This is a genomic window from Paralcaligenes ureilyticus, from assembly GCF_004346225.1.
Lineage (GTDB): Bacteria > Pseudomonadota > Gammaproteobacteria > Burkholderiales > Burkholderiaceae_B > Paralcaligenes > Paralcaligenes ureilyticus.
The window spans coordinates 57,672-114,875 of sequence record NZ_SMAJ01000011.1 but is presented as its reverse complement, the minus strand read 5'-3'; the positions used below and the strand labels follow the sequence as shown (position 1 = coordinate 114,875).

56 protein-coding genes and 1 tRNA gene (2 of these 57 running past the window's edge) are annotated in these 57,204 nt (G+C 58.4%); 21 read left to right on the top strand and 36 right to left on the bottom strand.

Annotated elements, in window-relative coordinates; all coding sequences use genetic code 11:
• The 3 genes from argA to EDC26_RS14095 form a co-directional block, all read left to right on the top strand.
• Positions 1-1,270, top strand: the 3' portion of a protein-coding gene (gene argA / locus EDC26_RS14105; protein WP_132583711.1) for an amino-acid N-acetyltransferase. 86 nt of this gene lie to the left of the window's left edge; only the last 1,270 of its 1,356 coding nucleotides appear in the window; its start codon lies off the left edge, out of view; its stop codon occupies positions 1,268-1,270.
• Positions 1,271-1,272: 2 nt separating this feature from the next.
• Positions 1,273-2,037, top strand: coding sequence for a glycosyltransferase family 25 protein (locus tag EDC26_RS14100; RefSeq protein WP_132583709.1), 765 nt, complete (start codon positions 1,273-1,275; stop codon positions 2,035-2,037).
• Positions 2,038-2,178: 141 nt separating this feature from the next.
• The gene (locus EDC26_RS14095; RefSeq protein WP_132583707.1) at positions 2,179-2,451 is read left to right on the top strand and encodes an oxidative damage protection protein; all 273 of its coding nucleotides are present in this window, start codon (positions 2,179-2,181) and stop codon (positions 2,449-2,451) included.
• 739 nt (positions 2,452-3,190) lie between these two features.
• Here the strand turns inward: EDC26_RS14095 and phoU are convergent.
• The 8 genes from phoU to alr all read right to left on the bottom strand — a co-directional run bounded on the left by phoU (position 3,191) and on the right by alr (position 10,045).
• Complete coding sequence (gene phoU, locus EDC26_RS14090) at positions 3,191-3,916, bottom strand: phosphate signaling complex protein PhoU (protein WP_132583705.1); 726 nt, start codon at positions 3,914-3,916, stop codon at positions 3,191-3,193.
• Positions 3,917-4,050: 134 nt separating this feature from the next.
• Positions 4,051-4,734, bottom strand: a complete 684-nt coding sequence (gene rpiA, locus EDC26_RS14085) for a ribose-5-phosphate isomerase RpiA (RefSeq protein ID WP_132583703.1) — start codon at positions 4,732-4,734, stop codon at positions 4,051-4,053.
• 35 nt (positions 4,735-4,769) lie between these two features.
• Positions 4,770-5,135: a Spx/MgsR family RNA polymerase-binding regulatory protein gene (locus EDC26_RS14080; RefSeq protein WP_243700920.1), complete on the bottom strand. Its 366-nt coding sequence runs from the start codon at positions 5,133-5,135 to the stop codon at positions 4,770-4,772.
• Positions 5,132-5,830 (bottom strand): 3-deoxy-D-manno-octulosonic acid kinase, encoded by a 699-nt coding sequence (locus EDC26_RS14075; protein ID WP_132583699.1) that lies wholly within the window; start codon positions 5,828-5,830, stop codon positions 5,132-5,134. Before EDC26_RS14075 ends, EDC26_RS14080 begins: the two co-directional genes overlap by 4 nt.
• 39 nt (positions 5,831-5,869) lie before the next feature.
• Positions 5,870-6,646 (bottom strand): sulfite exporter TauE/SafE family protein, encoded by a 777-nt coding sequence (locus EDC26_RS14070; protein WP_132583697.1) that lies wholly within the window; start codon positions 6,644-6,646, stop codon positions 5,870-5,872.
• A 100-nt stretch (positions 6,647-6,746) separates the two neighbouring features.
• Entirely contained in the window at positions 6,747-8,102 is a 1,356-nt protein-coding gene (radA, locus tag EDC26_RS14065; protein WP_132583695.1) for a DNA repair protein RadA, read from the bottom strand.
• A 52-nt stretch (positions 8,103-8,154) separates the two neighbouring features.
• Positions 8,155-8,871: an SDR family oxidoreductase gene (locus EDC26_RS14060; RefSeq protein ID WP_132583693.1), complete on the bottom strand. Its 717-nt coding sequence runs from the start codon at positions 8,869-8,871 to the stop codon at positions 8,155-8,157.
• 55 nt (positions 8,872-8,926) lie between these two features.
• Positions 8,927-10,045: an alanine racemase gene (gene alr / locus EDC26_RS14055; RefSeq protein WP_132583691.1), complete on the bottom strand. Its 1,119-nt coding sequence runs from the start codon at positions 10,043-10,045 to the stop codon at positions 8,927-8,929.
• 154 nt (positions 10,046-10,199) lie between these two features.
• Here alr and hpnC point away from each other — a divergent pair, with 154 nt between their 5' ends.
• The 6 genes from hpnC to EDC26_RS14025 all read left to right on the top strand — a co-directional run bounded on the left by hpnC (position 10,200) and on the right by EDC26_RS14025 (position 16,388).
• A complete protein-coding gene (hpnC, locus tag EDC26_RS14050) occupies positions 10,200-11,024 on the top strand; it encodes a squalene synthase HpnC (protein WP_132583689.1) in 825 nt (274 codons plus the stop codon).
• 37 nt (positions 11,025-11,061) lie between these two features.
• Positions 11,062-11,925 carry a presqualene diphosphate synthase HpnD gene (gene hpnD / locus EDC26_RS14045; RefSeq protein WP_132583687.1) on the top strand — a complete coding sequence of 288 codons (864 nt, stop codon included), beginning with the start codon at positions 11,062-11,064 and terminating at the stop codon, positions 11,923-11,925.
• Positions 11,922-13,283 (top strand): hydroxysqualene dehydroxylase HpnE, encoded by a 1,362-nt coding sequence (hpnE, locus tag EDC26_RS14040; RefSeq protein WP_132583685.1) that lies wholly within the window; start codon positions 11,922-11,924, stop codon positions 13,281-13,283. Before hpnD ends, hpnE begins: the two co-directional genes overlap by 4 nt.
• Positions 13,284-13,546: 263 nt before the next feature.
• A complete protein-coding gene (locus EDC26_RS14035) occupies positions 13,547-15,199 on the top strand; it encodes an acyl-CoA synthetase (RefSeq protein WP_132583747.1) in 1,653 nt (550 codons plus the stop codon).
• Between the two features lie 158 nt (positions 15,200-15,357).
• A complete protein-coding gene (locus tag EDC26_RS14030) occupies positions 15,358-15,819 on the top strand; it encodes a CopD family protein (RefSeq protein ID WP_132583683.1) in 462 nt (153 codons plus the stop codon).
• 95 nt (positions 15,820-15,914) lie between these two features.
• Entirely contained in the window at positions 15,915-16,388 is a 474-nt protein-coding gene (locus EDC26_RS14025; protein WP_132583681.1) for an OsmC family protein, read from the top strand.
• A 203-nt stretch (positions 16,389-16,591) separates the two neighbouring features.
• Here the strand turns inward: EDC26_RS14025 and EDC26_RS14020 are convergent, their stop codons facing one another.
• From EDC26_RS14020 to EDC26_RS14000, 5 genes are all read right to left on the bottom strand, one after another.
• Entirely contained in the window at positions 16,592-17,971 is a 1,380-nt protein-coding gene (locus tag EDC26_RS14020) for a four-carbon acid sugar kinase family protein (RefSeq protein WP_132583679.1), read from the bottom strand.
• Complete coding sequence (locus EDC26_RS14015) at positions 17,971-19,242, bottom strand: ribulose-bisphosphate carboxylase large subunit family protein (RefSeq protein WP_132583677.1); 1,272 nt, start codon at positions 19,240-19,242, stop codon at positions 17,971-17,973. The genes EDC26_RS14020 and EDC26_RS14015 overlap by 1 nt, the downstream gene beginning before the upstream one ends.
• A gap of 34 nt (positions 19,243-19,276) precedes the next feature.
• A complete protein-coding gene (locus EDC26_RS14010; RefSeq protein WP_132583675.1) occupies positions 19,277-19,816 on the bottom strand; it encodes a VOC family protein in 540 nt (179 codons plus the stop codon).
• 76 nt (positions 19,817-19,892) lie between these two features.
• Positions 19,893-21,779 (bottom strand): TRAP transporter large permease, encoded by a 1,887-nt coding sequence (locus EDC26_RS14005; RefSeq protein WP_132583673.1) that lies wholly within the window; start codon positions 21,777-21,779, stop codon positions 19,893-19,895.
• A 19-nt stretch (positions 21,780-21,798) separates the two neighbouring features.
• The gene (locus EDC26_RS14000; protein ID WP_132583671.1) at positions 21,799-22,818 is read right to left on the bottom strand and encodes a TRAP transporter substrate-binding protein; all 1,020 of its coding nucleotides are present in this window, start codon (positions 22,816-22,818) and stop codon (positions 21,799-21,801) included.
• A 110-nt stretch (positions 22,819-22,928) separates the two neighbouring features.
• Here EDC26_RS14000 and EDC26_RS13995 point away from each other — a divergent pair, with 110 nt between their 5' ends.
• Both EDC26_RS13995 and EDC26_RS13990 read left to right on the top strand, forming a co-directional pair.
• Positions 22,929-23,984 carry a LacI family DNA-binding transcriptional regulator gene (locus tag EDC26_RS13995; RefSeq protein ID WP_132583669.1) on the top strand — a complete coding sequence of 352 codons (1,056 nt, stop codon included), beginning with the start codon at positions 22,929-22,931 and terminating at the stop codon, positions 23,982-23,984.
• Positions 23,985-24,016: 32 nt separating this feature from the next.
• On the top strand, positions 24,017-24,925 hold the full coding sequence (locus EDC26_RS13990) for a DMT family transporter (protein WP_132583745.1): 909 nt from the start codon (positions 24,017-24,019) through the stop codon (positions 24,923-24,925).
• 140 nt (positions 24,926-25,065) lie between these two features.
• Here the strand turns inward: EDC26_RS13990 and EDC26_RS13985 are convergent, their stop codons facing one another.
• The 5 genes from EDC26_RS13985 to alaC form a co-directional block, all read right to left on the bottom strand.
• Positions 25,066-25,788: an FAD-dependent oxidoreductase gene (locus EDC26_RS13985; protein WP_132583667.1), complete on the bottom strand. Its 723-nt coding sequence runs from the start codon at positions 25,786-25,788 to the stop codon at positions 25,066-25,068.
• A 133-nt stretch (positions 25,789-25,921) separates the two neighbouring features.
• Positions 25,922-28,042: an elongation factor G gene (fusA, locus tag EDC26_RS13980; RefSeq protein WP_132583665.1), complete on the bottom strand. Its 2,121-nt coding sequence runs from the start codon at positions 28,040-28,042 to the stop codon at positions 25,922-25,924.
• 508 nt (positions 28,043-28,550) lie between these two features.
• Complete coding sequence (locus tag EDC26_RS13975) at positions 28,551-30,047, bottom strand: threonine synthase (RefSeq protein WP_132583663.1); 1,497 nt, start codon at positions 30,045-30,047, stop codon at positions 28,551-28,553.
• Positions 30,044-31,348: a homoserine dehydrogenase gene (locus EDC26_RS13970; RefSeq protein ID WP_132583661.1), complete on the bottom strand. Its 1,305-nt coding sequence runs from the start codon at positions 31,346-31,348 to the stop codon at positions 30,044-30,046. Before EDC26_RS13970 ends, EDC26_RS13975 begins: the two co-directional genes overlap by 4 nt.
• Positions 31,345-32,532 (bottom strand): alanine transaminase, encoded by a 1,188-nt coding sequence (alaC, locus tag EDC26_RS13965; protein ID WP_132583659.1) that lies wholly within the window; start codon positions 32,530-32,532, stop codon positions 31,345-31,347. Before alaC ends, EDC26_RS13970 begins: the two co-directional genes overlap by 4 nt.
• A gap of 227 nt (positions 32,533-32,759) precedes the next feature.
• On the opposite strand from alaC, the gene EDC26_RS13960 reads away from it, so the two are divergent.
• From EDC26_RS13960 to EDC26_RS13940, 5 genes are all read left to right on the top strand, one after another.
• Positions 32,760-33,212: an Mth938-like domain-containing protein gene (locus tag EDC26_RS13960; protein WP_132583657.1), complete on the top strand. Its 453-nt coding sequence runs from the start codon at positions 32,760-32,762 to the stop codon at positions 33,210-33,212.
• The gene (locus EDC26_RS13955) at positions 33,209-33,676 is read left to right on the top strand and encodes a peroxiredoxin (protein ID WP_132583655.1); all 468 of its coding nucleotides are present in this window, start codon (positions 33,209-33,211) and stop codon (positions 33,674-33,676) included. Before EDC26_RS13960 ends, EDC26_RS13955 begins: the two co-directional genes overlap by 4 nt.
• Positions 33,677-33,727: 51 nt before the next feature.
• Complete coding sequence (locus EDC26_RS13950) at positions 33,728-35,359, top strand: PhoH family protein (protein WP_132583653.1); 1,632 nt, start codon at positions 33,728-33,730, stop codon at positions 35,357-35,359.
• A gap of 140 nt (positions 35,360-35,499) precedes the next feature.
• A complete protein-coding gene (gene pdxA, locus EDC26_RS13945; protein ID WP_132583651.1) occupies positions 35,500-36,501 on the top strand; it encodes a 4-hydroxythreonine-4-phosphate dehydrogenase PdxA in 1,002 nt (333 codons plus the stop codon).
• 96 nt (positions 36,502-36,597) lie between these two features.
• Entirely contained in the window at positions 36,598-37,617 is a 1,020-nt protein-coding gene (locus EDC26_RS13940; RefSeq protein WP_132583649.1) for a bile acid:sodium symporter family protein, read from the top strand.
• Positions 37,618-37,623: 6 nt separating this feature from the next.
• On the opposite strand, the gene EDC26_RS13935 is transcribed toward EDC26_RS13940, so the two are convergent.
• The 9 genes from EDC26_RS13935 to EDC26_RS13895 all read right to left on the bottom strand — a co-directional run bounded on the left by EDC26_RS13935 (position 37,624) and on the right by EDC26_RS13895 (position 45,180).
• Positions 37,624-39,006: a replicative DNA helicase gene (locus EDC26_RS13935; RefSeq protein WP_425012716.1), complete on the bottom strand. Its 1,383-nt coding sequence runs from the start codon at positions 39,004-39,006 to the stop codon at positions 37,624-37,626.
• A 114-nt stretch (positions 39,007-39,120) separates the two neighbouring features.
• Entirely contained in the window at positions 39,121-39,576 is a 456-nt protein-coding gene (gene rplI, locus EDC26_RS13930) for a 50S ribosomal protein L9 (RefSeq protein ID WP_132583645.1), read from the bottom strand.
• Positions 39,577-39,591: 15 nt separating this feature from the next.
• Entirely contained in the window at positions 39,592-39,864 is a 273-nt protein-coding gene (gene rpsR, locus EDC26_RS13925; protein ID WP_132583643.1) for a 30S ribosomal protein S18, read from the bottom strand.
• 98 nt (positions 39,865-39,962) lie between these two features.
• Positions 39,963-40,280, bottom strand: a complete 318-nt coding sequence (priB, locus tag EDC26_RS13920; protein WP_132583640.1) for a primosomal replication protein N — start codon at positions 40,278-40,280, stop codon at positions 39,963-39,965.
• A 25-nt stretch (positions 40,281-40,305) separates the two neighbouring features.
• Positions 40,306-40,686, bottom strand: a complete 381-nt coding sequence (gene rpsF, locus EDC26_RS13915) for a 30S ribosomal protein S6 (RefSeq protein ID WP_132583638.1) — start codon at positions 40,684-40,686, stop codon at positions 40,306-40,308.
• Positions 40,687-41,041: 355 nt separating this feature from the next.
• Positions 41,042-41,845, bottom strand: coding sequence for a GTP cyclohydrolase FolE2 (folE2, locus tag EDC26_RS13910; RefSeq protein WP_132583636.1), 804 nt, complete (start codon positions 41,843-41,845; stop codon positions 41,042-41,044).
• Positions 41,846-41,999: 154 nt separating this feature from the next.
• A complete protein-coding gene (dxs, locus tag EDC26_RS13905) occupies positions 42,000-43,868 on the bottom strand; it encodes a 1-deoxy-D-xylulose-5-phosphate synthase (protein ID WP_132583634.1) in 1,869 nt (622 codons plus the stop codon).
• 89 nt (positions 43,869-43,957) lie between these two features.
• A complete protein-coding gene (locus EDC26_RS13900; protein ID WP_132583632.1) occupies positions 43,958-44,872 on the bottom strand; it encodes a polyprenyl synthetase family protein in 915 nt (304 codons plus the stop codon).
• 2 nt (positions 44,873-44,874) lie between these two features.
• On the bottom strand, positions 44,875-45,180 hold the full coding sequence (locus EDC26_RS13895) for an exodeoxyribonuclease VII small subunit (protein WP_132583630.1): 306 nt from the start codon (positions 45,178-45,180) through the stop codon (positions 44,875-44,877).
• A gap of 219 nt (positions 45,181-45,399) precedes the next feature.
• On the opposite strand from EDC26_RS13895, the gene EDC26_RS13890 reads away from it, so the two are divergent.
• Positions 45,400-46,548, top strand: coding sequence for an aromatic ring-hydroxylating oxygenase subunit alpha (locus tag EDC26_RS13890; RefSeq protein ID WP_132583628.1), 1,149 nt, complete (start codon positions 45,400-45,402; stop codon positions 46,546-46,548).
• A gap of 2 nt (positions 46,549-46,550) precedes the next feature.
• Here the strand turns inward: EDC26_RS13890 and EDC26_RS13885 are convergent, their stop codons facing one another.
• Together EDC26_RS13885 and EDC26_RS13880 are read right to left on the bottom strand one after the other, a co-directional pair.
• Entirely contained in the window at positions 46,551-47,420 is an 870-nt protein-coding gene (locus tag EDC26_RS13885) for a sulfurtransferase (protein WP_132583626.1), read from the bottom strand.
• 11 nt (positions 47,421-47,431) lie between these two features.
• Complete coding sequence (locus tag EDC26_RS13880; RefSeq protein WP_132583624.1) at positions 47,432-48,331, bottom strand: DMT family transporter; 900 nt, start codon at positions 48,329-48,331, stop codon at positions 47,432-47,434.
• 150 nt (positions 48,332-48,481) lie between these two features.
• Here EDC26_RS13880 and htpX point away from each other — a divergent pair, with 150 nt between their 5' ends.
• The 4 genes from htpX to EDC26_RS13860 all read left to right on the top strand — a co-directional run bounded on the left by htpX (position 48,482) and on the right by EDC26_RS13860 (position 51,709).
• Entirely contained in the window at positions 48,482-49,363 is an 882-nt protein-coding gene (htpX, locus tag EDC26_RS13875) for a protease HtpX (RefSeq protein ID WP_132583622.1), read from the top strand.
• 173 nt (positions 49,364-49,536) lie between these two features.
• Positions 49,537-51,198, top strand: coding sequence for a Na/Pi cotransporter family protein (locus tag EDC26_RS13870; protein WP_132583620.1), 1,662 nt, complete (start codon positions 49,537-49,539; stop codon positions 51,196-51,198).
• A gap of 72 nt (positions 51,199-51,270) precedes the next feature.
• A tRNA-Ala gene (locus tag EDC26_RS13865) sits at positions 51,271-51,346 on the top strand.
• Between the two features lie 123 nt (positions 51,347-51,469).
• A complete protein-coding gene (locus tag EDC26_RS13860; protein WP_132583618.1) occupies positions 51,470-51,709 on the top strand; it encodes a hypothetical protein in 240 nt (79 codons plus the stop codon).
• Positions 51,710-51,725: 16 nt separating this feature from the next.
• Here the strand turns inward: EDC26_RS13860 and kdgD are convergent, their stop codons facing one another.
• The 7 genes from kdgD to EDC26_RS13825 all read right to left on the bottom strand — a co-directional run.
• Positions 51,726-52,637: a 5-dehydro-4-deoxyglucarate dehydratase gene (kdgD, locus tag EDC26_RS13855; protein WP_132583616.1), complete on the bottom strand. Its 912-nt coding sequence runs from the start codon at positions 52,635-52,637 to the stop codon at positions 51,726-51,728.
• 113 nt (positions 52,638-52,750) lie between these two features.
• Entirely contained in the window at positions 52,751-53,491 is a 741-nt protein-coding gene (locus EDC26_RS13850; RefSeq protein WP_132583614.1) for a FadR/GntR family transcriptional regulator, read from the bottom strand.
• 73 nt (positions 53,492-53,564) lie between these two features.
• The gene (locus tag EDC26_RS13845; protein ID WP_132583612.1) at positions 53,565-54,362 is read right to left on the bottom strand and encodes a transporter substrate-binding domain-containing protein; all 798 of its coding nucleotides are present in this window, start codon (positions 54,360-54,362) and stop codon (positions 53,565-53,567) included.
• A gap of 50 nt (positions 54,363-54,412) precedes the next feature.
• On the bottom strand, positions 54,413-55,141 hold the full coding sequence (locus EDC26_RS13840) for an amino acid ABC transporter ATP-binding protein (protein ID WP_132583610.1): 729 nt from the start codon (positions 55,139-55,141) through the stop codon (positions 54,413-54,415).
• Complete coding sequence (locus tag EDC26_RS13835) at positions 55,125-55,775, bottom strand: amino acid ABC transporter permease (protein WP_132583608.1); 651 nt, start codon at positions 55,773-55,775, stop codon at positions 55,125-55,127. The genes EDC26_RS13840 and EDC26_RS13835 overlap by 17 nt, the downstream gene beginning before the upstream one ends.
• Complete coding sequence (locus EDC26_RS13830) at positions 55,772-56,506, bottom strand: amino acid ABC transporter permease (RefSeq protein WP_132583606.1); 735 nt, start codon at positions 56,504-56,506, stop codon at positions 55,772-55,774. Before EDC26_RS13830 ends, EDC26_RS13835 begins: the two co-directional genes overlap by 4 nt.
• A 56-nt stretch (positions 56,507-56,562) precedes the next feature.
• A protein-coding gene (locus EDC26_RS13825) for an NAD-dependent epimerase/dehydratase family protein (RefSeq protein ID WP_132583604.1) crosses the window boundary here: on the bottom strand, positions 56,563-57,204 show its 3' portion. 171 nt of this gene lie beyond the right edge of the window; the window shows 642 of its 813 coding nt (coding positions 172-813); its start codon lies beyond the right edge, outside the window; the stop codon is at positions 56,563-56,565.

The following is a 57,204-nucleotide window of genomic DNA, read 5'->3' as shown; positions in this document are numbered from 1 at the left end:
GGCGCCGTATGTGCATGATTTTCGCGGCAAAACCTTTGTCATCGCCTTCGGCGGCGAGCTGGTGGGCGACGGCGCGCTCAACACCCTGGTGCAGGACCTGTCCCTGTTGTCGGCCGTGGGGGTCAGGCTGGTGCTGGTGCATGGCTCGCGGCCGCAAGTCAACGAACAACTCAAGCTCAAAGGCTATCAGACGCAGTTCGGGCGCGGCACCGAACCGACCAGCGTCGAAGCGCTGGAATGCGCCAAAGAGGCCGCAGGTGAAATCCGCCTGGATATCGAAGCGGCATTCAGCCAGGGGCTGCCCAATACCCCCATGTCGCACGCCCATATCCGGGTCATTTCGGGAAATTTCGTCACAGCCAGGCCAGTGGGCGTGATCGACGGCATCGACTACAAACATGCCGGGGCCGTGCGCAAACTGGATCTGGACGCCATCAAGAACATTATCAACCAGGGCGCCATCGTACTCCTGTCGCCGCTGGGATTCTCGCCCACCGGCGAAGCCTTCAACCTGGCCATGGAAGATCTAGCCACCAGCGCGGCCGTATCCTTGCGTGCTGAAAAACTGATTTTCCTGACACAGGGGCGCACGGTGCTCGACGCCGACGGCCTGGTCGACACCGAGTTGGCGCGCGAAGATGCCGATGCCTTGCTGGCGACCGGCACGCTGGATGAAGACACCGCCTCGTTTCTGGCGCATGCTTCGCGTGCCGTCAAGCGCGGCGTTGCCCGCGCCCATCTGGTTCCCTACACGCTCGACGGCAGCGTGCTGCTGGAAATATTCACCCACGACGGCGTGGGCACCATGGTGGTCGAAGATACGCTGGACGATCTGCGGCCGGCCACCGTCGACGACGTGGGAGCCATCGTCCAATTGATCGAGCCGCTTGAAGAGGACGGCACCCTGGTACCCCGCGGCCGCTCCGTCATTGAGCGCGATGTGGAAAAATTCACCGTGCTCGAACACGATGGCGTCATCTACGGCTGCGTCGCCCTGATGCCCTACCGTGACGAAAACATGGCCGAAATGGCCTGCCTGATCGTTCATCCCGAATGGCAAGGCACGGGAGAAGGCGAAATATTGCTGCGCCATACCGAGTCTCGCGCCCGCGCCATGGGAGCCCGGCGCCTGTTCGTACTGACCACACGTACCTCTCACTGGTTCATCAAGCGCGGCTTCGTGCAAGGCGGAATTGCCGATTTGCCCCGCGAACGCCAGGCCCATTACAACCGCTCGCGCAACAGCTTGATATTCATCAAAAAGCTTTAAGCATGCCGGCACTGCCCATCTATGTCGTCAGCCTCTCGTCGGCCAGCGCGCGGCGCGATTTCATGCGTCGGCAATTTGCCGGCCTGGAGGTGCAGTACGAGTTTTTTGACGCTATCAACGGGGCCGAAAACCCCGATTATTATTTGTTCAAAAAATACAATGACAAAAAACGAGCACAACGCAGAGGCCAGGGTACGCCGCTGCGCCTGTCTCAACTGGGCTGCTTTGCCAGCCACTATCAGCTATGGGAAAAATGCCTGAGCGATGATCAGGCCATGATCGTGCTGGAAGACGACGCCATCTTGCTGGCGCCCTTCATGGATTTCTATGAACGAGCGGCCGAATTTGCAGATAAATACGGATTCGTCTGGATTGAACCCAGCAACAAGAACAAGGACCATAAAGGCCTGACGCTGGAACAAATCGGCCCCTTCACGGTAAAAAAATTCTCCAAAGGCTTTTCCCACACAGCCGGCTACTTGCTGGCCCCCGCCCAAGCGAAAAAATTGTTGGCTCACTGCACCGAATGGATTTATCCGGTCGATGATACGATCGACCGTTTCTACGAACACAAAGTCGAAGCGATAGGCGTGGATCCCATTTGCGTTCGACCCGACGAAAGTTTTGAGTCGGCGATCAGTTCAGGAGAATCCACATACAAACGCTCACCGCAGGACATAATGCGCCGCGAATACTCCAGCCTGGCCGATACCATCAAACGCAGCATTCATAATGCAGGGTTTTTCATTCGGCACAAAATGCGGTGAAATCGCGATCGGCGTTTAAAACAGTATTGAAACGCGATTAATGCCCGGAGCGAGCCCAAAACCTGACAACAGGGCATCGGCCAACGCTTCATCAGTACAATACTTCTATTACTTATTTATTCGCTTTAAAGGTGCAACGCCATGGCACGAATGGTTCAATGTGTAAAACTCAAGCGCGAGGCCCAAGGGCTGGATTTCCCCCCCTATCCCGGCCCCCTGGGCACGCGGATATGGCAAAGCATCTCGAAGGAAGCCTGGGGACAATGGCTTGATATCCAGACGCGCCTGGTCAACGAGAACCGCCTCAACCTCGCCGACGCCCGCGCCCGCAAATACCTGGCGCAGCAAATGGAAAATTTTCTGTTTGAAGACGGCTCGGTGGAAGCCCAAGGGTATGTGCCGCCGGAAGAATGAAAGTCCCGGCCGGGATGATGTAGCGGCAGCCCTTGTGGCTGCCATCGGCGTTCTAAAAATACCGTGACGGTTATCAACGATTTTGGCAGCTACAAGAACTGTCGCTACAAGCGACGACCGCGCCAACATCCATCACACGATGCGAGGCTAGGGCATTTTCGGTTGAAGTGTTTACGGAACTGAACGGGTTTCGTGTCGCTGTTTTTTTGAGCCGTTTGGGTGGGGTAATCGTTTAGGGTTGGGTAGTTCTATTAAGACGCCGCAGGGCGAGGGGTGGGTACCGTCCGGTCCGTCCAGCGGTCGGGGCGCTGCGCGCTCCGACTGCCCGGGTCTGCCTCGTCCAGGCGGGCGTCGGGCGAATGACCGGACGGTACCCACCCCTCGCCCTGCGGCTGCGTTGATGGCATGCACCGAGGATATGTGGGGGCCGGCGGGTGTTCGTTCGATGGGGGTCTACGGGCAACGTGATAGAGGCAGGCTACAGGCAACGACAGAGGTAGCTGCCGGCAAGTGAATTCTTGGCATGCCCCGCCCCGGCCCCCATAGACGGCGTCTTCAGATACCCAACCGACAAATACCCAAACATCCCGCGCCGTATATGGCTTGACCAAAAACGCTCTGGAAGGAGGTTCTAGCCAAGATAACATTAATGCGAAAGGATGAATGCCACCCACAAGGGGTGGCGCTACAAAAGTAAAGGGGCGCTACGGGTGCCGCTACAACGAAGGCGCTGATACCATCAGATCTCGTTTTCTTCGTCGGGGACCCCGCCGCGGGCGGTACGCTCGGTGTTCTTGACGCCCGTGTGGCGCACATCATCACCGCGCACCATATAAATAACCCGCTCAGCCATATTCTTCGCATGATCGCCAATGCGCTCCAGCGAACGGGCAATGAAAATCAAATCAATGGAACGTGAAATCGTGCGGGGGTCTTCAATCATATAGGTAATGACATGACGCAAGGAAGCCTTCCACTCCTTATCCACATCCTTGTCATTACGCACCACCATCGCCGCATGAACAGGATCTTCGCGCGCAAAAGAATCCAGTGCGTCGCGTATCATCGTCGCCACATGACTGGCCATATGCCGCAACTCGATCACCGGCACATAGGGAGTCTCGGACTCATGCAGGCGGCGCGCCATCTTCGCGATCTTTTCAGCCTCATCGCCACAACGCTCCATATCGGTCAACATCTTCGAAACCGACAGCAACAAACGCAAATCGATGGCGGTCGGCTGATTGCGAGCGATCAACAGACCGATGAGTTCATCGATTTCAACCTCGAGCCGATTGACATCCTTTTCGCGCTCCCTCACTCGATCGACCAGGCTCAAGTCGCCGCTGGAGAGTGCCTCCATACCCTCTTGCACCATGGCCTCGACCACCCCTCCCATCTGCAGGAACAGCGAGCGCGTGGTTTCCAGATCGGAATGAAACTGTTTATTCGTATGCTCGGACATATCAGCCTTGGATCATCGTAAAAGTCAGTCGGTAGTCAGTCGGTAAAGCGGCACGCCGAACGCCCAAACGCGCCGGCAAATAATAAGTCTATCACTCAGGCCATTCTCAATCCTACACCGAAATTATGACCGGTTTATGACCGCGGCGAATACAGCGTCTGGACGCCTTGCTGCGTCGACAGCAAGGCCACGTCGGCCCCCGCAATGGCAAACAAGCCGCAAGTCACGACACCTGCGATATTGTTGATCTGCGCCTCCAGTTCGGCTGGAGACTCGATCCGCAGGCCCGACACATCCAGAATCTGGCAACCGTTGTCGGTCGTAAACCCCTGGCGCAAGGCGGCGGTCCCGCCAAACCGGGCGACACGGCGCGACACCTCGGCAATCGCCATGGGAATCACTTCAATCGGCAAGGGAAATTTGCCCAGACAGGGTACCAGCTTGGATTCGTCAACAATACAAACGAACCGGTCAGCCACCGACGCCACGATCTTTTCGCGCGTAAGCGCCCCGCCGCCGCCCTTGATCATATTCAGGCCGGCGTCGATTTCATCGGCCCCGTCGATATACACCGGCACGCGATCGATCTGATTCAGGTCGAACACATGAATGCCCAGTGCCGTCAGACGCGCCGAACTACGCTCCGAACTGGACACTGCACCCTTGAAAAGGTGTTTATGCGCCGCCAGGCCGTCTATGAACAAGTTAGCCGTGGACCCGGTGCCGATCCCGATAACGACATCCGGCGCAAGCAGGGGTAAAACGTAATCGAGCGCCGCACGGGCCACCTTCTGTTTAAGCTCTTCCTGGGTCAGCATAGAAACAATCCTGAAAAAAAATCAATCCGGGCACGTCAGCCGCCCAACAACTCACTGTACTTTTTGTCGGAAAAACCGACACTCACCGAGCCGTCTGCCTCAACCATGACGGGGCGTCTCACCAGGGCAGGAAACTCGGCGACGAGCTCCGCCCATTGCGCATCGGATTCGGGAGCCTTGCGGCTATCAGGCAGGTTGCGCCACGTCATGGACGCGCGATTGACCAGCTTTTCCCAACCACCCAGCTCACGCGACCATTTCTGCAACTGCGGTGCGGCAATGGGCTCTTCGCGATAATCGATAAAAGCATAGGGCTTTCCATGTTCATCCAGCCATGCCCTGGCCTTGACACAGGTGCTGCATTTATGCAGCCCATACAACGTTAGGGTTTTCGTCTTCAAGCGCATCTCCGATAAGCCTTATCAAGTGTTTCCCAATACGCGACGCCGACCGGACCCGCCACTTTTTCCAGCGACCGGCGCAAACGCAATAAATTATTCCGGCGCTGTGAAGGCGACACGCCGTTGCCGCGTCCGCGGTCGAAATCGATCAACCACACCTTGCCATCATCGCCGAGCAAAATGTTATAGGCATTCAAGTCGGCATGCCACACCCCCGCCTGATGCATGGAAAAGATAGCCTCGGCCACCGCCTGATGGCTGGGCCGATCGAGCACCTTGGCCAAGGTCTGCACATGAGGCAAACGTTCAATCAATATCGCCGCGCGATACGTCATCCCGCTACGCCAATATGCCGCCGCCAAAGGCGCTGGAATCGGCAAGCCCTGAGCGTGCATGTTTTGCAACAGTTCGAACTCCGCAAATGAACGTACACGCCCCGCGCCCGCCCAAACGTAACGATCCCGGCTAAGGCGTGCGATCAGGCCGCCACGCCGGTAATGACGCAGCACGCCAGCCCCATACTCGCCCTGCGTGTACCAGGCGCCTTGACGCCCGCCCACCTGCACCGGCGCAGCCCGATTTTGGGGTGCCTCCGGATCAAACAGGAACGCGCCGGGATGCCCCACGCGGCCAGGATCAAAACGTATTGCCCCGTCTTCCAGGGTAATCTCTGCGCTACGCACGGCGGGCTGCATCAGGACACCTCTGCAAAAAGCCAGCGCGTAGCCATCGTGTCAGGCCTTGGCCAGCAATAAAAACATGATTACCAGCAGCATCACGGCAAATATTCTTTTCAGACGCGGCTCGGGCATCGAGTACGCAAGCCGGACTCCATAGGGAACACAGCAAATGCTGCCGATCGCCAATGGTATCCCTTGCGACCAGTGGGCCTGTCCATGCGCCGAATACGTCAAGAGCGCCACAAAGGTTCCGGGAATAATGGTGGTCATCGCCAAAGCCTGCGCCGAAGTTTGCGGCAAACGAAAAAACGTGGTGAGAAACGGTACGGCCACCACCGACCCGCCTACGCCAAAAACACCCCCTATCGTACCGGCCAGCACCCCTACCAGCGCGAACCAACCCTTGTGGTAGTCTGCCGCGCTGCGAGGCGGCGAGGCTGGCCGACCATTTGGGTTTCTTGGCCGGCTCTGGAAAAAATAAAAGATGGCGATACCTAAAATGAATACGGCATAAACACGGCGCAACAAGGTGGGATCGATGCCCAGGGCAAACCGGGCGCCCAGCCACGTAAAGACAATGGAACCCGCGGCGCCGGCCGCAGCGGCGCGCAGATCGATTTTCGAATACTGATTGTATTTGCGCACCGATATCAGCACCGCCGGCAAGACCATGATGAGGGCCGTGCCCTGCGCAGCCTGCTGCGGCATGCCGAACACCAGGCCCAGCAGGGGAATGGCCAGCAAACCGCCGCCGATACCCAGCACCCCGCCCGTAAACCCGATCAGCGCGCCAGACAAGAGGCAGCCCAACACGATTAGGTACCACTCCACCTGGGTATTCCTTTATGAAATATGGCACCCACGAGGGGTGCCGCTACATATCCGCCACGGCCAAGATGGCGTCTACATGAAATTATCGCCATGAACGTCATCATTGGCGCAGGCGATCTATGGCGGCATCCACGCGATCCACTGCCCAGATATCCAGGCCTTCAATGGCCTGCCTGGGCGCATTGGCCTTGGGGATAAGCGCTACGTTAAAACCCAGCTTGGCCGCCTCGCGCAACCGCTCCTGGCCCCGCGGGGCGGGGCGGATCTCGCCCGCCAGCCCCACCTCGCCAAATACAATCAGCCCCTTGGGCAAAGGCCGATTGCGCATCGAAGACATGATGGCCAGCAAAACGGCCAGATCAGCGGCCGGCTCGGTAATCTTGACGCCCCCCACCGCATTGACGAACACATCCTGATCAAAAGTGGCAACGCCCGCATGACGATGCAACACAGCCAGCAACATGGCCAGGCGCGTGCCTTCGAGCCCCACTGACAAACGCCGCGGATTGGGGGCATGCGCGCTATCAACCAGGGCCTGAATCTCGACCAGCAAAGGCCGCGTTCCCTCCTGAGTGGCCATCACGCAAGAGCCCGCCACATCCTGATCATGCTGCGACAGAAACAAGGCTGACGGATTGCTGACCCCGCGCAAACCTTTGTCGGTCATGGCAAACACGCCTAGCTCGTTGACGGCGCCGAAACGATTCTTGAACGCCCGAACAAGCCTGAAGGATGAATGAGTGTCACCCTCGAAATACAACACCGTGTCGACAATATGTTCGAGTACGCGCGGCCCCGCCAGCGTTCCATCCTTGGTCACATGGCCAATCAGGACGATAGTAATGCCTGTCTGCTTGGCCAGACGCGTCAGTTGCGCCGCGCACTCGCGCACCTGCGAGACGGAACCCGGCGCAGCACTCAGTTCGCTGGAATAAAGGGTCTGGATCGAATCAATGACGGCCACGCTGGGCCGCGTCTCGGTCAACGCCGTCACAATCGCTTCAAGGCGGATTTCAGCCAGGAGATTGATCCCGCTGGTCGCCAGTTCAAGACGCCTGGCGTGCAACGCCACTTGCTCGGCAGATTCTTCGCCCGTCACATACAGCACGTTTACGGCCTTGGACAAGGACGCCATCGCCTGCAGCAAAAGCGTCGACTTGCCGATGCCCGGATCGCCCCCGATCAGCACCACGGCGCCGGCGACGAGGCCGCCGCCCAACACCCGGTCGAATTCGGGAATGCCCGATGGCTGGCGCGGCAACTCGCGCGCCTCGATCTCAGCCAGGCTGCGTATGGGGCCGGCGCCCGCCAGAGGAGCAAAACGATGTGTGGATGTGCCCGCGTCAAGCGACTCTTGCAGCGAATTCCAGGCATTGCAGTGCGGACACTGGCCCGCCCATTTCAGGCTGGTGCCACCGCACTCCATGCATACATAGGAACTTTTCGATTTGGCCATACCCGCAGTTTAACCGGGTATGCGCCTGCCGATTCGAATCGAAGCCGGCAATTTAGCGGCCCGCCAGGCTGCCGCCGCCATCCACGCCCAGAACCTGGCCGGTAATGAAGCCTGCCTCCTCCGACAAAAAGAAGGTGACGGCCGCCGCCACCTCGGCGGCCTGGCCAAGACGTCCCATCGGGATCGACGCCAGGGCTTTTTTCTCGGCCTCGCTGCCCACCGGCTGGGCGGCGCGAAACAGCTCGGTTTCAATCGGCCCGGGCGATACGGCGTTAACAGTAATTCCGTATTCGGCCAATTCCAGCGCCCAAGTCCGGGTACAGCCGATAAGCGCGCTCTTGGCCGCGGAATAACTGGTGCGCAGCACCCCGCCATGAGTCACACGGCTGCAGATGTTGACAATGCGCCCGTCTTTGCGCGCCTTCATCGACGGGATAAATGCCTGGGTCACCTGGACGGCCACGCGCACATTCAGGTCGAACACCTCGTAGAGCGAGGCCAGATCGACCTCGCCCAACGGTTCGGGGCGAACCATCCCGACGTTGTTGACCACCGCATCGACAGGGTATTTTTCGCGAATGATGCGCAGAATATCTTCGGTTTCACCCGCATTTTGCAAATCGCAAGAGTAGAGGTAGCCGGGGAAATCAATCTCTTGCGTATGCCGCGCCAAACCCACGACATGGCAGCCCGAGTCGGCCAGACGCCGGCTGATTGCCCAGCCTATGCCTTTGGTTGCCCCGGTCACCAGTACACATTTATTTTTCACTGATCGTTTCCTTGGAATGAATCCAGCTTGGGTCTTATCTTTTTGTACAACCCGTTTATACAACCACCACCGGCACTCGTGGGGCCACTGCGCACATTAGCTCATACCCCAAAGTGCCCGCGGCGCGCGCAACCGCGTCGATCGAAGGGCCGCCCTCGCCCCACAGTACCACTTGACTGCCTACATGGGCTTGTGGCGCCGGACTCAAATCGACAATCAGCATATCCATGGACAACCGCCCCAGTGTACGTGTCATGACGCCATCCACACATACAGGAGTCCCCGTGGGCGCATGGCGCGGGTAACCGTCGGCATAGCCGCAGGCCGCCACGCCTATAGTCATAGCCTCTGGCGCGACAAAGGCATGCCCATACCCGACCCCCGCCCCCGCTTCAATGCGACGCACGCTAATCAGCGCCGCACTCAGGGTCATGGCGGGAAGCAAGCCAAAGTCACTGGCCGGCTTGTCGTCGAATGGCGTCGCGCCGTACAGGCAAATGCCGGGGCGTATCCATTGTTCCACCGGCTCCAGTGTTGACCATAGGCCGGCGGTAAGAGTTCCCGCCGAATTGCACACGCTTACCTTGCCGGGCAAATCGCGGGTCATATTATCGAATAGATCAATCTGTTCACGCGTTACCGCGGCATCATCGTCAGCCCGCGCAAAATGCGTCATTTTCCCCAACGAACCCAGAATACGCTGTTCCTGCAAGCCTATAGCCTGCCGATAGGCGTTCGCGTATTGCGCTGCGGGAAACCCCAGGCGGTTCATCCCCGTATTCAATTTAATCAAGGCATCGATAGGCTGGCGCGGGCGGGCCTGGCTCAGCATGTCGAGCTGACTCTGATGGTGCACCGCAATAGAGATTCGGTATTGCTCAAGGATGGCGATATCGTCTGGTTCGAAGAAACCTTCAAGCAACAAAATGGGTTTGGTCCAGCCGGCCTGTCGGCAGCGCACGGCTTCATCGATATCCAGCATGGCCAGGCCGTCGGCCCTGGAGAAGCCCCGGACCGCATTAAGAATGCCGTGGCCGTAGGCGTTCGCCTTGATGACAGCCCAGACCAAGGGCCGCGGCCGATGAGCCGCAGCCGGTTTTAGCTGACGGGTCACGACTTCAAGATTATGACTTAGTGCAGACAACGAAATGCGTGCCAAAATAGGACGTGGCATAACTCCTCCTGGTAGCCGAAGTCTAATCCAGTTCCGCCGTCTTCGTTAAGACCCCTGTGACAATACTTGACGTTTGGCGCCAAATCCGCACAGCATCGGGCCTAAACGCCAGACCGCTCTTAAAATGGCGGCTTCCCCTTACATAAAGATGTACATGGCCGTTGATCACTACGAAAATTTCCCGGTTGCATCCCTGCTTTTGCCGGCGCGCCTGCGCGAGCCCATCACACATATTTACCGCTTTGCCCGCAGCGCCGACGATATTGCCGATGAAGGCGATGCCAGCGAGCCGATACGCCTGGCGCAACTGGCAGGCTACCGCAAGGCCTTGCATGACATAGGCAGCGGCACATTCGAACCCGCGCAAATCGACGCGCCGGCCGACATATTCATCCCTCTTGCCCGCACCATACACAAACACCAGCTCCCGCTGCAGGCCTTTTTCGATCTGCTTTCGGCTTTCGAACAGGACGTGAGCATCCATCGCTACGCCAATGACGCGGCGCTCCTTGATTACTGTTCGCGCTCAGCCAATCCGGTGGGCCGCCTCATGCTGCATCTATACCAGGCCGTCACACCGCAAAACCTGCAAGAATCCGACGCCATCTGTACGGGCCTGCAATTGGTCAATTTCTGGCAAGATGTCGCCATCGACTGGAGAAAATCACGTATTTACCTACCGCAAGACAAGCTCGCCCGATATGGCGTCAGTGAAACAGACATCGCCACGCAACGGATCGACGCTGCCTGGCAAGGCCTGATGCAAGCCCAGGTTCAGCAGGCCCGCGAACTGCTCAGGCGCGGCCTGCCTCTGGCGCGCCGCCTGCCGGGCCGCATCGGTCTGGAGTTAAAGCTTGTTGTACATGGGGGTTTACGTATTCTCGAACGCCTCGACCAACTACACTACGACGTATTCTTCCACCGACCTACCCTGCAAAAGCGCGACTGGGCCGTGTTGCTCTGGCGCGCGCTGCGTTGACACCCAAACACCTTTCGGCCTACCTCTTTTTCAAAATATGAGCCCTGACGAATACTGCCAAGAAAAGGCCGCTCAAAGCGGTTCCAGCTTCTATTACGCATTTTTGTTTTTGCCACCCGAGCGGCGCAAGGCCATCACGGCGCTTTACGCCTTTTGCCGAGAGGTGGACGACGTCGTCGATGAGTGCTCGGATCCTTCCGTCGCACGGATCAAGCTCGCTTGGTGGCGCACGCAAATCGAACAAATGTTCGTGGGCAAGACCGACCATCCAGTCACCCAGGCCCTCGCCCCGCATATTGAGCCGTGCCGTCTGGACGCCACGCGGCTGCTGGCCATTATCGACGGCATGGAAATGGATCTGGATCTCACGCGTTATGTGGATTGGGCCGGCTTGAGCAAATACTGCTGGCATGCCGCAGGCGTCGTGGGCGAGTTGTCTGCCGGCATTTTCGGCTATACCCAAGACGCTACACTGGAATACGCCCAAAAGCTGGGCCTGGCGTTTCAGTTGACCAACATTATTCGAGACGTAGGCGACGATGCGCGCCGCGGCCGCATTTACCTGCCCGTGGACGATATGCAGAAATACAATGTTCAGGCCTCGGAAATCTTGAACAGCCAGCACTCCGAACGTTTCGTTGAACTCATGCGCTTTGAAACGCAGCGCGCCAGGCAGTGTTATCGCGAGGCCATGCGTGCGCTGCCCGAAGCTGATCGACGCGCACAACGACCCGGCTTGATGATGGCCGCCATCTATTACGCCCTGCTTGAAGAAATCGAACGCGACAACTGGCATGTGCTGGATCAGCGCATTTCGCTCACCCCCATACGCAAGCTGTGGCTGGCCTGGAAAACCTGGGTCGGAGGCGGGCGCGGCCTTGTGAAACAACTAGCCAGATGAAAATAGCCGTCATCGGCGCAGGCTGGGCAGGTTTGAGCGCGGCGATTTATCTGCAGCGCAGCGGCCATCAGCCAGTCGTCTTCGAAGCGGCGCGAACCCTGGGCGGGCGGGCACGCAGCGTCCAATCGCCGCCGTTAAACGCAACCATCGATAATGGCCAGCATATACTGCTGGGCGCTTATACCGAAACCTGGGCCTTGATGCGCGAGCTGCAGATTCCATTGGAATCGCGCCTGCAGCGGCTACGGCTTAGCCTGCAAGCCGCGGACGGCAGTTTTCGTCTTAAAGCCGCGCTGCTGCCCGCCCCCCTGCACCTGCTGGGCGGGATACTGGTTGCGCGCGGCCTGAGCGTGACGGAACGTGTACGGCTCATCACCCTGATGCAAAATTTGCGAGATCGGGGCTGGGTCGTACCTGCCAGCGCCACGGTCGGCGACTGGCTACGTGCCGGCCGGCAATCCGACTCGGTCGTACGCCGCTTTTGGCGACCCTTATGCCTGGCGACGCTGAATACTCCCATCGAACAGGCCTGCGCCCAATTGCTCGCCAATGTTCTGCGCGACAGTCTGGGTGGTGCCCGAGGCGCCTGCGACATCATGCTGCCGCGCGTTCGTCTATCCGAGCTATGGCCGACCCGGGCTGCAGAAAAACTCGACCTGCGTTACGGCCAGGCCGTGCGCCACCTGAACCGCCTGTCTACCCATGTCGAGGTCGAAGGCGAACGCTTCGACGCCGCGCTGATTGCGACCAACGCTCCTTCGGCCTTGCGATTGCTAAAGCACGACGCGCCGTCGTCCGCGGGTGACGCCTATCTGACGCAACTGGCGGCATTGCGCTACAACCCCATTGTGACCGTTACGCTGGAGTTGGAGCGCGCCTGGAAACCGCCCGCCCCCATGCTGATGCTGTACGACTATCCCGAGAAATGTCAGTTTGGCCAATGGCTGTTTGACGGCAGCGTGGCAGAAAACCCGTCCAAAAAAATACCAGGCCCAGGGCCGACGAGGACGAACCCACGCATAGAAGGCCAACGCTCCATGCTGACGGTGGTGATCAGCGACGCTCGATCACTGGAGCAGCACGCGCAAGCAGACATTGTTGCGGGAATTCTGGAGCAGATGCGCGAGCAGATCCAAGGGTTTCCAGCCCTGCCGCCCGTGCGAGGTCATGCCACGATTATCGAAAAACGGGCGACATTTGCGGCCACTCCGGACCTGGCCCGGCCAGAGAACGCCACCCCCTGGCCACGAGTCTGGATAGCCGGCGACTATACCGACACCGGCTATCCAGCTGTACTGGAAGGGGCCGTACGCAGCGGAAAACGCGCCGCAGAACTGATCGCCGCCTATTTTTCCTGACGGGAATGCCACCCACAGGGGGTGGCGCTACATGATTCACGGATACGTATTTGTAGAAGCGACCATGAACGTCAACGATTTCACGAATCGTTTCGAACGGCTGACGTTTTTGTAGCGGCACCCCTTGTGGGTGCCATACCAGCCAAGCAAGAACCCAACCCTATTACCCTCGATCGGCTCATAGACAGCATTTCGGGAAGATAGTAGGATGAAGTTCGTACCCCGCCATGGCGGCACGAAGCACGCATTTGAAAAGAGACATGATGAGCCACATTTATGCCGATGGGCTGGATAAAAACCGGGCCAACTATGCCGTACTCACGCCGCTGACCTTCATCGAACGCGCCGCCGCGGTTTACCCGCGGCACCCGGCGGTGGTGCATGGCGCGGTGCGGCGCACCTGGAAGGAAACCTACGACCGCAGTCGCAGGCTGGCCTCGGCGCTGATTGCGCGAGGCGTCAAGGCAGGCGACACCGTCGCCGCCCTATTGCCCAATATCCCGGAGATGGTCGAAGCGCATTTCGGCGTACCCATGACGGGCGCCGTGCTCAATACCCTGAACACCCGGCTCGACCCGGAAACCATCGCCTTCATGCTCACCCACGGCGAGGCTCGGGCACTGCTGGTGGATCGCGAATTCAGCCCGCTTGTCAGCCAGGCGCTAAAACTTGTGGAGCGGTCGGCAGTGCACCCTATCCTGATCATCGATATCGACGATACTCAATATCAAGGGCCAGGCGAACGCATTGGAGTCGTTGATTACGAAACCCTGCTCGCCGGCGGCGACCCTAACTACAACTGGCAGCCGCCGTCCGACGAATGGGAAGCCATTTGCCTGAACTACACCTCGGGCACAACAGGTAATCCCAAGGGTGTGGTCTACCACCACCGTGGTGCCTACATCAACGCCATCAGCAATATTCTTGAATGGGACATGCCCAAACACGCCGTCTACCTGTGGACGCTGCCCATGTTCCACTGCAACGGCTGGTGCTTTCCCTGGACTATTGCCGCGCGCGCCGGCGTCAATGTTTGCTTGCGCCGCGTCGATCCCGTGGCCATCTTCGATCTGATACGCAAAGAGCGCGTCACCCATTATTGCGGCGCCCCGATTGTTCACAATATGCTGCTCAATACTCCCGACGAATTCAAAACGGGCATCACCCACAAAGTGCATGCCATGGTGGCGGGGGCCGCGCCTCCCGCCTCCATGATCGAAGGAATGGAGCAACTGGGCTTTGAGCTTACTCACGTCTATGGGCTTACCGAGACCTACGGGCCGGCGTCGGTCTGCGCCCAACATGAGGACTGGAGCCGTCTGGATATCGGCGAACGCGCGCGGCTCAACGCCCGCCAGGGCGTGCGCTACCATTTGCAGGATGCGATTTCGGTGCGAGACCCCGACACCCTTCTGCCGGTGCCGGCCGACGGAGAAACCATGGGTGAAATCATGTTCCGCGGCAACATCACCATGAAGGGTTACCTGAAAAACCCGAAGGCGACGCAAGAGGCGTTTCGCGGCGACTGGTTCCATACCGGCGATCTGGCTGTGCTGTACCCGGACGGCTACGCAAAGATCAAGGATCGCAGCAAGGACATCATTATTTCAGGTGGAGAAAATATTTCCAGCATTGAAGTCGAAGACGTTCTATACCGCCATCCCGCCATACTGGCCGCCGCCGTGGTCGCCAAGCCCGACCCGAAATGGGGCGAAACGCCATTTGCCTTTATCGAGCTGAAGGCGGGCGCCACGGTCAGCGCCGAAGAGATCATTGCCCATTGCAAGCAGCACCTCACAGGCTTCAAGGTGCCGCGCTATATTGCGTTTGGTGAATTGCCCAAGACGTCCACGGGCAAGATACAGAAATTCGAGCTAAGAAAACGCGTGGGGTCGATGGACGCCATTGACGTATGATGTAGTGGCGATGGCACCCACAAGGGGTGCCACTACAAAACGTGGGGTGCCGCTACATTAGCGACGAACATGTGTTTGTAGCGGCACCCCTTGTGGGTGCCATCCAACACCTTGAAATACCGGCTGCCCTTGCGGCACTCATCACAGGAGACCTCCACATGCCATTAGCCATTACCCTGCATCTTCTTGCCGCAGTCATTTGGGTGGGCGGCATGTTTTTCGCTTATCTGGTTTTACGCCCCGTAGCCGGCCAACTGCTTGAACCTACCCTGCGACTAACCTTATGGACACAGGTCTTCAAACGCTTTTTTCCGTGGATATGGCTGGCGGTGCTGATTTTGCTTATCACCGGTTTCTGGATGACCTTTGAATTATTGGGCGGCCTGGCCCGCGTGGGAATGCATGTGCATCTGATGATGACGCTTGGCATCCTCATGATGGTGATTTTCCTGTATATTTGCTACCGGCCTTTGCCGCGGCTGAAACAAGCCGTCGAAGCAAAAAACTGGCCTCAAGGCGCGCACGAGCTCAACCTGATCCGCAAGCTTATCGGCGTGAACCTTATTCTGGGCATACTGGTTGTTTGCGTGGCCGGCATCGGCCGCTTCATCCAGGTGTAGCGGGCACCGGCCCAGAGACAACTCGCAAGGCCGCCTCACCGCATCAGCGTATTACACCCGCAGGAATCCGCTATTCGCCGCCAGGAGATCTTGTTATGGCAGAGTATGTAGTCGAAGTAAGCTGGACACGCAACGGCCAGGACTTCCTGGGCAAAAAGTACAGCCGCAAACATACCCTGCGCTTTGACGGCGGTGCGGAAGTCCACGCATCTTCATCGCCTCACGTGGTGCCCGCCCCCTTGTCGGACAAAACGGCGGTCGACCCTGAAGAGCTTTTCGTTTCCGCGCTTTCCAGCTGCCACATGTTGTGGTTTCTGTCGATAGCCGCCAAACAGGGGTTCTGCGTCGATCAGTATCTGGATAAAGCCGCCGGGGTGATGGGAGAAAACACCGAAGGCAATTGGGCCATGACGCTGGTCACGCTTAAACCCGAGGTCAGTTTTTCAGGCGAGAAAATCCCGACCAAGGCCCAACTTGAGAACATGCACCACGAAGCGCACGAAGAATGTTTCATTGCCAATTCGGTTAAAACCGAGGTGCGCTGCGAGCCGCAAGTCGCCAAGGCATAATAAACCGCGCCTCGTATTAATTCCGTTTCTAAACCAATAGTAGGCTGATTGGGATGGCAGCCACAAGGGCTGCCACTACATTAGCGGCAGGTACGTATATGTAGCGGCAGCCCTTGTGGCTGCCATAAAACCCACGCAAAGCCGACACACGACTGATTCAGGAGCGGAATGAGAGGCGGCTCATGAGGTTATCAGCGCACTATTCAGGCGAGCAGCCGTTCAAAGATATCGGGCGAACCCATCTGGCCTCCCTTAAGCATAAGCTCTAGGCCATGCAAGCGTGAATCGTCGCTATGCGCCCGGCACAATGTCACCCCCGGAGCGAGTACTCCGGCAAAGGACAAGGCCCAGATATCCAACGTCCTGGCCGCCAGGCTGGACGTATCTCCACCCGCCACGCCCAGGCGGCGCAGCGGTGCAGCGCCCGCGGCCTGTTGATCGACCACCCTCTTGATAAAGCCGGCCGTGGCGCGCGCCAGGTCGCCCGGGGGCACGCTGCGCGATGCAACAGGGCTGGCCGTCACGTAGGCCAATACATGCCGGCCCGCATCCAGTAATGCCGTAATGACACCATGCTGCAGATTTGCATAGGAAGGGCTTTCAATCAGCTCCACGCCATCGATGGGTACATGCTCATACGAACCTGCATGGCGCACCTGCACAGCCGTAACCGGCGACATGCTGCCGACAAAAACAAATACGGCGCCGATATCCGCATGCCTGGCCACCCGCCCCTGGCCTACATCCAGCCTGCCGTCAAACGAGGTCTTGATCGTCGCAACGGGCGGGAGGCTATCACGCAAGGCGGGCTGCGTGCGATTCCAATGCACCGCAAGCGCCTGGACGACGGCGCTCGGGCCAACTGTCAATAAAGACCCACGTTCAGATTGTCGCGCAAGCTGCCGCCCGATCACCGCGAGGTCGTCCGCGCGAGCAACATCAAACAGTAAGGCGCCCTGCTCTTTTGAGCGCAGGTCGGACAACAAAGCATCCACACGATCATCGAGTTCACGTTCGGGCAGTTCATAACAGGGGTAGTGCACAGGCAAGACAGACTTGACACCCTGGCGCTTCAAATGACGGCGCAAATCGGCCTCGTTCATGGGCGTCACCGGATGCGCCTTCATCGTTGCGTGACGATCCAGCCGGCAGATTTCGCCACCGGCGCCCACAGCGGCAAAAAGATTGCTGAAGCAGCAAAACCGGCCGATATCGGGCTGCCCGCCCACGACATACACCGTGTCATCGTCAACGTAGCCGCCCAACACCGAGATTGCCGTGCCCAGGCTGCCGGTTTGCGCCGAGCTGTCAAACGTTGAACAGCACTTGTAAAGCAACACCGGAACGCGCATCCGCCTGAAGAATTCGCCGATGCGCGGCAATGCCTCCCGCATCTGCTGCGGACTCATTGTCCGGGCCGAGCCCGCCACGCCCAAGGCATCGAGCTCCCCCGCCAGGGCCAGTTGCGCAGGGGTCGGCACATCCAGAAACAACAACGTACGCCAACCGGCACGCGCCGCAACGGCCAGGGTATCCGTGGCCCCGGTAAAATCGTCGCCGTACCAACCTGCTTTCAATGTCATTATCGAGGCTGGCCGAAAAAGGCAAGTGCCGCGGCAAGTTCCGGATGATGCCGGCTGTATTCCTCAAGGGTGACGCCGCCACGCTGCGCCTCCCAAGCCTGGCGCAGGCTGGCAACACCCGCAGCCGGCCCATGAGGATGGGCGAGGATTCCCCCGCCCGACATGAACAGCAGGTCGTCGCTTTTAATCGCCGACCAGGTTGCAGGCACGGTGCCGGCCCACTGACCCGACGAAAACACCGGCAACACCCGGTCATCGACTTCGTCCGACATAGAGGCGTAACAATCCCGGGCAGCGTGGACAACCTCCTCATCCGTTTGCGAAAATTTCCCCTGCAAGCCGTGCACGTGCATGTGATCAACCCCCGCCAGGCGCCACAAAGCCTGATAGGGCTGAAAAGACATGCCCAGCAAGGGGTGGCGCGACAAGGCGCCGAATCCGTTTCGATGACCGTGCAAGGCCAGGCCCGTACTTCGCCTCAGGGTCTGGGCGGCCGAGAATCCGCAGTAGTTCAGACTGACCATGACGCAACTGCCGCCCTCCTTTTCCACCAGATCGGCGTGACGGCGCATGGCATCGGTTTCGTCTGTAATGTTAAAGGCCATCATGACGTGCTTACCGGTGCGCTGGGCATGCGCGCGGATAACGGACATAACGGCCGGCACGCGGTCGGCCAGAGGCGCGTGCGCCGGATTGGCGCACACCTCGTCGTCCTTGATGAAATCCACGCCGGCCTCGCACAGCACCTTGACCAATTGCGCCGTTTCATTGGCCGACATTCCGACATTGGGTTTAATAATCGTGCCGATCAAACTCGTCCCATGAACTCCGGTTTTCGCGCGCGTGCCTTCAATACCGAGACTGGGCAAATCATATTTCATGCGATAAGCCGAAGGCATTGAAAGCGACTCGAGCCGCATGCCGGTGACCTCGCCCAGATCATATAAATTCCCCGCCACGGTTGCCGCCAGCGTCGGAAGATTAATGCCGATATTGGCTACCGGAAACGACAGCTCCACGCGCGCCCGGCGCCAAGGCCCCGCTATTTTGCGCGCTTGCAGATACGCATTGGGCAGGCTGGGCGCATCCACCGCCGGCCGTTCGGTAATCGACTCGACCCGCGCACGCGCACGCATACGCAAATCATCGGTTTCTCCCGCCACGCGAGTAAAGGTGCCGCACGACTGTTCGCCGGCCATGATCTCCGCTATTTTTTCCGGCGCAAACGGCGTTTCAATTAAATAAGCAGCGGTAAGGCGATCTGAATTCATTAAAGAGTACCTGCCGGGAGCGGCAAAGAATGGCCTAAAGGGTTCGCAGATCGGGAAAATCGCGGACGGGGTCTTCGCCGTTCCAGCCCTCGGAGGAACGCCGGATCAAGTCAAACAGTTTGCCCTTGGGGCCGGCCACCTCCGACAGCTCAATGACGGTGCCGGGGTGATATTCCGTGTCAAAATAAATGAATCGGCCGCGCTCACCCACCTGGCCGCTCATTTTCGGCTTGAACCCCTGCTTGAGCAGGCGCTCCAGATCACTGTCGTAATGCTCCGTCCAATAAGCAATATGCTGCAAACCGGTATGGCCGGCCCGCAGAAAATCCTGGTACATGGAAGGCACGTCGTTGCGAGTCTGAATAAGCTCGACCTGCACAAAGCCGGAATTGGCCAGGGCCACGGAATTATGCGGCTCGTAATGCCGGCCGTCGTACCGATAATCGGTAATGGGTACTTTGGGGTTGTAGTACCACGGGCCGACCCCCAGCGAACGACTCCAGTAATTCATCGCCTGCTCTATGTCGTTGACGACATAACCCAACTGGCGTATTTGTCCAAAAAATGTGCTCATTGTCATTCCCGAAAAACGTGCGTTGCTCTATACAAAACCTGCATGGGTATATAAAGGCCTGGATTACCTGAGGCCTCTAGGTAATGAATCCGGTGGAAAACCAGGGGATGGCGCAGACCAGAAACAGGCCGGCCAGCAGCGCCGCGATATAGCCCCATATATGGCGCATGCCATCACTCGGATTAACCTTGCTGATGGCGCAGGCGCCGTAATAGCCGACGCCGAACGGCGGCGAGAACAAGCCGATCCCCATGGAAAAAATAACCACGATCGAATAGTGCACTTCGTTGATCCCCATCTCCTTGGCGACAGGAAACAGCAAAGGTCCGAACAGGACGATCGCGGGTATGCCTTCGAGCACGCTGCCCAGAATGATGAATGTCACCACTGAAATGGCCAGGAAGCCGTACGAGCCGCCCGGCACGCCGGCCATCAGGCGCGCCAGATCGCTGGAAAAGCCGGACTGCGTCAACGCCCACGCCATGGATGTCGCGCAACCAATAATCAACATGATCGCGCCGGCCAGCGAGGCCGTTTCGATCAACATCGGCATGACCCGCTTCCAATCGAACTGGCGATAAACAAAAAGGCCGAGCAGCACCGAGTAAACAATGCCGATGGTCGAGACCTCGGTGGCCGTGGCGATGCCCTCGACCACCGAGGCACGGATAACAAATGGCAGAGAAACGGCCGGTACGGCGGCCATGAGCAGACGGCCGATTTCTTTTTTTCCAGCGCGCTCGACCTGACTCTGATCCACCTTCCGGTGGCGCCACCACACCACGCCGCATAGCGACGCGCCCAGCACCACGGCCGGAACGATACCGCCGGCAAACAAAGCGGCAATCGAAACGCCGGTTACGGAGCCAATGGTGATGAGAACAATGGAAGGCGGAATGGTTTCGGTCTGGGCTCCGGTGGCCGCCAACAAAGCAATCAACTCGCCGGGCTCGGACCCGCGCTTTGTCATCTCCGGAAACAGCACGGGCGTGATGGCGGCCATATCCGCTATCTTGGAGCCGGATATGCCCGAGATCAAATACATGGCGCCGATCAGTACATACGACAGGCCGCCTCGCACATGCCCCAAAAGGCTGGCCAGAAACTGAATCATGGCCCGGGCCATGCCTGTCATTTCGATGAGCGCGCCCAGAAATATGAATAACGGCACCGCCAGCAAAATGAGGTGCGACATGCCCGCGTCCAGGCGGCCCACCATAACAACCAGCGGCGTGGAAGTCGTCAGGGTAAGGTAGCCGAACGTTGCCAGGGCAAAGGAAAAAGCGATGGGCACCCCGGAAAACACATTGGCGGCCACGATCACCACAAAAAATATAATCAGGTTCGCATCGCCCAACCCTGCAAACAAAGGCTTTGCCAGCCAGAAAGCAACCACCAGCGCAACCGTGCCGACAAGGCTGCAGGCCACGATTTTTTTATCGCTCGATTCAATCAGCCGCAATACGGAAACCAGCAGCATCAGGCCTATGCCTATGGGCAGGGCCGACGCGCACCAGAGATTATTGATTTCCAGGGCCGGAGTAACAATAAAAGACTCTTCGTAGGCATACTCGCAAGCGGGAAACAGGATCAGCACCAAAAAGACCAGCGATGACGTAATCGAAAATACCTGCAACACTTCTTTGGCCCTGGGGCCGGCCCGGTCGATGAAGGCCGTCATGCGCATATGATCGCCGCGGCGCAAGGCAATCACCGCCCCCAGCATCGAGAGCCACAAAAAAAGCGTGGTGGCCAGCTCATCGGTCCACACCAGCGGCACATGTATGACATAGCGCGCCACCACGCCACTGAACAACACCGCGATTTCAATCAAAATGAGCAAGGCGGCGAAAACCTCGACAATGGCGCCGAGGCAGGCACCCACCCGCGCAGCAACCCTCTCGATGCCCGAGTTCGGGCGTAGCGGCAGTACGGGAGTTGCGGGAGTGTATGCGTGCGACATAGGGTTTTCCGGAATACGGCTAGGCCAGTTTGCCTACAGACTGTTCCAGGACATCCCAGGCGGCCTCGCCAAAACGGCCCTTCCACTCTTTATAAAAACCTGCCTGACGCAACTTGGCGCGAAAGCTATCCGAGGCCGCCGCGTTGATGACAAGGCCTTTGGACTGCAGGTCGGCCTGCACCGAATCATTCAGCTTCTTGATGTCCTCACGCTGACGCATGCCGGCGCCATTGATCGCGTCGGCCACAACCGTTTTGAGGTCGGCCGGCAAACGATCCCACGCCGCGCCATTGGCGATAAACCAAAACCCATCCCAAATATGGTTGGTCAGCGAGCAATACTTTTGTACTTCGTACAGCTTGGCCACCTGGATAATCGGCAACGGATTTTCCTGCGCATCGACAATTTTCGTTTGCAGCGCCGAATACACCTCGCTGAATTGCAAACTGGTGGGTGCTGCGCCCAAAGCCTTGAACATGGAAATCGAAAGCGGGCTGACCGGTACGCGGATTTTCAGGTCGGCCATATCGGCAGCGGTTTTTACAGGGGCTTTGCTGCTGGTGACCTGCCGGAAACCGTTATCCCACATTTTTTCAAATGCATATAAACGGGATTTGCGGATGTCGGCCCGCACCAGCGCACCCACCTTGCCATCCATGGCATTCCAGACCTGCGTGTAATCCGAAAAAGCGAAACCGACGGCGTTGATGGCCGCCGACGGCACCAGTGTCGCGATAACCAGCGACGAGGGGGTAAAAAACTGGATGCCGCCCGATCGCACCTGGGCCAGCATATCCGTGTCGCCGCCCAACTGGTTGTTGGGAAAAATGGTGATTTGGACGCGCCCTTTGGATTTGTCGCGGATTTCGTCGGCGGCTTCCTTGGCCCGTACATTCAAGGGGTGGCTCAACGGCAGGTTATTGCCGTATTTATATGAAAATTCGGCGGCCCGGGCGATGGATGGCATGGCAGACCCAATACCGATCAGCGGAAGCGCGGAAAGTGTGCGCAGGACGCTGCGGCGCGTATATTTTTGCATATCTGTCTCCTGATGCTATTTGATGTTTTTTGATTAACCAAACTGACACATCGACACAGTATAGTGATAGGATAATCGGGTCAAACAAAAAAAATGATGGATTTTGATGTATGAAAGCCAGATACCATGATGCCGCACCCGCAACACGGGCGACTGTCAGCGACATCGCCCGCGCAGCCAACGTATCGACCGCCACTGTGGATAGGGTGCTCAATCGGCGCAGCGGCGTGCGCGACATAACCATCCAGCAAGTGCTCAAGGCCGCGGCGCAACTGGATTACCTTCCCGAAAAAGACATTTATGAAGCACTAAGTCCCAGCCCCATGCGCATTGCCTTTTTATTGCCCAAAGGCACAAACCGATTCATCAACATGCTGGGCGACACGATCAATTATTCACAAGAAAGCTGGGCTCCCTTCAACGTGAAAAGCCGGGTCGAATATATTGAAGGCTTCAACCCTCAGCTGCTCGCCGCGCGCCTGATCAAACAGGCCGAGCGCGCCGACGGAGTCGCGTTCATGGCCATCGAGCATCCGCTGGTGCGCGACGCCGTCAATTTCCTGGTTGAAAAGGGGGTGCATGTTGTCACGCTCATCACCGACATTTCCAACTCGGGGCGGGCGGCCTATATCGGCCTGGACAATCGTGCGGCAGGCCGCACGGCCGCTTATCTGATTGCCCGCTTCATCGGGCCGCGTGCCGCCAAGGTAGCCATGATCGCCGGCAGCCTGAGCTACCGGGCCCACGAAGAACGCGAAATGGGCTTTTTGTATTTGTTTAAAGAGTATTTTCCGGCCATCGACGTTGTCGGCCTGCGCGAGGGTCTGGACAATGCACAGGAAAACTATCGCATCACCCGGCATTTACTGGAGCAATCGCCCGATCTGGCCGGCATCTACAATATCGGCGGCGCCTCGGACGGCGTGGCTCAGGCGCTAAAGGAAGCGGGTGTGGCCCACAAGGTCGTGTTTATCGGGCACGGCCTGACACCCGACACGCGGGCTTTGCTCATTGACGGCTCGATGGATGCCGTCATTACCCAAAACCCGCAATCGGCCACCATGAGCTGCATCCGGATTTTCGCCAATTTACGCGATCATCGCGGCGTGATGAGCGGCGTCGAATCGATTCAAAGCCAGATTATTTTCAGGGAAAATCTGCCGTGACAAACTCAATCCACCGGGGACCAGGCCGCATGATGGCATACGGCTGCCTCGCGCTCAGCATGTCGCTGGTGGGCAGCTACGTTGCCCTGTCCAAGCCGCTGGCCCTGGTCTTTCCGGTTTTTCTACTGGCATGGCTGCGTTTCGGCATTGGCGGAATCGCCATGTTGCGCTGGATAAGAAAGCCCGCGGCCGAACCCAAGATGACTACCCAGACCCGCAAGCTGGTATTTCTGGAATCTTTTCTGGGCAACTTCCTGTACACGCTGTGCATGGTTTATGGCGTCAGTATGAGTTCGGCCGTTTCAGCCGGCGTGATCATGTCGGCCATTCCCGCCGCGATTGCGCTAATGAGCTGGGCGTTGCTGAAAGAGCAAATCGGACGGCGCGTATGGGCTGCCGTGGCTTGCGGCGCACTAGGCATCGGCTTGCTGGCGCTGGCCAAACCCGACAGCGCTGCAGTCGCTCAGCATTTGGGAGCAGGTGCTCCAGCGGCGAAGGTATGGCTGGGCAATCTGCTGCTGTTCGGTACCGTGCTGTGTGAAGCGTTTTACGCGGTCATAGGCAAAAAGCTAACTGCCGTGCTTAGCCCGAAGCGCATCAGCGCCGTCATCAATCTATGGGGTTTCGTGCTGATGACGCCCATGGGCGCCTATGTCGCGCTGCATTTCGACTTTACGGCGGTGGGCGCCGGCTCCTGGGCGCTGCTGCTCTTTTACGCGTTGGCCGCGAGCGTATGGACGGTATGGCTATGGATGACCGGCCTGAAATCCATTCCCGCTGCGCGGGCGGGGGTATTTTCGGTCATGCTGCCGATCACGGCGGCCGTCGTCGGCGTGCTGATACTGGGCGAACGCCTGGCCGGAACTCAAATGCTTGCGTTTGCTGTGGCCTTGATGGGGCTTGTCCTGGCTACCGTGCCTACAAAACGCACGTATCCGTAGCGGCAGCCCTTGTGGCTGCCATTTTTGCTAAACGGGATCCAGGTTATTGCGCCGATGGCAGCCACAAGGGCTGCCGCTACAAAAGCGTCGGGTCGCTACGAACACGCCGTGCCGCTACAAAACCGTTGACGGCCGGCCAGTCAATATCCGTAAAATTCTTCGGTCCGGATATCGTCATCGTCAACGCCTGTTGCATTTAACGCCCCGCGCATGGCTTCGACCATGGCCGGCGGGCCGACCAGATAATACACAGGGCTTTGCAAGGTGCCCACAACCCGCTGTATCAGCTTGCCGTCGATCTGGCCGGTTTCACCGCTCCAGGGCTGGCTGGACTTGGCCATTTCCGACATGACGCACACCAGTCTGAAATGCGCGTTTTGTTGTTCAAGCTCTTGCAGGTTGGCCAGGAACGCCGAATCTTCCGGGCGACGATTGGCGTAAAGCAATATCAGCTCGTGGGGCAGCTTGTCGTGGGCCGCCTGCTGCAAAATGCTCATGAACGGCGTGATACCAATGCCTCCGGCAATAAAAATGGCCGAACGGGCACGATTGTTGTGCAGAGTCAACGAGCCAAACGGCCCTTCGATTTTTAGCGCAGTCCCAATGGGCAAGGCCTTGAGCGCATTCTTGAACACGCTATCGCGCATCCGGGTGGCGAATGTCAACTCGTTTTGAGCCGCTGAACTGACGATAGAAAAGGTATGCCGGGCATTCTGCGCGTCGGCCACTACCGACTCGGGCAAAATAACATCGATGGCCTGTCCCGGTTTGAAGGTAAACCCGGCTGGTTTTTCAATATGAAAAGCCATCGTGCCCGCGGCAACTTCCTCACGCTTTTTCAGCCTTGCGTCATACGTGGTCATTGTCTGGTCCTTTGAATAAAATGGGTGAAAACCGCTACTAGCTACTCGTTACTCACCCTATTAGAGACACACGACGACGCCCGCGTTCCTGCTGATTCAAACAATCGGTGCAGCGCCATGTGGCAAGCCCGTTTCAGCTTTTCAGGCCAGCTGTTCCCCGGGAGCGAACCGCGGCCTCGGCGACCTGTGCGGGCGCCTCGGCGTAACGCCGGAATTCCATGGTGTAAGTTGCACGCCCCTGCGTCAGCGAGCGCAAGGTCGTGGAATAGCCGAACATTTCCGCCAAAGGCACTTCGGCGCGTACGGCTTTGCCCGAGCCCCCGGGAATGTCTTCCATGCCCTGGATCATGCCACGGCGCGACGCCAGATCGCCGATGACATCACCCATTTTTTCTTCAGGCGTTTCGACCTCTACCGCCATCATCGGCTCGAGCAATACAGGATCGGCGCGGCGGCACCCATCCTTGAATGCCATGGAAGCCGCCATGCGATAGGCATTTTCATTGGAATCGACATCATGGTAAGAGCCGAAAAACAAAGTCACCTTGACATCGACGACGGGGTAGCTCGCCACTACACCCGAGTTCAAGGCGCCGATAACGCCCTTCTCCACAGCCGGTATGAATTCACGCGGTACCGTACCGCCTTTGATGGCATCGACGAACTCGAACCCTTTGCCCGCCGGCAGCGGCTCAATCTTCAGCACCACATGGCCATACTGGCCTCGCCCGCCTGATTGCTTGATGAACTTGCCTTCGCTCGATTCACACACCTTGCGTATGGTTTCACGAAAAGCCACCTGCGGCTTGCCTACGCTCGCCTCGACGCCAAACTCGCGGCGCATGCGTTCGACCAGTACTTCCAGATGCAGCTCGCCCATGCCGGAAATAATCGTCTGGCCCGATTCGTCGTCCGTATGCACCCGAAACGACGGATCTTCTTCGGCCAGGCGGCTCAAGGCCATGCCCATCTTTTCCTGATCGGCCTTGGTTTTGGGCTCGACCGCCTGCGAAATGACAGGATCGGGGAAGACCATGCGTTCGAGCGTTATTACATGAGCCGGGTCGCACAGCGTCTCTCCCGTGGTCAGCTCTTTCAAACCCACCGCCGCGGCAATGTCCCCCGCATAAACCTCGGTGATTTCACTGCGATGATTCGCATGCATCTGCAGCAATCGGCCCACACGCTCTTTCTTGTCCTTGATGGGGTTGTAGACCGCATCGCCCGAACGCATGACCCCGGAATAAACGCGGAAAAAAGTCAAATGCCCGACAAACGGGTCGTTCATGATTTTAAAGGCGAGGCCGGAAAATTTTTCATCATCGCTCGCGCGACGCTCAACCACGCGATCACGATCATCGTGACCGCTTACCGGCGGAATATCGGTGGGCGCAGGCAGAAAATCGATGACAGCATCGAGCAATGCCTGCACACCCCGATTCTTGAATGCGCTGCCGCACAGCATCGGCACAATTTCCCCCGCAATGGTGCGCTGGCGCAAGGCCGCCTTGATCTCGGACTCGGTGGGCTCGACGTTATCCAGGTATTTTTGCAACAGCGTCTCGTTGGCATCGGCCGCGGCCTCAATCATTTTTCCACGCCACTCGCGAGCGCTGGCCATCAACCCGTCTGGAATATCGATGTACTCGAACTTCACGCCCTGACTGGCGTCGTCCCACATAATCGCCTTCATCTTGATGAGGTCCACCACGCCATGAAAATTGTCTTCGGCGCCCACAGGAATCTGCACCAGCACCGGATTACCTTTCAGACGTTCGCGGATCTGCCTTTGCGTACGAAAGAAATCGGCCCCCACCCGATCCATCTTGTTCACAAACGCCAGACGAGGAACGTGATACTTATTGGCCTGGCGCCACACGGTTTCGGACTGCGGCTGCACACCACCCACGGCGTCGTACACCATGCACGCGCCATCGAGAACACGCATGGAACGCTCCACCTCGATAGTGAAATCGACGTGCCCCGGGGTATCAATGATATTGATCCGGTGCTCGGGATAATTGCCAGCCATCCCCTTCCAGAAACATGTCGTCGCCGCAGAGGTGATGGTAATGCCACGTTCCTGCTCCTGATCCATCCAGTCCATGGTCGCCATGCCCTCATGAACTTCCCCCAGCTTATGGCTGACGCCGGAATAGAAAAGAATACGTTCGGTAGTGGTGGTTTTGCCCGCGTCGATATGGGCGCTGATGCCAATATTCCGGTACCGTTCGATAGGAGTTTTGCGGCTCACGATAAATTCCTCCTGGATAGCTATGGCCTCAATAGTCACAGGCCTACGCATGAAGGAGAAAGTATGCACCTAAAACGGCTTTCAGGCACATGGGGTGGCTGGGTTGACTACCCCATGTGCCACCCACAAGGGGTGGCGCTACATTAGCGACGAACATCGCCGACGCTAGCGTCGTGGGCGGTTAAGGTGGGGCGGGCGATTCGGGCACGCCGCGCGCAGGGCCGGCTTCGGGGATGCAAGGCGTGCGCTGTTTGAGCAGGCGCTTGCGAATAGCCCAGTGGGCTATTCGCCCTGCGAGTTCGCACGCCGCCCCGAAGCCGGCCCTGCGCGCGGGAAGTCATGGCGCAGCCATGACCGGGACCGTCAGAGCCCGAACCGCCTTAACCGACCACGACGCGGGGCTAGAAGGTTTTAGGCGAGACAGAATGACACAAAAAAAATGCCACGTGCAGCGAATGCCACCCACAAGGGGTGGCGCTACGGGTGGCGCCAGGGATGCCGCGCCGGGTTATAGCGTCGCGTGCAGCTTGATGTATTCGCGCACCCGCTCCGCGTTGCAATCCATGACTTCCACTCGCTGAGGCAGGCTGGACAATGCTTGCAGATGCTCGGGCACAGGCGCCGGGTGCCCTATGGCCTCGGTAATCGTATCGCCAAACTTGACCGGCAGCGCCGTCTCCAGCACCAGCATCGGCACATCGGGCTCCACATACGAAACCGCCACCTTCACCGCATCGGCCGTATGCGGATCAATCAGAACGCCCGTCTCCTCATATACCGAACGAATCGTTTCAAGCCGATCGGCGTGAGTGCTCACGCCGCTCACGAAACCATAGCGCGCCTCGAACGACGGCTGCATCGCGCTTAAATCGAACTCGCCCTTTTTCTCCAGCTCTTTCCACAGATCCCGCACCTTGCCCGCATCCTGCCCCACCAGGTCAAACACGAAACGTTCAAAATTCGACGCTCGCGAAATATCCATCGACGGGCTGGACGTCGCATACGTCTGGGCCGCTGGGCGAGGCCGATAAATACCCGTGCGGAAAAACTCTTCCAGCACATTGTTTTCATTGGTGGCCAACACCAGGCGCCGTATCGGCAGACCCATCTCACGCGCAATATGCCCGGCCAGAATATTGCCGAAATTACCCGAAGGCACCGCAAACGAGACAGGCTGCAAGCCCGCCCTGCGGTTCTTGGGCGCCTCGGGGGCCGTCGCAGAACCGGCATTGACGTCCGCCCCCGAATCCGAGGCCGCCTGCCGATCGGCGATGGCGGTAGCCCGCAGCCAGCCCCAGAAGTAATACACAACCTGCGCGGCGATTCGCGCCCAATTAATGGAATTGACGGCTCCCAGATGATGCGCCGCCTTGAAATCCAGATCGCTCGACAAGGCCTTGACAATATCCTGGCACTCGTCAAACACCCCGTCGATCGCCAGATTGTGGATATTGGGGTCTTGCAGCGAATACATTTGGGCGCGTTGAAACTCGCTCATGCGGCCCTGCGGCGACAACATGAATACCGTCACGCCGCGCTTGCCGCGCAAGGCGTACTCGGCCGCCGACCCGGTGTCGCCCGAGGTTGCGCCCAGAATCGTGATCGAGGTGCGGCGCTTGGCCAGCACATACTCGAACGCCTGGCCCAGAAACTGCATCGCCATGTCCTTGAACGCCAGCGTTGGTCCCTCGGACAAGCCCAGCAAAGTCAGCCCTTTGTTCAAAGGCTTGAGCGGCACGATTTCATCGCTGGCAAACACGCCCTTTTTATAGGCGGCCTGCGTCAGGCGATTCAGGTCGCCCTTGGAAATATCGGTGATGAACAAGCCCAGTACTTCGGTCGCCAGCGTGGCGTAGTTGAGTCCTTGCCAGGACCTCAGCGTATCGGCACTGACCTTGGGCAGGAATTCCGGAAGCGCCAGGCCGCCATCGGGCGCCAGGCCCTCAAGCAAAATGTCGCAAAAGGGCTGGGGCGTCATGCCACCACGGGTTGAACGATATTTCATGACAGATGCTCCACGCGCAAACGCGTTACCTTCGACTTCACAAATGACAAAGTCTGGATTTTGGCGATAGCCCGATCGATGTCCCCTTCGAGGGCCTCGTGCGAGAGAAAAATAATATCGGCCGCATTCTCGCCATGAGGCTCCTGGAACATCGAGCCGATGGAAATGCCGGAATCGGCCAGGATACGCGCCAGATCGGCCAGAACGCCCGGACGATCCTCGACGCGCAAGCGCAGATAATACGAGGAACTGACAGCGGCCATGGCCAGGATGGGCGTATCGGCCATGGCGTCTGGCTGGAACGCCAGCAAGGGCACCCGATGCTCCGGATCGGCGGCAAGCAGGCGCGTCATGTCCACCAGGTCGGCCACCACCGATGACGCGGTAGGCAGTGCGCCCGCCCCCTGGCCGTAATACAAGGTGGCTCCCACCATATCGCCGCTGATCATCACCGCATTCATGGCGCCTTCGACATTGGCCAGCAAGCGCTCGGCCGGTATCAACGCGGGATGGACACGCAACTCGATGCCCTCGGGGCGCCGTTTGGTGATCCCCAGCAGCTTGATCCGGTACCCCAAACGCTCGGCATGCGCAATGTCTTCCTGGGCCAGGTTGGCAATACCTTCGATATAGGCCTTGTCGAACTGCACCGGAATACCAAATGCCAGCGACGCCAGCAGGGTCAGTTTATGCGCCGCATCGACGCCTTCAATGTCAAAGGTCGGGTCGGCTTCGGCGTAACCCAGCCGTTGCGCGTCGGCCAGCGCCTGCTCGAAGGAAACGCCACGCACGCGCATCTCCGACAGGATGAAATTGGTCGTGCCATTGATAATACCCGCCAGCCACTGAATATGATTGGCCGTAAGGCCTTCGCGTATGGCCTTGACGATCGGAATGCCGCCGGCCACAGCCGCCTCGAAAGCCACCATCACACCCTGGGCGTGAGCCGCCGCAAAAATTTCATTGCCGTGCCGAGCCAGCAGCGCCTTGTTCGCCGTGACCACGTGCTTGCCTTGCCGTATCGCCTCCATCACCCATTCAAACGCCTGGGTATCGCCCCCTATCAGTTCCACCACGATTTCAATGTCGGGGTCGCGCACCAGAGCCATGCCGTCGCTGGTGATGGCAATGGCATCGCCCACCAGCCTGCGAGCCTTTTCGATATCGCGCACGGCGGCGGCAACCACCTCGATGCGGCGTCCCGCGCGACGCGCGATTTCCTCGGCGTTGCCTGTGAGCACCGCCCAAGTGCCCCCGCCCACCACGCCCAGACCCAGCAAACCTACTTTGACAGGCCTCATTTACCTAGCCCATCCTTGCGAAACATGTCTTTGATGCCGCGGACCGCCTGGCGCGTGCGCTGCTCGTTCTCGATGAGCGCGAAACGCACGTAGTCGTCGCCATATTCGCCAAAGCCTATCCCAGGTGAAACGGCAATCTTGGCGTCGGCCAGAACACGTTTGGAAAATTCCAGCGAACCCAGTTTTTGGTAGAACTCGGGGATTTTTGCCCATATGTACATGGACGCCTTGGGAATATCGACCATCCAGCCCGCTTCGTGCAGGCCCTTGCAGAGCACGTCGCGGCGATTGCGATATTGTTCAACCACTCGCGTTACACAGTCTTGCGGGCCTTCGAGCGCCGCAATCGCAGCCACCTGGATCGGAGTGAACGTACCGTAATCGTGATAGCTTTTTATCCGTGCCAGAGCGTTGACCAGGGCCTGATTCCCGACCATGAACCCGACGCGCCACCCCGCCATGTTGTAGCTTTTGCTCATGGTGAAAAACTCCACCGCAACATCGCGCGCACCCTCGACCTGCATGATCGACGGCGCCACATAACCGTCAAAGGTAATGTCGGCATAGGCCAGATCGTGAACCACCAGAATATTGTGCTCTTTGGCCAGCGCCACGACACGCTCGAAAAACGACAGATCGACACACTGGGCCGTGGGATTGCTGGGAAAACCCAGGATCATCATTTTCGGCTTGGGTATGCTTTCGCGTACCGCGCGCTCGATTTCCTCAAAGAAATCCAGCCCGGGCGTCATGGGAACCGAGCGGATGTTGGCCCCCGCAATGACCGCTCCGTAAATGTGGATGGGATAGCTGGGGTTGGGCACCAGCACTGTGTCGCCGCGATCCAGCGTGGCCAGCATCAGGTGCGCGAGGCCCTCTTTGGAGCCAATGCTCACAATCGCCTCGGTGTCCGGGTTGATCTGTACGCCGTAGCGACGCTCGTACCAGCCCGAAATGGCCCGGCGCAGACGCGGAATCCCCCGGGAAACGGAATAACCGTGCGTATCGGGGCGGCTCGCGACTTCAATCAGTTTATCGACGATATGCTTGGGTGTGGGCCCATCGGGATTTCCCATGGACATATCGATAATATCCTCGCCGCGCCGACGCGCCGCCATCTTCAACTCGCCGGTAATATTGAAGACGTAAGGCGGTAAACGCTCAATACGAGGAAAGTTCGTCATGGATGGTCCTAGCGGTGGATACGATGGGGAGGGTAAAAAATAGCTGCGGTGCAGCAAAACCACTAATCTAGCCGAAGCCGGAGCCGGAGGCAACTTGCCACCCCTTGCAAAGGATGAAAATACCCGGAAATAGTTTAATCGATCGGAAAAATCTGTAAATGCAGGCCGTCCGACGCGAGTACGGACAATGAATTGCGCTATTATCGTTACGACTTTGGGAGTTTTCTGTGGAACTGCGGACCGAATCCAACCCCGCCTTCAACACTGTCACGGCCTTCGGACGCGACTACATCGAGATTAATGAAGTCCCCTATGGGCACGCCGTTTATTTCGGACCGACGGGCGAGATCAAACCCTGGGCGGTCCAGACCGTGGCCGACATCAGCGCCAGCCTGCTGCGCGATGTGGCCGGGCTGGGTGCGGTCACGACCGATCCCCTGGCATTCCTGGATGCGGATGCTGCCGAGCAAAAACCCGCTGACGCGCCCGAAGTCATCCTGATCGGCACCGGACTGAAACAACATTTCTTACCACCCCATGTCACGCAAAGCCTGCTGGCGCTTGGCATCGGTGTCGAATCCATGAGCACTCAGGCAGCCGCCCGAACCTATAACATTCTGATGTCCGAAGGGCGACACGTCATCGCCGCCCTTTTACCTTATGAGGATGCCACTCTATGACCCATGCCGCTATCGGTAAAACCTTGCCTCAATTCAAGGCACAGAGCACTCAGGGAGAAATCAGTCCCGCCACTCTTCTGGGGCGCCCGGCAGTTCTCTATTTTTACCCTAAGGACAACACGCCGGGCTGCACGGCCGAAGCTCAGGATTTTCGCGACAAGCACGCGGATTTTCTGGGCGCCAAATGCCAGGTCATAGGCATCTCGCGGGATTCGATGAAATCGCACGAAAATTTTTCGGAGAAACAAAGTTTGTCCTTTCCGCTGGTTTCCGACGATGACGAAACGCTCTGCCAGTTATTCAATGTCATAAAAATGAAAAACATGTACGGCAAACAGGTGCGCGGCATCGAACGCAGCACATTTTTAATCGACGCCCACGGAGTGCTGCTGCAAGAATGGCGCGGCCTTCGCGTGCCAGGCCACGTCAACGAAGTTTTGCAAGCGGTACGTCAGATCGCCTAACCGGCACACGCATTTCGCATCGCCCCTTAATTGATCAGGAGCAGACCCTTTATGCCGTTACCCAAGTTGCCCTCCCGAATGGGAGTCTTGCTGGCTTCAAGCAACGACGCTGACATCGACATCGGCTCCGAGACGCTTGTTGCCCCTCATCCTGTGACGGCAGTACCCCAGGCCAAACACCCTGCGCCGGCGGCAACTCCTGCGATCCCGGCATCGCCCAAACCTGTCGCCTCTGCGACAGGCAAAACTCAGCCCAAAAAGAAAACCCGCCTGCCCGTGGCCCGCCGCAAACTATTCGTGCTGGACACCAATGTCCTGCTGCACGATTCGAACTCCCTGTTCAAATTCGAAGAGCACGATATTTTCCTGCCCATGATTGTGCTCGAAGAGCTCGATCATCAAAAAAAGGGGATGTCCGAAGTCGCACGCAACGCGCGCCAGGTCAGCCGCTCGCTCGACGGTCTGGTGGGCAGCTCCAAAAACCTGCAAGAAGGCCTGGCCCTTGATACTCTGGGCAATATCGAGGCGCTGGGCAGTCTGTTGTTTCAGACCACGGCGCTAAACGCGCAACTGCCCATCGAATTGCCGCTGGGCAAAGCCGACAATGTCATTCTGAGCGTAGTGCACGCTCTGCAGGCGGAGTATGCCAAGCGCCAGGTCATTCTGGTTTCCAAAGATATCAATATGCGCCTCAAGGCCCGTTCGCTGGGCTTGTACGCTGAAGATTATTTCAACGACCACGTACTGGACGACTCGGACCTACTCTACGACGGCGTCTTGCCCTTGCCGGAAAATTTCTGGGCCAAACACGGCAAGGATGTCGAATCCTGGCAACAAGGCGGCACAACGTTCTATCGCATCAAGGGCCCATTGTGCGCGGAGTTCATTGTCAACGAATTTGTCTATTTCGAAGGAGAGCTGCCGCTTTATGCCCAGGTGCGCGAAGTCAGCGGCAAAAGCGCCGTGCTGGCCACCCTGCGCGACTACAGTCATGGCAAAAACAATGTCTGGGGCATTACCGCACGCAACCGCGAACAGAACTTTGCACTGAACCTGTTGATGAATCCCGACTGCGATTTCGTCTCGCTGCTGGGACAGGCGGGCACTGGCAAGACGCTGCTGGCACTGGCCAGCGCGCTGACACAGACGCTCGAAACCAAGCGCTATAACGAAATCATCATTACCCGTGCCACCGTGCCGGTGGGCGATGACATCGGTTTTCTGCCGGGTACTGAAGAAGAGAAAATGCTGCCGTGGATGGGCGCTCTGGAGGACAATCTGGAGGTCCTGCATCTGGGTGCCGGCAATAATGAAATTACTCCCAACACGGCGGGGCAAGACTGGTCCAAGAACTCAACCATGGAGCAGATACGTTCACGCATCAAGGTCAAGTCGCTGAACTTCATGCGCGGGCGCACCTTCCTGAACAAATTCCTCATCATCGACGAGGCCCAAAACCTGACGCCCAAGCAAATGAAAACGCTGGTGACGCGCGCCGGCCCAGGCACGAAAATCGTCTGCCTGGGAAACATCGCGCAAATCGACACCCCTTATCTCACCGAGGGCAGTTCGGGCTTGACGTACGTGGTGGATCGTTTCAAGGGCTGGCCCTATGCGGGCCATATTACCTTGCAGCGAGGCGAACGTTCGCGCCTGGCCGATTACGCCAGCGAAGCGCTGTAGGGGCCGCGCGCGGTGATGTATTGGTGGCACCCACAAGGGGTGCCGCTACAAAAACGTAGCCGCCGCTCATGTAGCGGCACCCCTTGTGGGTGCCACCTCAACCAATCCACAATTGATTTAAACAGAATTACACTGTCGGCATGACTCATTGCAAACAAGCGCCTATAGGCATTACCCTGGGCGATGCCGCCGGCATCGGGCCGGAAATCATTGTCAAATTATTTGCCGACGGCCTGCCCTGCCCCACTGTTGTTTACGGCGATGCCGGTATCCTGGACGCCACCATCGCTCGCCTGGGCCTGACGCGAACATGGCGCACCCAGCGGCTCGACGCCCCCGAAGCTGAGGCCTGCCAGGCGGCCTGCATCCCGGTATGCAACCGCTGGCAAGCCCTGCCCGCCGACTTGGGCCTAGGCCACATCAGCGCCGCCGCCGGGCGCGGCGCCTACGAATACCTGTGCCACGCCATTGATGACGCACAAGCGGGGCGTCTGCGCGCCATCGTTACGGCCCCCTTGAATAAAAAAGCCATGCAGGCGGGCGGCGCAGACTACCCGGGGCATACTGAAATCCTGGCCGAACGCACCGGCACGGCGCATTACGCCATGATGCTGGCCAACCCCGAATTGCGGGTCATTCTGGTCACCATCCACATGGCGCTCGCCCAGGTAAGCCCTGCTATTACTCTGGATAGCGAACTCAACACCATAAGGCTCGCTCAGCGCGCCTGCCGGCAGGCAGGCATCAGCGCGCCCCGCATCGCCGTGGCCGGCCTGAACCCTCATGCCGGCGAAGATGGCCGCTTCGGGCAAGAAGAAATAACGACCATCGCACCGGCCATCAAACAAGCGCAGTCCGAAGGCATCGACGCGAGCGGCCCCTGGCCTGGCGATACGATATTCATGCGGGCGCGCCGCGGCGAGTTCGACATCGTCGTGGCTCAATACCACGATCAGGGCCTGATTCCGGTGAAATACCTCGGCGTCGACCAGGGCGTGAATGTGACGGTAGGCCTGCCTTTTGTGCGTACCAGCGTCGATCACGGCACAGCCTTCGACATAGCCGGACTCGGCGTGGCGGACCCGGGATCCTTGCGCGCCGCCTATGATATGGCCCTTGCCATGACCGCCCGCCCGGCCTAGTTCCAAGCCGTCGCCGATAATCGTTTCGCCGGCCTTGCACAGGCTGGCTACGATACGATTTAACCTTCAAGCAGCCCTTTACTCCCTACCCTCGCTATGAAACCGCGTTTTTCCATTGATCCTTTCATCGTCAAACTGCTGATTGCCGTAGCCCTGGCCAGCGTTTTACCCGCTCATGGGGCAGGCGCAACGGCTTTCGGCTGGGCCACCAATTTTGCCATTGCCCTGTTGTTCTTCCTGCACGGCGCACGCCTGTCGCGCCAGGCGATCGTCGCCGGCGCATCGCATTGGCGCTTGCACCTGACGATTTTCAGCGCTACGTTTATTGCCTTTCCCGTTTTGGGGCTTCTCGCCAAACCCCTGTTGATGCCGCTCATCACTCAAGATTTGTACTTGGGCATTTTGTTTCTGTGCTGCCTGCCCGCCACGGTGCAGTCGGCGATTGCATTCACCTCGATTGCACGAGGCAATGTCCCGGCGGCCGTCTGCAGCGCCTCGGCGTCCAGTCTGCTGGGCGTGTTTCTTACGCCGCTGCTGGTGGGCTTGATAATAAGCGAAGGCAGTGCAGGCAATGCACCGGTTTCCTTTGATGCCATCGGCAAAATCATGCTGCAGCTATTGCTGCCTTTCGTGTTGGGCCAGATTCTGCGCCCCGCGATCGGCAAATGGGTAAGCCGGCACAACGCCCTGCTCAAAGTGGTCGACCAAGGCTCGATACTGCTGGTGGTCTACACCGCGTTTTCCGCGGCCGTCATCGGAGGCCTGTGGGCCAATACACCCCTGTCGGCGCTGATCTCGTTGATGGCGATCTCAGCCATTCTTCTGGCTGTCGTGATGGGAATCACCCTGGCTCTGGGGAGGCTGCTCAAATTCAAACTGGAAGACCGCATCACCTTATTGTTCTGCGGCTCGAAAAAGAGTCTGGCGAGCGGAATTCCGATCGCCCACATCCTGTTCGCCGGCAACGAGGTCGGAGCCATCCTCCTGCCGATGATGATCTTCCATCAGATCCAATTAATTGTTTGCGCCGTTATCGCAGGCGCTTATGCACGCCGCCCCATCGCGGTCAAGCCTCGTCATCCAGCCTCTACGCGTGCATCCATGAAGGGTAGGTGACACCTATCACCGCATCGCACCCGTATGATTCAGAAAGCGCGTGCTCGATGCCTGGAAGGTCAGGCGCACGCTGCCGATAGGACCGTTACGCTGTTTGCCGACAATAATCTCGGCCGTGCCTTTATCGGGCGAATCGGGGTTATAAACCTCGTCGCGATAAATAAACAGAATCAGATCGGCATCTTGTTCGATAGCGCCCGATTCCCGCAGATCGCTCATGACGGGGCGCTTATTGGGTCGCTGCTCAAGGCTGCGATTAAGCTGCGATAAGGCCACCAAGGGGCAATTAAGCTCTTTGGCCAGGCCCTTGAGAGAACGGCTGATCTCGGAAATCTCGGTCGCACGATTTTCACCCGACGAACTGGCCGACATAAGCTGCATATAGTCGATGATAATCAGACCCAGTTGGCCGCACTGGCGCGCCAGCCGCCGCGAACGGGCACGCACCTCCATGGAATTGAGGGCGGGAGTTTCATCGATATAAATCTGCGCTTCCTGAACCTGTTGCACGGCATGCGTTAAACGCGGCCAGTCATCGGTCGTCAACTTGCCGGTGCGCATGCGCTGCTGATCGAGCATGCCCACCGAACCCACCATACGCATGGCTAACTGCACGGCGCCCATTTCCATGGAAAACACCGCTACCGGCAAGCCCTGCTCAATGGCCACATGCTCGCCTATATTCATGGCAAGCGAGGTCTTGCCCATAGAGGGCCGTCCGGCCACAATCACCAGATCGCCCGCCTGCAAGCCCGAGGTCATACGGTCCAGGTCGGTGAATCCGGTTGGAACCCCCGTGACATCCGAATCGCCTTCGCGGTGATAGAGTTCGTCGATGCGTTCAACCACTTGCGTCAACAGCGGCTGGATATCCTGGAAACCCGAGACGCCTCGCGAGCCTTCCTGGGCGATCTGAAAGACGCGCGACTCGGCTTCGTCCAGAAGCTGGCGAGCCTCTTTGCCCTGCGGATTGAACGCCGCCGCCGAGATTTCATCGGCCACGGAAACCAGTTTGCGCAACATGGAGCGCTCGCGCACAATTTCGGCATAACGCCGTATATTTGCGGCCGATGGCGTGTTGTGCGCCAGGGCATTCAGGTACGCCAGGCCCCCTACTTCATCGGCCTTGCCCGAACTGGACAACGATTCGTTAACGGTCACTACATCGGCCGGCCGCGCCAGGCTGATCAGGCGTGCAATATGCTGCCAGATGATGCGGTGATCGAACCGGTAAAAATCATCATCGCCCAGCACATCGGTGATGCGGTCCCAGGCGGCATTATCGAGCAACAGGCCCCCAAGCACGGATTGCTCGGCCTCGACTGAATGGGGCGGCACGCGCAAATAATCCAGTTGCGGATCGCCGCCAGCATTTTTATTGTCCAAAATCAGCCTCTCGAAATTACCGCGATAGACAAAAAAGCCGGCATACACCGGCTTTCAGTACAGACTGGGGGTTACCGGCGCGCACCGCAGGGCGCGCCGTATCGCCAAACGGTTTTCTTAAACCATTTCGCCCTGTACCACCACCGTGATGTCGGACACCACATCGGCGTGCAGCGCCACCTGGACAGGATACTCGCCAACGGCCTTGAAAGAACCATCGGGCAGGCGAATTTGCGATTTTTCCACCGCAGTAAAACCGGCCTTATGCAAAGCGGCAGCAATGTCCATATTGGTCACCGAGCCGAACAAACGGCCGTCGACACCCGATTTCTGCAAAATCGTGATAGTCAGGCCAGAGAGTTTTTCGCCATTTGCCTGAGCAGCAGCCAGTTTATCGGCTTGGGCTTTCTCAAGCTCGGCGCGGCGGACTTCAAACTCTTTGAGGGCCACGTCGGTAGCACGGCGAGCGATTTTTTTAGGAATCAGGAAATTACGGGCATAACCGTCGCGAACCCGCACGACTTCGCCCAGATTACCCAAATTGACCATTTTTTCGAGCAGAATTACTTGCATGACGAGTGCCCCGGATTAGTTGTGGTTGTCAGTGTAAGGCAGCAGGGCCAGGAAACGGGCACGCTTGATGGACGTGTCGAGCTGACGCTGGTAGTGTGCCTTGGTGCCGGTCAGGCGGGCCGGAATGATCTTGCCATTTTCCTGGATGAAGTCACGCAAGGTATCCAGATCCTTGTAGTCGATCTGATCAACGCCGGCGGCCGTGAAACGGCAGAATTTGCGACGCTTGAATAACGGATTTTGCTGTGTGAATTTGCGTTTTTCTTTGGTTTTTTTAAAGAAAGCCATAATGTGCCTCTTGAGTTTGCGGAGCCTTTGGCCCCAATCAATTTTTACCGTGCATCATCGCCTGAGCGACTCGCATGTAGGATGCCCCAGAGCCTTTGCTAAACCAGCGCCGTAGCGTCATTTGCAAAAACCCGATTTGCCTGCTGTATATGCAATACCATTTTGTTCGAACCTTTTCGAGTCGGGGCCAAAAAGCCCTCGATAGACAAGGCGGCGCCCAAAGGGGTGTCGGCCAGCAACAAGGCAATATCTCCCAGGGCTACAGCCGGAAGTACCAGTTCGACCCGACGCATGTGGCCGGCCTCCAGCACTTCTGATTCGTGATTCAGTATCATCTCGATCGCCGGCAAACCCGCGGGGGTGTATCTTAGAGGCTTAACCTCTAGCGCGGTGGCGGTCATGGCGATCTGATTCACGCTGTAACCCGGAGTAAAGGCAAAATTACTCCGATTGTGTGGCTGGCGCCGGGGTTTCAGTCGATGCCTTGCGCGCTTCTTCGCGCTCGACCGACTTCATCATCAGCGACGGAGCGGTTTGAGCCTTTTTGGTTTTAATAACCAAATGGCGCAAGATCGCATCGTTGTAACGGAACGCATGCTCGAGCTCGTCGAGCGTGGCTTGGCCGCATTCGATGTTCAGGCACACATAATGGGCTTTAACCAGCTTCTGAATGGGATAGGCCAGTTGACGACGACCCCAGTCTTCAAAACGGTGCACCTGACCGCCGTGGCTGGTCACCACGGCTTGATAGCGCTCGACCATGGCGGGCACTTGCTCGCTTTGATCGGGATGCACAATAAACACTACTTCGTAGTGACGCATAAACTACACTCCTTGAGGATGTCTTCCAGCACTATTCAGGTTTGCCAGATCGGGTTTACCTAACGGGGTTTGCCTGACCGGGCTTATCAAAATCGCTGAAAGGGATAGCCCGCCCCTGCAATGCAAGAGTCGAGCAAGAAACCAGCTATTTTAGCATGTAAAGGCGCCAGCTGCCAGATAGCGGCAGCCCTTGTTGTAGCGGCACCCCTTGTGGGTGCCATGTCTGCAACATAGCGACGATGGCACCCACAAGGGGTGCCGCTACAAAAATGATGGCGACCACAAGAAGGATGGCGGCCACAAGAAGAACGGCAGCCACAAGGGCTGCCGCTACAACGGGACGGCCCCCCCGTTTTCAGCCTTCTACAACCGCATAGGCGGAATGATTATGTATGGACTCGAAATTTTCAGCTTCGATCCGGAAACGCTGCAAGCCTGCCAGTTGTTTGACCTGGGCAGCCACATCGCGCACCAAGTCTTCGACGAATTTGGGGTTTTCATAGGCTTGTTCGGTCACGAACTTCTCGTCGACGCGCTTTAACAACCCCCACAATTCGCTAGAGGCCTGCGCTTCGATCGAGCGAATCAAAGCCTCGATATCGATGGGCGCCGTGCCGTCGAGCACGACGTTGACCGTAACGTGCGAGCGCTGATTGTGCGCGCCGTATTCGGAAATGGCTTTCGAGCACGGGCACAGGCTAGTGACCGGCACCAGCACGGACAGTTCGAACTCGAGCGCATCGGCGCCCACCCGGGCGACCCATTTGATCTCGTAGTCCATCAGGCTGGCCACCCCCGATACGGGCGCCAATTTGTTCAGAAAATAGGGAAACGACGCCGTAATATCGCCCTTCTGGGCGTGCAGCAAGGGCAGCATGCTGCGGGCCATCTCGCAAAACAGCGCGGGAGTCATGGGCACCGCCCGATATTGCTCAAGCAGGGCTACAAAGCGCGACATATGCGTACCCTTTTCTTCGGGCGGCAATGCAACTGTCAGTTCCCAGACAGCCACCGTTGGAATGGCCTGGCCATCGGGGCCGGCCACCAGCATCGGATGGCGCACACCACGAACGCCCACGCGCTGAATGGCTATATGGCGAGTATCGACAGTGCTTTGCACATCAGGCATGGCAACCGCAGGCTCAATCAGAGAATTCATAGTAACAACATCAGGGGCGCGCAATGCGCGAGCCTGTCCTTATAAATTTGGATAAACTTTTTATTATGGCGCAAAAACGCCAAGTGCTGCCCTAAAACCCTTAAGGGCGTCAATACATTACACCACAAACCACATCCCTGGATCGGCCAAGGGGTCAGGCTGGGGCCAGCAAGGCGGCGAAACGGGCAAGAATGGATTGTTCAATCCCGGCCGCATCCAGGCCCAGGCCGCGCAATAAAACCGACTGTTCGCCATGATCGACGAAACGATCGGGCAGGCCCAGCTGCAAGACCGGTGCGACGATGTCGTGAGCGCCGAAAAACTCGAGCACGGCACTACCGGCTCCGCCCATGACCATCGCTTCCTCTACCGTGACAAAGGCCTGATGAGACTCGGCCAGCGACAGCAATAGAGCTTCGTCCAACGGTTTCACAAAGCGCATGTCGATCAGGCTTGCATCGAGCTGCTCGGCGACCGCCGCGCATTCCGCCAGCAAGGTGCCAAAGCACAGGATGGCAACCACACGGCCGGCCCGCCGGGTAACGGCCTTGCCGATTTCAACGGCTTCAAGGCCGGCCACCACTTGCGCACCACAGCCCGCGCCGCGCGGATAACGCACCGAAGCCGGCCCGGGATGCAGGAAGCAACTGTTCAGCAACAGGCGCGCCTCATTTTCGTCAGACGGGGTAGCCACCACCATATTGGGCACGCAGCGTAAAAAGGCGATGTCGTAACTACCCGCATGAGTGGCGCCGTCGGCGCCCACGATGCCTGCCCGATCCAGAGCAAAGGTAACATCCAGATTTTGCAACGCCACATCGTGGATCAGCTGATCGTAGCCGCGCTGCAAAAACGTGGAATAAATCGCCACCACCGGCTTTTGCCCCTCGCACGCCAGGCCGGCGGCAAAAGTGACAGCATGCTGCTCGGCTATCCCCACGTCGAAATAACGCAGGGGAAAACGCTGCTCGAACTGAACCAGGCCGCTACCCTCGCGCATGGCCGGGGTAATGCCATAAAGCCGTTCATCGGCAGCCGCCATGTCGCACAGCCAGTGGCCGAACACCTGGGTAAAGGTTTGCTTCGAAGGTGTCTTGGATTTTTGTATGCCAATGCTGGGGTCGAATTTTCCCGGCCCGTGATACAGCACCGGATCGGCTTCAGCCAGTTTATAACCCTGGCCTTTACGAGTCACCACATGCAGGAACTGTAAACCGCCCAGGGCTTGCAGGTTCTGCAACGTGGGAACCAGCGAGTCCAGATCGTGCCCGTCGATAGGGCCGACGTAATTGAAACCGAACTCTTCGAATAAGGTGGCCGGCGTTACCATGCCCTTGGCGTGCCCCTCGAAGCGACGCGCCAGTTCGAGAACGGGCGGCACATGCTGCAGGACGGCGCGTCCGACGTTTTTCGCCGCCGCGTAGAAACTGCCCGAGAGCAAGCGGGCCAGATAGCGGTTCAGGGCGCCGACGGGCGGAGAAATCGACATATCGTTGTCGTTGAGCACCACCAGCAAATTGACGTTGGGTGTCACCCCGGCGTTATTGAGCGCCTCAAACGCCATCCCCGCCGTCATAGCGCCATCGCCGATAACCGCTATGTGCTGCCGCGACAGGCCCAGGTTGCGGGAGGCCACCGCCATGCCCAGCGCAGCTGAAATCGAGGTCGACGAATGGGCGGTGCCGAAGGCATCGTATTCGGATTCGCTGCGCTTGGGAAAACCCGACATGCCACCCATCTGTCGCAGCGTGGCCATCTGCTCGCGACGGCCCGTCAGTATTTTGTGGGGATACGACTGGTGCCCGACATCCCACACGATCCGGTCGTCGGGCGTATTGAACACATAATGCAATGCGATGGTCAGCTCGACCGTGCCCAGGTTGGACGATAAATGACCACCCGTTCTGGACACTGATTGCAATACAAACTCACGCAACTGTGTCGCGATTTCTTTAAGTTCGCGGCGCCCCATCGACCGGAGATCGGCGGGTGACTGGATTTGATCGAGCGTAACGGTAGTCATACAAATAGGTCGGTGGACAGCGAACGCCCAAAGGCAATGAATTAATAAATACGTAACGCCGCAAGCGCCGCATACCGCTATTTTAAGGCTTAATGATTGCGGCCTACGATATAGTCGGCGATTTCGTCCAAACGCGCCGCCGCGGTGCCCAGCGGCAAGATCGCTGCCCGGGCGTCGGCATGCAAGGCCTCGAGGAACTGCCGCGAACCATCCAGGCCCATTAACGATACATAGGTAGGCTTGTTGCCCAGCGCATCCTTGCCGGCCGTCTTGCCCAGCGTGGCCGTATCCGAGGTGACATCGAGGATATCGTCGGCCACCTGGAACGCCAGGCCAACCGCCGCCGCGTACGACTCGAGCGCCTCGCGCGCGGTCGAGCTGGCGCCTGCCACAATGCCGCCCAGAAGCACGCTGGCTCCCAGCATGGCGCCCGTTTTCATGCTGTGCATAGTGCCGAGCTCTTCACGCGTAAGTACGCTGCCCACACTCGCGCAATCGATCGCCTGGCCACCCGCCATTCCCAGGCTGCCGGCCGAATGAGCCAGAATTTGCACCGCCTGCACAATCAGCGCAGGCGCGATCGGCATCTGCGCCAGCAACCCGAACGCCAAAGGCTGCAGCGCGTCGCCGGCAAGCATCGCAGTGGCTTCGTCGTACCGAACATGCAGAGTCGGCCGGCCCCGCCGCAAGGCATCGTCATCCATGCACGGCAAGTCATCGTGGACGAGCGAGTAGGCGTGTACCAACTCAACGGCCGCAGCGGCATGATCGAGCGCCATGTCCTGTATTGTGGTTGCCGTATCTGTTGCGCGACACGCCTGGCCCGCCGCATAAACCAGCGCGGCGCGCACGCGCTTGCCGCCGCCCATGACCGCATAGCGCATCGCCTGATGCAGCGTTTCGGGCAAGGCGCCCGCCTCGGGCAATACCTGATCGAGCACGGCCTCGATGTGGCGCACGCGTCCGGCCAGCCAGGCGGGAAAATCAACTTTCGGAGCGCCCACGCCTAATCCTCGGTCATACCGGAGGTATCGGCCAGAGGCTTGAGCAGATTACCTTGCAAGACCTTGACCTGCTGCTCGGCCGAATCAAGGCGCTGCTGGCAAATGCGAGCCAGTTCCACCCCTTTTTCATAGGCGGCCAATGACTGCTCCAGCGGCAACTGGCCATCTTCCATTTGCGCAACCAGAGCCTCAAGCTCGGCCAGTGCGGTTTCAAAATCCTGGGGCAGCGCAGCCACGCCCGATAGCGCCGCGCCTTCGTCAGAAGTCTTAAGCGGCTTACCGGCATTACCGGTGCTTTTATCACCCATCGTAGGTTTCCAAAAATAGACGCAACAAAACGGCGTCCGAATCATCTCTCAACCGAATTGTACGAGATGCTCGTCGTGCCTGCTGTACTCGGGTGCAAGCGAGTTTTACAGGCAAGAATTTAGGGTACAATCCCACACCTTAATCTAATCTTATCGGCCAGTCCGTTTTTTCTTCGCACCAGGCTGTGTAGCCTGCATCTTTTTCTGGCGGGGGGAATCATGACCGACATCGGTCGGGTGGCGCACCTGGCGCCTGCGGGCACGCAGCTTTCAGTCAACAGCTATTTTGACGAAACCATATTTGCCCACGAGCAAGAGCTCATATTCAAACACTCCGCCCGGTATGTCGGGCACGAAAAGCTCGTCCCCAACGTCGGAGACTGGCGCACATTAACGCACGAGAACGCAGGCCGCGTGCTGGTGCGCAATTCCCATGGAGTCGAGCTGCTGTCGAATGTCTGCCGGCATCGCCAGGCCATCATGCTGGGCGGGCAAGCAGGCAAGGTCTGCGATCCGGCCAGCTCCAGCGGCAACTTGCGCGACACGGGCGGCAATATTGTGTGCCCCGTACACCGCTGGACATACAACCCGCAGGGCCATCTGATCGGCGCCCCGCATTTCAACGAGCCGCCCTGCTCCAGCCTGCAAAACTTCACGCTGAAAAACTGCCACGGCCTACTGTTCGAAGGCGCCCGCAACCCGGCCCAAGACCTGGCAGCCCTGTTCGCACGGCCTGAATTCGATTTTTCGGACTATGTGCTCGACCACGTCGAGGTGCACCGCTGCGCCTACAACTGGAAAACCTTTATCGAGGTTTATCTGGAGGACTACCACGTCGGCCCTTTCCATCCGGGGCTGGGCCAGTTCGTAACCTGCAAGGATTTAAGCTGGGAATTCTCCGACTGGTATAGCGCGCAACGCGTCGGCGTGCATAGCGGCCTTGAGCAGCCTGGCTCGGCCACCTACAAAAACTGGCAGGATCGCCTGCTGGAATATCGCACGGGCGAGCCGCCCGAGTTCGGCGCAGTCTGGGTCACTTATTTCCCGACCCACATGATCGAGCTCTATCCCCACGTGCTGGTGTTATCGACGCTGCATCCGGTCAGCCCGCAGGAAACCGTGAACATTGTCGAGTTCTATTATCCTGAAGACATCGCGGCGTTCGAGCGCGATTTCGTCCGCGCTCAACGCGCCGCCTATATGGAAACGGCCATCGAAGATGATGAGATCGCCGAACGCATGGACGCCGGCCGCCGCGCGTTAATGCTGCGGGGCACGAACGAAACCGGGCCTTATCAATCTCCTATGGAAGACGGCATGCAGCACTTCCACGAATGGTACCGGCGCCTGATGGGCGCCCAAATTTAGAACTAATTCGCGCCGCGGGCGACAGGCCTCGTGGCGTCGCTACACCACTCGCTCCACGAACCCGGGTACAGCGCCGAGCCTTTCAGACCTGCCAGTTCCATGGCAAACAGGTTATGGCAAGCCGTTATGCCCGAACCGCACTGATGCACGATTTGCGCGGGAGATCGGCCTGCCAGCAAGGCATCGAACTCGCTGCGCAATTGCGCGGGCGTCTTGAAATGGCCGCCGGCCTGCAAGTTCAGCGAGTTGGGCCGGTTCAAGGCTCCCGGGATATGCCCAGCCACTGGATCCATGGGCTCTACCTCACCGGCATAACGATTGCTCGCCCGCGCATCGATCACCGTAAAAACGGGCTTGCGCAAATTGGCGAGCACGGCGTCGGCGTCGACCATAGGCATGGCTGCGGCAGTCCGAGCCGCGGGAATTTGCAAAGGTTGCTGCGCACCGACACGAACCGGATCGACCCCGGTCTGAGCTGGAGCGCCGCTGGCAAGCCAAGCCTGCCAGCCACCGTCGAGCACTGCAACCTGTTCGTGACCAAGCCAGCGCAGCATCCACCACAGATGCGCGGCAAACATGCCGATGTCGGCGTCATACACCACGACCTTGGACTCGGGAACCAGACCTTGCGCGCGCATGAGTGCTGAAAAATCGGCCAGCGCAGGCAAGGGATGACGGCCGTTACGGCCCGTTTTGGGCGCCGACAGCTGATTTTCGTGGTCCAGATAGAGGGCCCCTGGTATATGACCCTGCTCGTAGGCGCGACGGCCGGCCAAATGATCCTTGAGATCGTGGCGGACATCAAAAACAAGGTATTCGCCCGTTGCCAGACCTGCTTGTAAAGCCTGAGCCGTGATTAATGGACTAAACATTTTTGATTCCCCTATTCTGCTACGCCGGCGGCCTCGGCCGCCGGCAATGTAATGTCGCGCATGACGCGATCTTCGCTATACGTGCGCCAAATGGACAATAGGCCCGAAAGGATGATAAGCGCCATTCCGCCCCACGCCAGGATATCGGGGCGATCGCCCCAGAATACAATCCCCAGCACGGCGGCAAAGATAATCGTCGTGTATTGCAGCGCGGCCGTCAGCAGGGCCGACCCTAGCCCAAAGGCGCGCGTCATGGCCAATTGACCAACCATGCCGCAAGCGCCAATGCCAATCAAGGCCAGCCACGCCGTCGCATTCAAGGGCCGGAAACCCTCGTAACCCAGCCCGACGAAACTCGTCGCGCATACACAAGCCGAAAAAATCAGCACCGTACGCCACTCGGGTTCGCCCACGCGCCCCAGTTCACGGATCTGCATCATCGCCACAGCGGACAAGGCTCCGGCCAGTAGGCCCAGGGTAGCGGCAAGCAAATGATCGTGTCCGATGCTGGGCCGTAAAACCCCCACAACCCCCAGGAACCCAAACACGACGGCAATGATTCGAACCGGATCGCGCTGCGAACCGCCCCAACCCAGCATCCAGCCGGCGATGAACAAAGGCGCCGTGTAATTCAGGCTGATAGCGGTGGACAAGGGCAATTCGGCCAGAGCGTAAAAGCCCAGCCACATCGAGGTCACGCCCGAGACATTACGCCAGAAGTGCAATTTCCAGCTGGTGGGGGCAATAGTTCTGCGGCTCGACTTGGCCCACAGAAACAGAAAAATGACAGAAGGGACGCCTCGAAACAGCACCACTTCGGGCAGGGATGCGCCAAAATCGACCGATACCTTTACGCATGCCCCCATGATTGCAAACATGACGCAGGCCAACAACATCCACAGAGACTGCATGCACTTAACCGAAATTCAGAGGCGATTTGAGGAAGTCGATACTATACTCCGCAACGCGGGTAATTTTTTGAAGCCCGGGCTTTAAATGCGGCTGGCTGCCCCCAGATGGGTAGTCGCCATAATGGCTTCATATAACAGGGGGATCCTGACATGAAACGAATTTTCTTGTTCTTACTGACCAATATCGCCGTCATGGTGGTGCTAAGCATTACCATGAATGTGCTCGGCGTGGGCCGCTATCTGACCGCCAATGGGCTCGACCTATCGCAATTGCTGATTTTTTCTGCACTGGTGGGGTTCACCGGCGCGATTATTTCACTCCTTATCAGCAAGTGGATGGCCAAAACCAGCACAGGCGCGCGCGTCATCGATCCGCAAGCGCCCGCCAATGCCCGCGAGGCCTGGCTGGTTGATACCGTTCATCAGTTAGCGGACCGTGCCGGAATCGGCCACCCCGAAGTCGCCATCTACGAGGGCGAGCCCAACGCATTTGCCACCGGCGCCTTTAAAAACAATGCTTTAGTGGCCGTTTCGAGCGGCCTGCTCGAGAGCATGACAGAAGAAGAGATCGGCGCTGTTCTGGGCCACGAGATCAGCCACGTGGCCAACGGCGACATGATTACGCTTACGCTGATCCAGGGCGTGGTCAACACCTTTGTGGTATTTCTGGCGCGCGTCATCGGCTATTTTGTCGACCGGGTTCTGCTTAAAAACGATAAGGATGTAGGCCTGGGCTACTACGCGACGGTGATCGTCTGCGAAATCGTCTTCGGCATTTTGGCCTCGGTTATCGTGGCGTGGTTTTCACGCCGCCGCGAATACCGCGCCGATGCGGGATCGGCGCACTTGCTGGGCGCGCGCGAACCGATGATCCATGCACTGGCGCGCCTGGGCGGCGTTCAGGCTGGAGAGCTGCCCAAAACATTCCAGGCCTCGGGCATCGCCGGCGCACAAGCCATCAGCGCCATCTTTGCGTCGCACCCACCGCTGGCGGCCCGCATCCAGGCCCTGCAAACCATGCGGGTGGCGTAACTCGTTTTGTTTTCGTCTGTGTTTGTAGCGGCAGCCCTTGTGGCTGCCGTCGGCACAACACGTACGCCATCCTCGCATGACGACAACTATGTCGCCCACCAATACTAATGTATAGTCAGACTCGAACCAGATTCCTTTAACAAAAGCCCTATCGCTCACGCGCAACCGAGCCCATGACCGACGTCCTCACACTCCTGGATTTTGCCGGCTACATAGCATTATTGCTATGGGGTGTGCATATGGTGCAAAGCGGTGTGCAACGAGCCTTCGGGGCGGCGCTGGGCGCTGTGCTCGGACACGCCCTGGGTACTCGCCTGCGTGCTTTTACCGCCGGGCTGGGCATTACGGCCGCCCTGCAAAGCAGCACGGCAACCGGCCTGATGATTACCGGTTTTGCCGCCGGCGGCCTGGTGGCGCTGACGCCCGCACTGGCGGCCATGCTGGGGGCCAATGTCGGCACAACGCTTATCGTTCAACTGCTGTCATTCAATCTGACGGCCCTGGCGCCTCTGATGATACTGGTGGGGGTCTGGTTATTCCGGCGCAACCAGCCCGGACGCCGACGCGATCTGGGGCGCGTGTTCATCGGTCTGGGGCTGTTGCTGCTTTCGCTGCACGAGCTGGTCACGCTGTTTGCGCCCATCCAGCACTCGGCCTTGCTGGAAACAATACTCGATGCACTGGCTACGCAGCCTTTCATTGCCTTGCTGCTGGCCACTGCGCTGGCCTGGGCCTCGCACTCGAGCGTTGCCGTCGTTGTACTGATCATGTCGCTGGCCAGCCACAACCTGGTGACTCCGCCCGTGGCATATGCGCTGGTTCTGGGCGCAAATCTGGGCACTTCCATCAATCCGCTGGTTGAAGGCGTGACCGGCACCGACCCAGCCGCCAAGCGCCTGCCCATGGGCAATCTGGGCCTGCGCATCGTTGCCTGCCTCATCGGGCTAGTCCTGCTGCCCTGGCTCCCCCAGGCAATGAGCCACCTGTCCGCGGACCCTGCCCGCAACGTCGCGAACTTCCATAGCCTGTTCAATGTTGTGGCGGCGCTTATTTTCCTGCCGCTGCTCAAACCCTACACTCGTTTGCTGGTTCGCTGGATGCCCAAACGCATCGATCCCAACGACCCCAGCAAGCCTCTTTACCTGGACGAATCGGCGCACGAAGTACCTGCCGTGGCGCTGGGCAATGCGGCACGCGAAGCGCTGCGCCTGTCGGACATGCTTCAAACCTTGCTCAACGTGGTGCGCGCGGGCTTTCGGCGCGACAACCGGCACCGTATTGCTCCCGCACGCGAAATCAACAATGCGGTCAGCCATCTGGACGGCCTCATCACCACCTACCTGGCTACGCTCGACCAAGAAAACATGAACGTCGACGACCACCGCCGCCTGGACGAAATCCTGACATTCTCATCGAACATCACGCACGCGGCCAGCATTACCACCACCGGGCTGCTTGGGCACACTACGACTTTGCGTAAAAAGGGCTGGGTGCTAAACCCGGAGCAGCGCGAAGAACTGACCAATATTCTTGACCGGCTGATACGCAACCAGCGCCAGACCGCCGCACTGTTTGTCGCCGAAGACCTGAAAAGCGCCCGTCACCTGGCGTTGGAAAAAGACCAGTTCCGAGCCGTCGAATCGGCCGCCGCCGAGCGCCAGCTTGGCCGCATCAAGTCCGGGCAGGTCGAATCCGCCGACGTAGGCTCGTTTTACCTTGAAATCCTGCGCGATATAAAGTCCGTCAATTCCTATCTGGTCGGTGCCGCCGCCTATCCGGTGCTGGCCAAGCACAACGAACTATTGCCCAACCGCGTGCGCGATACCGAAGGATAGGGGCGATCCTTTTAAAAAATTGGCGCCTCCGCCCCCACGACCGGCGCCAATTTGCTAGAATGTCGTTCCCACGGGGAAGTAGCTCAGCTGGGAGAGCGCTGCGTTCGCAATGCAGAGGTCGGGAGTTCGATCCTCCTCTTCTCCACCAAACATCTACGCCTGACCGTTCTTGGTTGGGCGTTTTTGTATCTATCTCCCGCAACGCTCACGTAGCGACTCCAACTCAACGTGGCCGATGAGCGCTATGACGAACACTTGGCAACGAAGCGCCATGGCCGCACTGTTCCTCATTACGATCATGACTATTCAGGGACTTGATTATCTCCTGCCAACGAGCTTGCGCGTCTACTTCGAACTGCAAAAGCCGAAGCCCGACGGCCCGGAAGTCACCCCGGAAGTTGAAAAGGTAATACGGGTCTTGCCGACCGATCTATCCCGGCAAGAGCTACAGAATGCCTTGGGTTTGAGGAACGGTGAACATTTTCGCAAGACGTGCCAAAGAGGCGATTGACGCCTCTTCCTGCCGCCTACTGCGGCTCTACCCGATCAATCAACGCTTTCAACTGCTCTCTTTCCCCAGCCGTCAAATCGGTTAACGGAGCGCGTACCGGGCCGGCATTATGGCCCACCAGCGCGGCGCCGGCCTTGACGATGCTGACGGCATATCCCGGCACGCGATTCCTGATTTCCAGGTAGGGGTGGAAAAATTCCCTGAGCAGCTTGTGCTGCGTGGCCATGTCGTCCGATTCGACCGCTTTATAGAACGCCATGGCGGTCTTGGGAATGAAGTTGAAGACGGCTGACGAATACACCGGCGTGCCCAGCGCCTTGTAGGCGGCCGCATAGACTTCGGCTGTGGGCAGCCCGCCCAGATAGCACAACCGGTCGCCCAGGCGCAGGTGAATGGCCGACATCTTCTCGATATGGCCTACACCGTCTTTAAAGCCGATGAGATTGGGACAGCGCGCCGCCAGTTTTTCCAGCGTGTCGGGCGCCAGCCGTGAGTTGGCGCGGTTGTACACGATGATGCCGATGTTTACGCTCTTGCAAATTTGCTCTATATGCGCCGCCAGCCCTTCCTGGCTGGCCTCGGTCAGGTAGTGCGGCAGCAGCAATATGCCGTCGGCACCGGCTTTTTGCGCCGCTTGCGCGCATTCGATGGCAAAGCGGGTAGCGCCGCCTGCGCCGGCGATAATGGGCACCTGATTGCGGCAGGTATCGACGGCGGTCTTGATGATGGCCGGGTATTCGCGGCCGGTCAACGAGAAGAATTCGCCGGTGCCTCCGGCGGCGAACAAGGCCGTGGCGCCATACGGAATCAGCCACTCCAGGCGTTTGCGGTATCCATCGGCGTTGAAGTCGCCGCGTTCGTCAAAGTCTGTCAACGGGAAGGACAGCAAGCCGGAGCTGAGCAGTGCCTTGAGTTTCTGGGGGTCCATCTGGGTTCTCCAATTCGGTTTTATGTGTCGGGCGATAGATTAATCAAGGGCTGATTACTTATCGGTTATCGTATAACTTGAATCGACGCTTCCTGCTTAGGTGACGTGCGGATTCAGTTGTTCAATGTAGAGCGCAAGCGCTCGGCGCTGTTGTTCAGATGCATCTGCATAGCGCTGCTGGCGACCAGGGAGTTTTGCAGCCGTATGGCTTTGTAGATTTCCTCGTGCTCGTAATGGACCCGTTCCAGGTAGCGCCGCTGTGTTTCCTTGCCCAGCAGCGCGGTGTTGATACGGGTGCGCGGAATGACGGTCTGGCCCAGGTACGACATAAATTCCGTGAAGTAGCGATTGCCGGTGGCCTGGGAAATGGCCAAGTGAAAGCGGAAGTCGGCGTCCACGGTTTCCTTGCCTTGGTCGAGCAGTTGCTTGAATTCCTGCAAAATGGTTTGCAGGCTATCCAGGTCGTGCTGCGTCCTGTTGATCGCTGCAATCCCGGCCGCGGCCGATTCCAGGCTTTGCCGCAACTGCAGCACGTTGAGAATATCTTGTATGGTGACCAGATCTTTGGGGTCGATGTGAAAGCTCTGTTCGTTGCGAATCCCCAGCACGAATGAGCCGATGCCGTGTCGGGTTTCGACCACGCCTGCCGCCTGTAGGCGTGATATCGCTTCGCGCACCACCGTGCGGCTGACGCCTTGCAATTGCATCAGTTCGGATTCGGTGGGAAGTTTGTCGCCCTGCTGCAATAAGCCGCCCTCGATCTGGCCCATCAAGTCATCCACGACTTCCTGGGCCAGGCTTTTGGGCCTGCGCCGCGGAGCGCTGCGGGTGGACGATTTTTGAATCGTGTTCATGAGCATGATGCCTTTGAATAGGACGAGGCCGGGAGACACGGCATTATTGCATTGATCCTTTGCGTTGGGCCGTTCAGGATGCCGGGTTCAACACTTTGGGCGACAGGTCGTTGCCATGGTATTTCTTGTAAATGGCGTTGAGCTTGCCGTTTTTCAGATTGGTCTGGATCCATTCATTGATCCAGGCCTTGAGCTTGGGCGTATCTTTTTGCATCGCAATACCCAGCATGAATTCGTGTTCCACGAATTTTGTTTCGTAGGGCGTTTTCGTCAGCTTCTTGTTGATTTCGACGACATTGGGCCATTGCGACGATATGGCTTGCACCTGGCCGCTGACGGCTGAAGTCACTAGCGTGGCGTCGTCTTCGTAGCGGCGGATGTTGGCAAAGCTGGCGTTCTTGGTAATGTCCGCGTCGTTGACGGTGGCGCGCGTCACGCCGATGCGAACCCCCTTCAGGTCTGCGTAGTCCTTGATTTTCAGAGCCTTGGGTGCGGCCACGATGGTTTGCAGTGATGCGTAGGGGATGGAAAAATCGATGACCTTGGCGCGCTCCGGGGTGATCGACAGGCTGGCCACCTCGATGTCCGCCTTGTTCGTCTGAATGGTGGGCACACGCGCGGCATTGGTGATTTCCACCATTTGCAGTTTTACGCCCAGGTCTTTGGCCAGCAACTGGGCCGTAGCGACGTCCGAGCCTTCGGGTTGCATCTGGGCGTTGGCATAGCTGAACATGGGCACGCCCATGGCGATGGCCACGCGTAGGGTGCCTTCGCTTTTGATTTTGTCCAGGCCATTGGCATAGCTAGCGGTGCATAGGGCCGCCAGCGCCACGCCTAGGCCAAGTTGCTTGAATGTATGTGTAAACTTCATTTGTCGCCTCGCGTTTGTTGATGAAAGATTCAAGAAGCTGCGTGCCGCATTTACAGCCCGGTTCCTACAAAGTCCTGCAGTTCCCTCGTTGTGGGGGCTGTCAGGATTTCGGGCCCGCCTGATTCCCAGACCAGGCCCTCGTACATGAAAATAATTTTGTCCGCCAGGCGCCGAGCAAACGCCATTTCGTGCGTGACCAAGATCATGGTCATGCCGCCGGCGGCCAGGTCTTCGATGACCTTCAGCACTTCGCCGGTAAGCTGCGGATCCAGCGCCGAGGTGACCTCGTCGAACAGCATGACTTGCGGCTCCATGGCCAACGAGCGGGCGATGGCCACGCGTTGCTGCTGGCCGCCCGACAGTTGTTCGGGATAGCAATCGGCCTTTACGCTTAGCCCTACTTTTTTCAGCACGTAATCGGCCTTGACCAGACAGTCGCTTTTGGGCAGTTTACGCACATGCTTGAGCGCCAGCATGATGTTCTGGCGCACGGTCAGATGCGGGAACAGGTTATAGCTTTGGAAGACGATACCTACATCCTGGCGCAATTTATGCAGGTCGACCTTGCCTGTGCCCAACGTGTGCCCGCACACCTCGATTGATCCGCTATTGATGGTTTCAAGGTGGTCCAGGCAGCGCAGCGCGGTGCTTTTGCCCGAACCGCTCTGGCCGATGATGGCAACGACTTCGCCTTTGCGCACATCGAACGACACCCCTTTCAGAACTTCGTTGTCGCCGAACTTCTTGTAGACGTCTTGTACTTTAACGATTGCCGACATTCAATTTCCTTTCCATGATCCGGCTCCATAGCGATAGCGGATAGCACAGGCAAAAATACAGCAGCCCGACCAGGGCAAAGACCAGAAACGGCTGGAACAGCGAGTTGTTGATGATCTGGCCGGCGCGCGTGAGTTCCACGAACCCCACGATGGATGCCAGCGAAGTCGATTTGATGACTTGCACCAGAAACCCCACTGTGGACGGCAGCGACAGCTTGACGGCCTGCGGAATAATGACCAGCAGCAGCGATTGCCAGCGTGACAGGCCCAGGCATTCCGAGGCTTCCCATTGGGTTTTCTGAATGGACTCCACGCTGCCGCGCCAGATTTCACCCAGGAAGGCGCTGACATAAATCATCAGCGCTATGCTGGCGGCCGTCAGCGGCAGGACGTTCAGCCCGAAAATGCCCACGCCGAAATACACAATGAACAGGAGCACCAGCAGCGGTATGCCCTGGATGATCTGGATGAACACCGAGGTCATAAAACGTACCGAAGCGAATCGCGAGACCCGCGCCAGCATCACGCCAAAGCCGCCCATCGAACCCAGAATGAATGAAATCAGCGAAAGCACGATGGTCCAGCCCATGCCTTTAAGCAGATACTCCATCTGGATCAGAGTGAAAGAGTTCATGTTGGCCGCCTCTGGATGCTGTTGGCCAAAGGTTTCACGGCGATGCGGCGTTCGGCCGCGGCGATGACGCGCTTACGCCGGAACAGCCACAGGCCGCCCAGCCAGAACAGGAATCGGAGCACCCCGGCCAGGATCAGGTAAAGAACGGCAACGACAATATACGACTCGAGCGACAGAAAAGTGACCGACTGAACGTTGTTGGCGACCGCCGTGAGTTCTTCGGTCGAGATTTGCGAGGCCACCGACGACATCAGCATCATCAGGATGAACTGGCTGGTGATGGACGGGTACACTTTTTCGAACGCGGGCTGCATGATCACGTGCCAGTAAATGCGCGGCTTGGACAGGCCCAGGCATTCGGCGGCTTCGACCTGGCCGGCCGGAATGGCGTCCATGCCGGCCCGTATGATCTCCGACGAATACGCCCCAACGTTGATGACCATGGTGATGACGGTCGAGATAGCGGCGGGAATCTGAATCCCTAAGCTGGACAGGCCGAAATAGAAAATGAAAATCTGCACCAGGAACGGCGTGTTCCGTATGGTTTCGACATAGATCGCACAAAGGGTAGAGAGGCTGCGTACCTGGCTGCGCCGGCCAATGGCGCACAACACGCCTATGATCAGTCCGAACACGGTCGACGCCAGCGTCAGTTCCAGCGTCAGCGTTGTACCTTCCAGGAACTTTTCCCAGTACGGAAGCAGGCCGGCAAAATTGAAGTGATACTGCAATTGGGTCTCCGGGTCGTTTGTTTCGACGTTTTGTTATAGGTTATCGTATATCGTATTTAGCGACTGTCGAATGGCCCGGCCTTGACAAACGCACCGCCCTGGAACTGCACTGCCGGATCGGTCAGGTCGGGCTGGGGGGTGCGCGCATAAACGGCTTCGCGAAATACGTCTGAGCTGTCCTGCGGGGCATAACCCACATGGTGCGCGCGCGAGTTGTCCCACCAAGTGACCGCGTTGTCGGACATGCCGAAAATAATCGAGTGGCCCAGCACCGGCGTGGTCAGGCACGCCGTGATCAGGCGGTGCAGATCGTTGAAACTGAGCCAGGTGGCCAGCATGCGGCGGTCTTTGGGCTCGGGAAACGACGAGCCGATGCGCACACAGGCGGTTTCGATTCCGTAGCGATCGAAATAGAAACGCGACAGATCTTCGCCGAAAGCCTTGCTCAGGCCATAGAAGCTGTCGGGCCGGGGCGGATGGTCGGCGGTAAGGGTCTGGTCTTGACGGTAAAAGCCCGTCACGTGGTTGGAGCTGGCGAACACCAGGCGCTTGACGCCATGCTTGCGGGCCGCCTCGTACAAGTTGTACATACCGATGATGTTCGCTTGCAGGATAGGGCCAAAAGGGCCTTCCACCGAGATGCCGCCCAGGTGGACGATAGCGTCCACGCCCTTGACCATGCCGTCCACTGCCGCGGC

Excerpts from the sequence above, each read along its gene's own strand:
- EDC26_RS14100 (WP_132583709.1), top strand. The coding sequence starts at position 1,273 with ATGCCGGCACTGCCCATCTATGTCGTCAGCCTCTCGTCGGCCAGCGCG.
- EDC26_RS14095 (WP_132583707.1), top strand. The coding sequence starts at position 2,179 with ATGGCACGAATGGTTCAATGTGTAAAACTCAAGCGCGAGGCCCAAGGG.
- phoU (WP_132583705.1), bottom strand. The coding sequence starts at position 3,916 with ATGTCCGAGCATACGAATAAACAGTTTCATTCCGATCTGGAAACCACG.
- rpiA (WP_132583703.1), bottom strand. The coding sequence starts at position 4,734 with ATGCTGACCCAGGAAGAGCTTAAACAGAAGGTGGCCCGTGCGGCGCTC.
- EDC26_RS14075 (WP_132583699.1), bottom strand. The coding sequence starts at position 5,830 with ATGCAGCCCGCCGTGCGTAGCGCAGAGATTACCCTGGAAGACGGGGCA.
- radA (WP_132583695.1), bottom strand. The coding sequence starts at position 8,102 with ATGGCCAAATCGAAAAGTTCCTATGTATGCATGGAGTGCGGTGGCACC.
- alr (WP_132583691.1), bottom strand. The coding sequence starts at position 10,045 with ATGCCACGTCCTATTTTGGCACGCATTTCGTTGTCTGCACTAAGTCAT.
- hpnC (WP_132583689.1), top strand. The coding sequence starts at position 10,200 with ATGGCCGTTGATCACTACGAAAATTTCCCGGTTGCATCCCTGCTTTTG.
- hpnD (WP_132583687.1), top strand. The coding sequence starts at position 11,062 with ATGAGCCCTGACGAATACTGCCAAGAAAAGGCCGCTCAAAGCGGTTCC.
- hpnE (WP_132583685.1), top strand. The coding sequence starts at position 11,922 with ATGAAAATAGCCGTCATCGGCGCAGGCTGGGCAGGTTTGAGCGCGGCG.
- EDC26_RS14035 (WP_132583747.1), top strand. The coding sequence starts at position 13,547 with ATGAGCCACATTTATGCCGATGGGCTGGATAAAAACCGGGCCAACTAT.
- EDC26_RS14030 (WP_132583683.1), top strand. The coding sequence starts at position 15,358 with ATGCCATTAGCCATTACCCTGCATCTTCTTGCCGCAGTCATTTGGGTG.
- EDC26_RS14025 (WP_132583681.1), top strand. The coding sequence starts at position 15,915 with ATGGCAGAGTATGTAGTCGAAGTAAGCTGGACACGCAACGGCCAGGAC.
- EDC26_RS14020 (WP_132583679.1), bottom strand. The coding sequence starts at position 17,971 with ATGACATTGAAAGCAGGTTGGTACGGCGACGATTTTACCGGGGCCACG.
- EDC26_RS14015 (WP_132583677.1), bottom strand. The coding sequence starts at position 19,242 with ATGAATTCAGATCGCCTTACCGCTGCTTATTTAATTGAAACGCCGTTT.
- EDC26_RS14010 (WP_132583675.1), bottom strand. The coding sequence starts at position 19,816 with ATGAGCACATTTTTTGGACAAATACGCCAGTTGGGTTATGTCGTCAAC.
- EDC26_RS14005 (WP_132583673.1), bottom strand. The coding sequence starts at position 21,779 with ATGTCGCACGCATACACTCCCGCAACTCCCGTACTGCCGCTACGCCCG.
- EDC26_RS14000 (WP_132583671.1), bottom strand. The coding sequence starts at position 22,818 with ATGCAAAAATATACGCGCCGCAGCGTCCTGCGCACACTTTCCGCGCTT.
- EDC26_RS13995 (WP_132583669.1), top strand. The coding sequence starts at position 22,929 with ATGAAAGCCAGATACCATGATGCCGCACCCGCAACACGGGCGACTGTC.
- EDC26_RS13990 (WP_132583745.1), top strand. The coding sequence starts at position 24,017 with ATGGCATACGGCTGCCTCGCGCTCAGCATGTCGCTGGTGGGCAGCTAC.
- EDC26_RS13985 (WP_132583667.1), bottom strand. The coding sequence starts at position 25,788 with ATGACCACGTATGACGCAAGGCTGAAAAAGCGTGAGGAAGTTGCCGCG.
- EDC26_RS13975 (WP_132583663.1), bottom strand. The coding sequence starts at position 30,047 with ATGAAATATCGTTCAACCCGTGGTGGCATGACGCCCCAGCCCTTTTGC.
- EDC26_RS13970 (WP_132583661.1), bottom strand. The coding sequence starts at position 31,348 with ATGAGGCCTGTCAAAGTAGGTTTGCTGGGTCTGGGCGTGGTGGGCGGG.
- alaC (WP_132583659.1), bottom strand. The coding sequence starts at position 32,532 with ATGACGAACTTTCCTCGTATTGAGCGTTTACCGCCTTACGTCTTCAAT.
- EDC26_RS13955 (WP_132583655.1), top strand. The coding sequence starts at position 33,209 with ATGACCCATGCCGCTATCGGTAAAACCTTGCCTCAATTCAAGGCACAG.
- EDC26_RS13950 (WP_132583653.1), top strand. The coding sequence starts at position 33,728 with ATGCCGTTACCCAAGTTGCCCTCCCGAATGGGAGTCTTGCTGGCTTCA.
- pdxA (WP_132583651.1), top strand. The coding sequence starts at position 35,500 with ATGACTCATTGCAAACAAGCGCCTATAGGCATTACCCTGGGCGATGCC.
- EDC26_RS13940 (WP_132583649.1), top strand. The coding sequence starts at position 36,598 with ATGAAACCGCGTTTTTCCATTGATCCTTTCATCGTCAAACTGCTGATT.
- rplI (WP_132583645.1), bottom strand. The coding sequence starts at position 39,576 with ATGCAAGTAATTCTGCTCGAAAAAATGGTCAATTTGGGTAATCTGGGC.
- rpsR (WP_132583643.1), bottom strand. The coding sequence starts at position 39,864 with ATGGCTTTCTTTAAAAAAACCAAAGAAAAACGCAAATTCACACAGCAA.
- rpsF (WP_132583638.1), bottom strand. The coding sequence starts at position 40,686 with ATGCGTCACTACGAAGTAGTGTTTATTGTGCATCCCGATCAAAGCGAG.
- folE2 (WP_132583636.1), bottom strand. The coding sequence starts at position 41,845 with ATGAATTCTCTGATTGAGCCTGCGGTTGCCATGCCTGATGTGCAAAGC.
- dxs (WP_132583634.1), bottom strand. The coding sequence starts at position 43,868 with ATGACTACCGTTACGCTCGATCAAATCCAGTCACCCGCCGATCTCCGG.
- EDC26_RS13895 (WP_132583630.1), bottom strand. The coding sequence starts at position 45,180 with ATGGGTGATAAAAGCACCGGTAATGCCGGTAAGCCGCTTAAGACTTCT.
- EDC26_RS13890 (WP_132583628.1), top strand. The coding sequence starts at position 45,400 with ATGACCGACATCGGTCGGGTGGCGCACCTGGCGCCTGCGGGCACGCAG.
- EDC26_RS13885 (WP_132583626.1), bottom strand. The coding sequence starts at position 47,420 with ATGTTTAGTCCATTAATCACGGCTCAGGCTTTACAAGCAGGTCTGGCA.
- EDC26_RS13880 (WP_132583624.1), bottom strand. The coding sequence starts at position 48,331 with ATGCAGTCTCTGTGGATGTTGTTGGCCTGCGTCATGTTTGCAATCATG.
- htpX (WP_132583622.1), top strand. The coding sequence starts at position 48,482 with ATGAAACGAATTTTCTTGTTCTTACTGACCAATATCGCCGTCATGGTG.
- EDC26_RS13870 (WP_132583620.1), top strand. The coding sequence starts at position 49,537 with ATGACCGACGTCCTCACACTCCTGGATTTTGCCGGCTACATAGCATTA.
- EDC26_RS13860 (WP_132583618.1), top strand. The coding sequence starts at position 51,470 with ATGGCCGCACTGTTCCTCATTACGATCATGACTATTCAGGGACTTGAT.
- kdgD (WP_132583616.1), bottom strand. The coding sequence starts at position 52,637 with ATGGACCCCCAGAAACTCAAGGCACTGCTCAGCTCCGGCTTGCTGTCC.
- EDC26_RS13850 (WP_132583614.1), bottom strand. The coding sequence starts at position 53,491 with ATGAACACGATTCAAAAATCGTCCACCCGCAGCGCTCCGCGGCGCAGG.
- EDC26_RS13845 (WP_132583612.1), bottom strand. The coding sequence starts at position 54,362 with ATGAAGTTTACACATACATTCAAGCAACTTGGCCTAGGCGTGGCGCTG.
- EDC26_RS13840 (WP_132583610.1), bottom strand. The coding sequence starts at position 55,141 with ATGTCGGCAATCGTTAAAGTACAAGACGTCTACAAGAAGTTCGGCGAC.
- EDC26_RS13835 (WP_132583608.1), bottom strand. The coding sequence starts at position 55,775 with ATGAACTCTTTCACTCTGATCCAGATGGAGTATCTGCTTAAAGGCATG.